General features: G+C 69.6%; 42 protein-coding genes and 2 pseudogenes. 26 read left to right on the top strand and 18 right to left on the bottom strand.

The genetic code is table 11. From position 1 onward, the window contains the following. Positions 1-107 precede the first annotated feature (107 nt). The 4 genes from ACFXG1_RS21165 to ACFXG1_RS21150 all read left to right on the top strand — a co-directional run bounded on the left by ACFXG1_RS21165 (position 108) and on the right by ACFXG1_RS21150 (position 3,440). A complete protein-coding gene (locus tag ACFXG1_RS21165) occupies positions 108-491 on the top strand; it encodes a hypothetical protein (protein ID WP_384744075.1) in 384 nt (127 codons plus the stop codon). 154 nt (positions 492-645) lie between these two features. Further along, a complete protein-coding gene (locus tag ACFXG1_RS21160; protein ID WP_384711332.1) occupies positions 646-1,104 on the top strand; it encodes a hypothetical protein in 459 nt (152 codons plus the stop codon). A gap of 7 nt (positions 1,105-1,111) precedes the next feature. After that, a complete protein-coding gene (locus tag ACFXG1_RS21155; protein ID WP_384711335.1) occupies positions 1,112-2,911 on the top strand; it encodes an alpha/beta hydrolase in 1,800 nt (599 codons plus the stop codon). A gap of 58 nt (positions 2,912-2,969) precedes the next feature. Continuing rightward, on the top strand, positions 2,970-3,440 hold the full coding sequence (locus tag ACFXG1_RS21150) for a hypothetical protein (RefSeq protein ID WP_384711338.1): 471 nt from the start codon (positions 2,970-2,972) through the stop codon (positions 3,438-3,440). 172 nt (positions 3,441-3,612) lie between these two features. Here the strand turns inward: ACFXG1_RS21150 and ACFXG1_RS21145 are convergent, their stop codons facing one another. Next, positions 3,613-5,466 (bottom strand): phosphoenolpyruvate carboxykinase (GTP), encoded by a 1,854-nt coding sequence (locus ACFXG1_RS21145; RefSeq protein WP_384721584.1) that lies wholly within the window; start codon positions 5,464-5,466, stop codon positions 3,613-3,615. 243 nt (positions 5,467-5,709) lie between these two features. Between ACFXG1_RS21145 and ACFXG1_RS21140 the strand changes: the two genes are divergently transcribed. The 3 genes from ACFXG1_RS21140 (at position 5,710) to ACFXG1_RS21130 (ending at position 8,807) form a co-directional block, all read left to right on the top strand. After that, positions 5,710-6,405: a hemolysin III family protein gene (locus ACFXG1_RS21140; protein WP_384721587.1), complete on the top strand. Its 696-nt coding sequence runs from the start codon at positions 5,710-5,712 to the stop codon at positions 6,403-6,405. A gap of 145 nt (positions 6,406-6,550) precedes the next feature. After that, positions 6,551-8,095, top strand: coding sequence for a DHA2 family efflux MFS transporter permease subunit (locus ACFXG1_RS21135; protein WP_384744072.1), 1,545 nt, complete (start codon positions 6,551-6,553; stop codon positions 8,093-8,095). A 4-nt stretch (positions 8,096-8,099) separates the two neighbouring features. Continuing rightward, on the top strand, positions 8,100-8,807 hold the full coding sequence (locus ACFXG1_RS21130; protein ID WP_384719250.1) for a TetR/AcrR family transcriptional regulator: 708 nt from the start codon (positions 8,100-8,102) through the stop codon (positions 8,805-8,807). 12 nt (positions 8,808-8,819) lie between these two features. Here the strand turns inward: ACFXG1_RS21130 and ACFXG1_RS21125 are convergent, their stop codons facing one another. From ACFXG1_RS21125 to ACFXG1_RS21100, 6 genes and pseudogenes are all read right to left on the bottom strand, one after another. Next, the gene (locus ACFXG1_RS21125; RefSeq protein ID WP_384744070.1) at positions 8,820-11,324 is read right to left on the bottom strand and encodes a galactose oxidase-like domain-containing protein; all 2,505 of its coding nucleotides are present in this window, start codon (positions 11,322-11,324) and stop codon (positions 8,820-8,822) included. Between the two features lie 235 nt (positions 11,325-11,559). Then, a complete protein-coding gene (locus tag ACFXG1_RS21120; protein ID WP_384718842.1) occupies positions 11,560-12,702 on the bottom strand; it encodes a glycosyltransferase in 1,143 nt (380 codons plus the stop codon). Positions 12,703-12,788: 86 nt separating this feature from the next. Beyond that, positions 12,789-14,588 carry an ArnT family glycosyltransferase gene (locus ACFXG1_RS21115; protein WP_384718840.1) on the bottom strand — a complete coding sequence of 600 codons (1,800 nt, stop codon included), beginning with the start codon at positions 14,586-14,588 and terminating at the stop codon, positions 12,789-12,791. Continuing rightward, positions 14,585-15,880 carry a glycosyltransferase gene (locus ACFXG1_RS21110; protein ID WP_384718838.1) on the bottom strand — a complete coding sequence of 432 codons (1,296 nt, stop codon included), beginning with the start codon at positions 15,878-15,880 and terminating at the stop codon, positions 14,585-14,587. The genes ACFXG1_RS21115 and ACFXG1_RS21110 overlap by 4 nt, the downstream gene beginning before the upstream one ends. A 484-nt stretch (positions 15,881-16,364) precedes the next feature. After that, positions 16,365-18,414: pseudogene (locus ACFXG1_RS21105) on the bottom strand (thioredoxin domain-containing protein). Positions 18,415-18,772: 358 nt separating this feature from the next. Continuing rightward, entirely contained in the window at positions 18,773-22,720 is a 3,948-nt protein-coding gene (locus ACFXG1_RS21100) for a hypothetical protein (RefSeq protein WP_384717495.1), read from the bottom strand. A gap of 1,183 nt (positions 22,721-23,903) precedes the next feature. Between ACFXG1_RS21100 and ACFXG1_RS21095 the strand changes: the two genes are divergently transcribed. The 6 genes from ACFXG1_RS21095 to ACFXG1_RS21070 all read left to right on the top strand — a co-directional run bounded on the left by ACFXG1_RS21095 (position 23,904) and on the right by ACFXG1_RS21070 (position 31,276). After that, on the top strand, positions 23,904-25,535 hold the full coding sequence (locus ACFXG1_RS21095) for a type I-E CRISPR-associated protein Cse1/CasA (protein ID WP_384710906.1): 1,632 nt from the start codon (positions 23,904-23,906) through the stop codon (positions 25,533-25,535). Continuing rightward, a complete protein-coding gene (gene casB / locus ACFXG1_RS21090; RefSeq protein ID WP_384710903.1) occupies positions 25,528-26,082 on the top strand; it encodes a type I-E CRISPR-associated protein Cse2/CasB in 555 nt (184 codons plus the stop codon). Before ACFXG1_RS21095 ends, casB begins: the two co-directional genes overlap by 8 nt. Positions 26,083-26,137: 55 nt before the next feature. Further along, on the top strand, positions 26,138-27,490 hold the full coding sequence (locus ACFXG1_RS21085) for a type I-E CRISPR-associated protein Cas7/Cse4/CasC (RefSeq protein ID WP_384710900.1): 1,353 nt from the start codon (positions 26,138-26,140) through the stop codon (positions 27,488-27,490). Continuing rightward, entirely contained in the window at positions 27,487-28,386 is a 900-nt protein-coding gene (cas5e, locus tag ACFXG1_RS21080; RefSeq protein WP_384710897.1) for a type I-E CRISPR-associated protein Cas5/CasD, read from the top strand. Before ACFXG1_RS21085 ends, cas5e begins: the two co-directional genes overlap by 4 nt. Next, positions 28,383-29,132, top strand: coding sequence for a type I-E CRISPR-associated protein Cas6/Cse3/CasE (locus ACFXG1_RS21075; RefSeq protein ID WP_384710894.1), 750 nt, complete (start codon positions 28,383-28,385; stop codon positions 29,130-29,132). Before cas5e ends, ACFXG1_RS21075 begins: the two co-directional genes overlap by 4 nt. Before the next feature lie 860 nt (positions 29,133-29,992). Next, entirely contained in the window at positions 29,993-31,276 is a 1,284-nt protein-coding gene (locus ACFXG1_RS21070) for a DNA/RNA helicase domain-containing protein (RefSeq protein WP_384710888.1), read from the top strand. A gap of 110 nt (positions 31,277-31,386) precedes the next feature. On the opposite strand, the pseudogene ACFXG1_RS21065 reads toward ACFXG1_RS21070, so the two are convergent. After that, a pseudogene (locus tag ACFXG1_RS21065) lies at positions 31,387-31,542 on the bottom strand (DUF255 domain-containing protein); the annotation flags it as partial. A 1,634-nt stretch (positions 31,543-33,176) separates the two neighbouring features. Beyond that, positions 33,177-33,362: a type II toxin-antitoxin system RelE/ParE family toxin gene (locus tag ACFXG1_RS21060; RefSeq protein WP_384710885.1), complete on the bottom strand. Its 186-nt coding sequence runs from the start codon at positions 33,360-33,362 to the stop codon at positions 33,177-33,179. 538 nt (positions 33,363-33,900) lie between these two features. Here ACFXG1_RS21060 and ACFXG1_RS21055 point away from each other — a divergent pair. From ACFXG1_RS21055 to ACFXG1_RS21045, 3 genes are all read left to right on the top strand, one after another. Further along, positions 33,901-34,173 carry a hypothetical protein gene (locus ACFXG1_RS21055; protein ID WP_384710882.1) on the top strand — a complete coding sequence of 91 codons (273 nt, stop codon included), beginning with the start codon at positions 33,901-33,903 and terminating at the stop codon, positions 34,171-34,173. Further along, positions 34,170-34,577, top strand: a complete 408-nt coding sequence (locus ACFXG1_RS21050; RefSeq protein ID WP_384710879.1) for a PIN domain-containing protein — start codon at positions 34,170-34,172, stop codon at positions 34,575-34,577. The genes ACFXG1_RS21055 and ACFXG1_RS21050 overlap by 4 nt, the downstream gene beginning before the upstream one ends. Positions 34,578-34,822: 245 nt before the next feature. Then, a complete protein-coding gene (locus ACFXG1_RS21045) occupies positions 34,823-38,080 on the top strand; it encodes a tetratricopeptide repeat protein (RefSeq protein WP_384744064.1) in 3,258 nt (1,085 codons plus the stop codon). Between the two features lie 230 nt (positions 38,081-38,310). Here ACFXG1_RS21045 and ACFXG1_RS21040 read toward each other — a convergent pair whose 3' ends face one another. Then, positions 38,311-38,613, bottom strand: a complete 303-nt coding sequence (locus tag ACFXG1_RS21040) for a hypothetical protein (protein WP_384744062.1) — start codon at positions 38,611-38,613, stop codon at positions 38,311-38,313. A 1-nt stretch (position 38,614) separates the two neighbouring features. After that, complete coding sequence (gene mca / locus ACFXG1_RS21035) at positions 38,615-39,496, bottom strand: mycothiol conjugate amidase Mca (RefSeq protein ID WP_384710221.1); 882 nt, start codon at positions 39,494-39,496, stop codon at positions 38,615-38,617. Between the two features lie 106 nt (positions 39,497-39,602). Here mca and ACFXG1_RS21030 point away from each other — a divergent pair, with 106 nt between their 5' ends. Beyond that, on the top strand, positions 39,603-40,007 hold the full coding sequence (locus tag ACFXG1_RS21030) for a DUF4307 domain-containing protein (RefSeq protein ID WP_384710224.1): 405 nt from the start codon (positions 39,603-39,605) through the stop codon (positions 40,005-40,007). Positions 40,008-40,251: 244 nt separating this feature from the next. Beyond that, positions 40,252-40,749 (top strand): transcription elongation factor GreA, encoded by a 498-nt coding sequence (gene greA, locus ACFXG1_RS21025; protein WP_384710227.1) that lies wholly within the window; start codon positions 40,252-40,254, stop codon positions 40,747-40,749. 83 nt (positions 40,750-40,832) lie between these two features. On the opposite strand, the gene ACFXG1_RS21020 is transcribed toward greA, so the two are convergent. Then, positions 40,833-41,582: a GntR family transcriptional regulator gene (locus ACFXG1_RS21020; RefSeq protein WP_384710230.1), complete on the bottom strand. Its 750-nt coding sequence runs from the start codon at positions 41,580-41,582 to the stop codon at positions 40,833-40,835. A 243-nt stretch (positions 41,583-41,825) separates the two neighbouring features. Here ACFXG1_RS21020 and ACFXG1_RS21015 point away from each other — a divergent pair, with 243 nt between their 5' ends. Then, the gene (locus ACFXG1_RS21015) at positions 41,826-42,281 is read left to right on the top strand and encodes a hypothetical protein (protein ID WP_384744059.1); all 456 of its coding nucleotides are present in this window, start codon (positions 41,826-41,828) and stop codon (positions 42,279-42,281) included. A 101-nt stretch (positions 42,282-42,382) separates the two neighbouring features. On the opposite strand, the gene ACFXG1_RS21010 is transcribed toward ACFXG1_RS21015, so the two are convergent. The 3 genes from ACFXG1_RS21010 to ilvA form a co-directional block, all read right to left on the bottom strand. Continuing rightward, positions 42,383-43,243 carry an ABC transporter permease gene (locus ACFXG1_RS21010; RefSeq protein ID WP_384710236.1) on the bottom strand — a complete coding sequence of 287 codons (861 nt, stop codon included), beginning with the start codon at positions 43,241-43,243 and terminating at the stop codon, positions 42,383-42,385. After that, complete coding sequence (locus ACFXG1_RS21005; RefSeq protein ID WP_384710239.1) at positions 43,240-44,274, bottom strand: ATP-binding cassette domain-containing protein; 1,035 nt, start codon at positions 44,272-44,274, stop codon at positions 43,240-43,242. Before ACFXG1_RS21005 ends, ACFXG1_RS21010 begins: the two co-directional genes overlap by 4 nt. Before the next feature lie 304 nt (positions 44,275-44,578). After that, positions 44,579-45,817, bottom strand: coding sequence for a threonine ammonia-lyase (gene ilvA / locus ACFXG1_RS21000; protein ID WP_384710242.1), 1,239 nt, complete (start codon positions 45,815-45,817; stop codon positions 44,579-44,581). A 202-nt stretch (positions 45,818-46,019) separates the two neighbouring features. Here ilvA and ACFXG1_RS20995 point away from each other — a divergent pair, with 202 nt between their 5' ends. The 3 genes from ACFXG1_RS20995 to ACFXG1_RS20985 all read left to right on the top strand — a co-directional run bounded on the left by ACFXG1_RS20995 (position 46,020) and on the right by ACFXG1_RS20985 (position 50,509). Further along, positions 46,020-46,523: a MarR family transcriptional regulator gene (locus ACFXG1_RS20995; protein ID WP_358827089.1), complete on the top strand. Its 504-nt coding sequence runs from the start codon at positions 46,020-46,022 to the stop codon at positions 46,521-46,523. Positions 46,524-46,873: 350 nt separating this feature from the next. Further along, positions 46,874-47,368, top strand: a complete 495-nt coding sequence (locus tag ACFXG1_RS20990; protein ID WP_384744056.1) for a sigma factor-like helix-turn-helix DNA-binding protein — start codon at positions 46,874-46,876, stop codon at positions 47,366-47,368. 111 nt (positions 47,369-47,479) lie between these two features. Next, positions 47,480-50,509, top strand: coding sequence for a Tn3 family transposase (locus ACFXG1_RS20985; RefSeq protein WP_384710247.1), 3,030 nt, complete (start codon positions 47,480-47,482; stop codon positions 50,507-50,509). A 128-nt stretch (positions 50,510-50,637) separates the two neighbouring features. Here the strand turns inward: ACFXG1_RS20985 and ACFXG1_RS20980 are convergent, their stop codons facing one another. Beyond that, on the bottom strand, positions 50,638-51,759 hold the full coding sequence (locus ACFXG1_RS20980; protein ID WP_384710250.1) for a hypothetical protein: 1,122 nt from the start codon (positions 51,757-51,759) through the stop codon (positions 50,638-50,640). 283 nt (positions 51,760-52,042) lie between these two features. On the opposite strand from ACFXG1_RS20980, the gene ACFXG1_RS20975 reads away from it, so the two are divergent. Then, entirely contained in the window at positions 52,043-53,050 is a 1,008-nt protein-coding gene (locus tag ACFXG1_RS20975; RefSeq protein ID WP_384710253.1) for a recombinase family protein, read from the top strand. Between the two features lie 187 nt (positions 53,051-53,237). Here the strand turns inward: ACFXG1_RS20975 and ACFXG1_RS20970 are convergent, their stop codons facing one another. Next, positions 53,238-53,669: a peptidase inhibitor family I36 protein gene (locus ACFXG1_RS20970; protein ID WP_384710257.1), complete on the bottom strand. Its 432-nt coding sequence runs from the start codon at positions 53,667-53,669 to the stop codon at positions 53,238-53,240. A 703-nt stretch (positions 53,670-54,372) separates the two neighbouring features. On the opposite strand from ACFXG1_RS20970, the gene ACFXG1_RS20965 reads away from it, so the two are divergent. Both ACFXG1_RS20965 and ACFXG1_RS20960 read left to right on the top strand, forming a co-directional pair. Then, positions 54,373-54,624, top strand: coding sequence for a hypothetical protein (locus ACFXG1_RS20965; protein ID WP_384710260.1), 252 nt, complete (start codon positions 54,373-54,375; stop codon positions 54,622-54,624). Positions 54,625-54,751: 127 nt separating this feature from the next. Beyond that, positions 54,752-54,943 carry a DUF1059 domain-containing protein gene (locus ACFXG1_RS20960; RefSeq protein WP_384710263.1) on the top strand — a complete coding sequence of 64 codons (192 nt, stop codon included), beginning with the start codon at positions 54,752-54,754 and terminating at the stop codon, positions 54,941-54,943. Between the two features lie 202 nt (positions 54,944-55,145). On the opposite strand, the gene ACFXG1_RS20955 is transcribed toward ACFXG1_RS20960, so the two are convergent. After that, positions 55,146-56,300: a cystathionine gamma-synthase gene (locus tag ACFXG1_RS20955; RefSeq protein ID WP_384722612.1), complete on the bottom strand. Its 1,155-nt coding sequence runs from the start codon at positions 56,298-56,300 to the stop codon at positions 55,146-55,148. Between the two features lie 141 nt (positions 56,301-56,441). Between ACFXG1_RS20955 and ACFXG1_RS20950 the strand changes: the two genes are divergently transcribed. Then, positions 56,442-57,551: a hypothetical protein gene (locus ACFXG1_RS20950; RefSeq protein WP_384722615.1), complete on the top strand. Its 1,110-nt coding sequence runs from the start codon at positions 56,442-56,444 to the stop codon at positions 57,549-57,551. Positions 57,552-57,671 lie beyond the last annotated feature (120 nt).

Here is a 57,671-nt window from a genome sequence, read left to right as displayed (position 1 = left end):
CGGTGGGGCCGAAGGCCCAGGTCAGCACCGACTTTCCCGACTCGGGCGAACTTTAGACTTAATCCAAGGTAGGATGGTCTCCTGACAGTGAGCAGGAGGCCATCTTCATGTACGAGCCGATCCGCACCAGGTCTGTCCACTCGATGGCCGACACCGCCGAGTATCCCCATCGCTCCCGCGAGGAGGAGCTGGACATCCAGCTCGCCGGCCATCTCTCCGCGCTGCTGGCGGTCACCGACGAGCTGTCGCTGGACGCCGCGGCCGACCGGATCGCGACCGAGGTCGCCCGGTTGCGCGGGGCGCCGCCCGCCCGGCACACCGCCCTGAGCGGCACCGGTCCCGAGGCGCTGCACCGCAGGGCGCACGCCCTGGCCGGGCGCGCCCTGGTCGTCGCCGCCTCCCGGGCGGACACCGCCGTGGCGATCCTGGCCGCCGAGCGGATGGACGCGCACGCCGCGTCGATCGACGCGGCGCGGCTGGCCGTCGCCTGAGGCGTACGGCACGGAACCGTTTTGAGCCCGGACCCCGTCCACTCCGGTGGGCGGGGTCCCGGTGATATCCACAGTCACCGGTACCGCCTCCGTACGGCCGGTAGGGTCGGGGAAATCTGCATGTGTCGGGAAGGCCGCGGCCGGGGGAGCACGCATGGCATGGGACGAGTGGGAGCAGATCAAGGCGGAGGTGGCGGAGCGGAACGCGCCCGGGATGCAGCTGAACGGGCTGCCGCCGGATGACAGCGGCCCCACCTCCAGCATGATCACCGGCGGGCTGAAGTCCAGCCAGCAGGCGTGGCTCGCGGCCGGTGAGGGCGTCGGCTCCTTACGCAAGGGCGTCACGACGGCACTCGGCAAGCTGGAGGACGGGCAGTCGGGACTCGGTGCGACCGAGGGATGTCTCACCGCCGCGGCCCAGAAGGAGATCCACACCTCCTGGAAGAGATACGCCGAAGAGGTGAGCCGGCGCTGTGGAAGCCTCCAGGGGATCCTGGAGAAGGTCGGCAAGGATCTGCTGCTGACCGACGAGGCCGTGAAGTCCGAGGTCGACAAGGTGCGGGCCGAGTTCGCGGACCGCGACGACGTCGCCTGCGTCCCGACGGGCCGGTGACGGCGCCGTGGACCTCAAGACCCTCAAAACGCTGAAGCCCGCCGAGTACGAGAGCGCCGCCGACGGTTACCGCGCCGTCGCGGATATGGCGCAGGCGTCGAAGGACCAGCTCGAGAGCGGTGTCATTGGTGGGATGCGGAAGGCGCGCCTGGAGGGCGAAGCCCTCGACGCGGCGCTCGGCGAGGTGCGGGAGCTGGCCAAGAACTTCCAGTACACCCAGGTCGAATGCGGTGTGATCAGTACGGCGCTCAACGCCTTCGCCTTCGATATGGCCGCCGCCAAGCGGAAGCTGGAGTCGGCCCTCGCGGAGGCGGAGTCCCGGAAGTTCACGGTCAACGACGACGGTACGGTGGCGTATCCGGCGGGCCCGGACAAGGTCGACGGCAAGATCCCCGAGGCTGGCTCAGTCCGGGGGCACGGGGACGACACCCCGCAGGCCAGGGACGTCGGCCGGCAGGCCGCCAATATGCAGCCGAACCCGCACGCGGCCTACGCCTACGACATCGCGGTACGGATCACCAACGCGCTGACCGAGGCCACGGCCGCCGACGAGAAGTGGGCCCCGAAGCTCCGCGCCCTGAAGGCGGACGACGACCTCACGGTCTCCGCCCGGGACTGGACGGACACCAAGGCCGACACCGGCGGGGTACGGGACGCGGCGGGCACGTATCTGGCGACGATCGGGGGCCCGCCCAAGGACGCCTCACCGGCCCGGAACGCCGAGTGGTGGCGGGGGCTCACGGACGAGCAGCAGGATGCCTATATCGCCATGAACCCGGCGAGCGTCGGAGCGCTGGACGGCCTCCCGGCGACCGCCCGCGACGAGGCGAACCGTACGGTCCTCGCCCAGAAGCACGGGGAGTACCAGCTCGCGCTGAACGCGATCCCGCCCGCGCCGGAGAACAAGTACACCTGGATCTACACGCGCGGCGGCGCGGCGAAGGTGATGACGGACGAGTACATGGAGTGGTCCAAGAAGTACGGGGACGATCAGGAGCGGCTGACCAAGGGGCTCAAGGGCATGGAGCGTATCGAGGAGCGCTTCGACGACACGGGCACGGAAGGGCTGCCGGAGGCGTATCTGCTGGGCTTCAGCACGGATGGCGACGGCCGGGCGATCGTCGCCAATGGAAACCCCGATACGGCCGATCACACGGCGGTCTTCGTGCCCGGGACGGGGGCGAGCCTGGAGAAGGTCGGGGGCGATATCAGCCGGATGACCACCATGTGGGAGGCCGCGAACACCGCCGCCAAGGGTGAATCCGTCGCCACGATCACCTGGATCGGCTATGACGCGCCCGACAGCCCCGTGAAGGACGCCCCCTTCAGCCACTACGCCAATGACGCGGCACCGGCCCTCAACCAGTTCCTCGACGGGCTCGACACCTCCAGGACCGCCGAGGGGCCGAGTCACACCACGGTCATCGGCCATTCGTACGGCACGACCGTGATCGGCTCGGCGGCCCGGCAGGGCGATCTCAACGCCGACGACGTGGTCTTCGCCGGCAGCCCCGGGGTACAGGTGGGTTCGGCCGAGGAGCTGGATGTCCCGAAGGGCCGGGTCTGGAATCAAGAGGCGCCCGGGGACTGGGTGCCGGATATCGGCCGCTACGGACACGGCGGCGGTCAGCAGTTCGGCAACCAGATCATTACCGGGATCATCCCCAGCGACTCCTTGTTCGGAGCCAACCAGATGACTACGGACACCAAGGAGCACAGCAACTACTGGCAGGCCGACACACAGACGCTCCGCAACCAGGCCAACGTCGTCGCCGGAAGACACGGGAACGTGAAGCTTGAAGACTAGGAAACCGGCTGCGGCCCTCTCCCTGGGCCTGGCACTCACTCTGATCACGGGATGCGGTATGGGCGACAACGGACAGTCGGACAACCCTGTGCCCTCTGCGGGCGTCAGCGGTCTCGCCGAGGCCAGAGAGCAAACGAAGCGGGCCGCCCAGGAGCTTTTCGACCTGCTCAAAATCAAGGGGGAGGCGTCCAGGGGCGGGGTCAGGATCACCGAATGCGGTGGCGGGAAGGACCCGGAGAAGTACTACCAGACGTTCCACCCGTCGAGCTTCTTCCCCGAATCGCCCGGTGAGCTGGCGGGCGTCATGGAGCGGCTCAGGACCGAGCTGCCCGCCCTGGGCTGGAAGGTCGTGGAGTACGGGCCCGACACCAGCCGGAACAAAAACGTCAATCTGACCGCCGACAACGACGCGCAGAGCTTCAGCGTCAATATCGTCCACCTGGCGAAGGACGACCGCCCGAGCCTCTCCCTGGATGTGGTCTCCGGCTGCTACCAGGTTCCCGACGGCGAGCGGGTCGACGGCTACTGAGCCCCGGGGCAGCGGCCGGAAACACGCCGGCCCCCGGCGCCTGGTCGGTAGGCGCCGGGGGCCGGGGTGCGGCGGACCGGTGAGGACACTCCACAGGTCAGGGCGGTGTGGTCGGCAGGACCGCCGCATCGGGTACGGACGCGTTCGTGCGCGCCCGTCCCCGGTCTTCGGGTCAGCCCAGCCGGGCCACCAGTGCGCGGTACTCGTCCCACAGCTCCTTGGGCGTGTGGTCGCCGAAGGTGTTGAGGTGCTCGGGGACCAGGGCCGCCTCCTCGCGCCAGATCTCCGGGTCCACGGTGAGCAGGAAGTCGAGGTCCTCCGCCGACAGCTCCAGGCCGTCGGTGTCCAGCGCCGCCGCGGTGGGCAGGACGCCGATCGGGGTCTTCACGCCCTCGGCGCGGCCGTCGAGACGCTCGACGATCCACTTCAGGACCCGGCTGTTCTCGCCGAAGCCGGGCCAGACGAACTCGCCCCGGTCGTTCTTGCGGAACCAGTTGACGTAGTAGATCTTCGGCAGCTTCGCCGCGTCGGCGCTCCGGCCGACCTTGATCCAGTGGGCCATGTAGTCGCCCATGTTGTAGCCGCAGAACGGCAGCATGGCGAAGGGGTCGCGGCGCAGCTCGCCGACCTTGCCCTCGGCGGCGGCGGTCTTCTCGGAGGCGACGTTGGCGCCCAGGAAGACACCGTGCTGCCAGCTGAAGGACTCGGTAACCAGCGGGACTGCCGAGGCACGACGGCCGCCGAAGAGGATCGCCGAGATCGGGACGCCCTTCGGGTCCTCCCACTCGGGGGCCACGATCGGGCACTGGGCGGCCGGGACGGTGAACCGGGCGTTGGGGTGCGCGGCCGGAGTGCCGGTCGCGGGCGTCCAGTCGTTGCCCTTCCAGTCGGTGAGATGGGCCGGGGTGTCCTCGGTCATCCCCTCCCACCACACGTCGTTGTCGTCGGTGAGGGCGACATTGGTGAAGACGGCGTTGCCCCAGAGGGTCTTCATGGCGTTGGCGTTGGTGTGCTCGCCGGTGCCGGGGGCGACGCCGAAGAAACCGGCCTCGGGGTTGATCGCGTACAGCTGGCCGTCCTCGCCGAACCGCATCCAGGCGATGTCGTCGCCGATGGTCTCCACGGTCCAGCCGGGGATCGTGGGCTCCAGCATGGCGAGGTTGGTCTTGCCGCACGCGGACGGGAAGGCGGCGGCCACGTACTTCGGCTCTCCCTGCGGCGGGGTGAGCTTGAGGACGAGCATGTGCTCGGCCAGCCAGCCCTCGTCACGGGCCATGACCGAGGCGATCCGCAGGGCGTAGCACTTCTTGCCCAGCAGGGCGTTGCCGCCGTAGCCGGAGCCGTACGACCAGATCTCCCGGGTCTCGGGGAAGTGCGAGATGTACTTGGTGGAGCTGCACGGCCAGGGGACGTCGGCCTCGCCTTCGGCGAGCGGGGCGCCGAGGGTGTGGACGGCCTTGACGAAGAAGCCGTCGGAGCCCAGCTCGTCGAGGACCGGCTGCCCCATCCGGGTCATGGTGCGCATGGAGGCCGCGACATAGGCGGAGTCGGTGATCTCGACGCCGATGGCGGAGAGCGGGGAGCCGAGCGGGCCCATGCAGAACGGGACGACGTACATGGTGCGGCCGCGCATCGAGCCGCGGAAGATGCCGTTCTCGCCGGCGAAGATCTCCTTCATCTCCGCCGGGGCCTTCCAGTGGTTGGTCGGCCCGGCGTCCTCCTCCTTCTCGGAGCAGATGAAGGTACGGTCCTCGACCCGGGCGACATCGGTGGGGTCGGACGCGGCGTAGTACGAGTGGGGGCGCTTGACGGGGTCGAGCTTGGTGAAGGTGCCCTTGGCGACGAGCTCCTCGCACAGGCGCTCGTACTCCGCCTCGGAGCCGTCGCACCAGACGATCCGGTCGGGCCGGGTGATCGACGCGATCTCGTCGACCCAGGCGATGAGCTCCTGGTGGTTGGTGGGGAGGGTGCCGAGGGCCCCGGGGCTGTGGGGGGCATTCCCGGAGAGCACAGCGTCGCGCGCCACGATCGCTCCTTGTCGAGGGATTTTTTGACTGACTGCCCCGTGGGGGCTGCGACCCGGATGCCGTACCGCGCTCATCCGGTGCCGACCGCACTCATCTGATCATCGATGGCGAGTGCCCATCTGTCCAGAGGGGTTCTCACGTGAGCATCGCCACGTGTGACGATGCCCTCGCGGCCCGTCCCTCCGATACCGCCATCCGGGCGGGCGTACCGGACGGACGCGGACGCTGGCTACCATCCTGTTATGACGCCTGCCGCACCCGATGCGATCGATGCGACCCCGGCGACCGCCATGGCGTCGCCGTACCCGGCGAAACCGAAGCTGCGCGGCTGGCTGCACGCGGGGATGTTCCCGGCCGTCCTGGTGGCCGGACTGGTCCTGACGGCCTTCGCGGGCTCCCCGCGCGCCCGGCTCGCGTGCGCCGTCTACACACTGACCGCCTGCCTGCTCTTCGGGGTCAGCGCCCTTTACCACCGGGGCAACTGGTCGGCGCGCGGCGAGGCCGTCCTGCGGCGGCTGGACCACGCCAATATCTTCCTGATCATCGCGGGCACCTATACCCCGCTGACGATGCTCCTGCTCCCCGATTCCACCGCCCGGCCGCTCCTGTGGGCGGTCTGGGCGGCGGCAACGGCGGGGATAGCGTTCCGGGTGTTCTGGGTGGGCGCGCCCCGCTGGCTCTACACGCCCTGCTACATCGCGATGGGCTGGGCGGCGGTCTTCTTCCTGCCGGACTTCCTGCGGACGGGTGGGATCGCGGTCCTGGTCTGCGTGATCGTCGGCGGGCTCCTCTACAGCGTCGGCGGCGTGGTGTACGGGATCAAGCGGCCCAATCCGTCGCCCCGCTGGTTCGGCTTCCACGAGGTCTTCCACTCGCTCACGCTGGCCGCCTTCGTCGTCCACTACGTGGGCATCTCCCTCATCGCCTACCAGGCTTAGCCCCCCGAACCCTTCACCCCTTCGCACTTCCGGACGGCCGTGGCGCACAGCGCGCCACGGCCGTCCCGCGTTCACACCCTTGACCCTTACCTGATTCTGCGAGTTACTGTCATTTGACAGCAACTCTCAGACACTTGCGGAATCAATGGCGGAGGTGATCGCCGTGGACCGGCGATGGTGGGCCCTGGGCGCGCTTGTGACATGCGTGCTGGTCCTCGGATTCGATCTCACGATCCTCAATGTCGCCCTGCCGACGATCGCCGCCGACCTGGGCGCCTCCACCGGCGAGGCCCAGTGGACGGCCGACGCGTACATCGTCTTCTTCGCCGCCCTGATGCTCCCCGCCGGGCTCGCCGGGGACCGCTTCGGCCGCCGCCGCACCCTGCTGGCCGGTCTGGGAATCTTCCTCGCGGGCTCGGTGCTCGGCGCGTTCGCGGACGATGTCACCACCGTCGTCGCCGCCCGGGCCGTGATGGGCGTCGGCGGCGCGTTCGTCATGCCGCTCGCGCTCTCCGTCCTGCCCACGCTCTTCCCCGAACCCGCCGAGCGGACGAAAGCCGTCGGCGTCGTCTCGGCCGCCTCCGCGCTCGGGATGCCGCTCGGACCGATCCTCGGCGGCTGGCTGCTGGACCACTTCCGGTGGGGCGCGATCTTCCTGGTGAACGTGCCGATGGTGGCGATCGGGATCGGGGCTTGTCTGCTGCTGCTCCCGGAATCCCGGGACCCGGCTGCGCCCCGGGTCGACCCGGTGGCGACCGCGGCCACGGTCCTGGGGCTCGGCGCGCTGGTGTTCGGTGTGATCGAGGCGCCGGTACGCGGCTGGGGCGATCCGCTCGTGATCGGCGCGTTCGCCCTGGGGGTCGCGGCCGTCGCCGGGCTCGTCGGCCGCGAACGCCGTTCCGCCCGCCCGATGCTGGATCTCCCCCTCCTCTCCGACCGGCGCTTCCTGCTGCCCGCGCTCACCGCGACCCTGGTCACCCTGATCGCCGCCGGGCTGCTGTTCACCCTGCCGCTGCACCTCCAGGCCGTGCTCGGATACGACGCCCTGGGCACCGGCCTCCGGATGCTGCCGCTGATGCTCGGCCCGCTCGCGGCGGCGAAGGCGGCGGGACCGCTGGCCGCGCGGTTCGGACCGTACGCGGTGATGTCGGGCGGTCTGGCGGTCCTCGCGTTCGCCGCGTTCCTCGGCAGCCGGGGCACCGCCGACGACGGCTACGGCTTTGTCGCGCTCTGGCTCTCGGTGCTCTCCGTCGGGTTCGGCTTCGCGATCGTGCCCGCGATGGACGCGGCCATCGGCTCGCTCTCGGCCGACCGGGCGGGCAGCGGCTCCGGACTGCTGATGACGCTCCGTCAGGCGGGTGCGGCCGTCGGTGTGGCGCTCTTCGGCTCCCTGCTGGCGTCCGTCTTCGCGGCCCGGATCGACACCTCCCGGCTGCCGGACGCGATCGCCGCGCGGGCGGAGGAGTCGGTGGTCGCGGCCCACGGGATCGCCGCGGAGCTGGGCGATCCGGCGCTGGCGGGCGCCGCGGACGCCGCCTTCTCCCGGGGGATGTCACTGACGCTGCTGGTCTGCGGGATCATCGCGCTGGCCGCGGCCCTGGCGGCGCCGGCGCCGCGCCGGGAAGGGGACGCACTGTCCACAGGCGACGGGACCACCGTGGATGCGATGGGGGCAGATGCCCCACAATGACCCCATGGCCGCCACCGTACGCAGATCCGCAGCTCCCCCGCCGCCCCCCACCGGGCGGGGGCGGTCGGCCGGGGACGGCGACGGGGACGGCCGGCCGGTGCCGCCGATGGGGCTGCGTGAGCGGAAGAAGCTGAAGACCCGGATCGCGATCCGGGAGGCGACGTACCGCCTGATCGCCGAGCAGGGGTACGAGGCGACGACGGTCGAGCAGATCGCCCAGGCGGCCGAGGTCTCCCCGTCGACGGTCTTCCGCTACTTCCCCACCAAGGAGGACATCGTCCTCACCGACGAGTTCGACCCGGTCCTCGAGGAGCAGTTGCGGGCCAGGCCCGCCGGTGAGGACCCGCTGGAGTCGCTGCTGACCGTCTTCCGCGCCGGGTTCGCGGCGTCCGTCGCCGCCGGCCGGGAGGACGTCGTCCAGCGCACCCGACTGGTGCTGGAAGTGCCCGCCGTACGGGCCAGGATGACCGAGACCATGGCGGAGACCTCCCAGGTCGTGATCCGCGCGCTCGCCGACCGCGACGGTCTGGACCGCGACGATCTGCGGCTGCGGATCTTCGCCGCCGCGGTGACGGGCGTACTGCGCGAGGTGCTGGTGGTCTGGGCCGAACGGGGCCACCACGACGATCTGATGGCGATGCTGGACGAGGCCCTCGGGCAGCTCCGCGACGGTCTGCGGCTGCGTCCCGAGGGCCCGTCCCCCGCTCGTTAGCGCTCCGGGGCGTCAGTGTCCCCCGTGTCCCGACTCCTGCACCGGCTTCTGGGGTTTCGGTATCGGCGCCGGCCGCAGATCGCCCTTGCCGCAGGCCCGGCCGTCCTTGTTCCGGTCGAGACCCAGCGGATCGGCCCGGCCGTTGAGCCTCAGCTCCCCGAAGTCCCGCCGGGCCAGCCACTCGCAGCGCGCCTCGGGCGTCGCCGCCACGGCCTTCGGGAACGTCACCGGGACACAGACACCAGGAGTGCCGTACGCCGGTTCACAGCCCGCGATCTTCGGGCTGACCGGTGCCGAGTCCCGCTTCTTCAGCGGCGGCTTGGCGGGCTTCTCCAGCGCGTCCGCGAAGTCGTGGACGTTCGGCGACGGCGCGTGGCCGTGGTGTCCGCCCGCCTTCGCCGCCGCGGCGGCACCGCCGAGCTGGACCCATTTGGCCACCGACGGCACACCGTTGGCGTCCACCGCGAAGAGCATGTACCAGCCGGGGGGCGCCAGATTCGGGTTGCTGGTGACGTTGAGGTCGATCTGATTGCCCCCGTGCACGGTCAGCGGCAGATCCACGAACCGCTGGTTCGGGTCGGAGGAGTGGGTGACCGCGGCGGGCCGGATCAGCTCCGCCTTGGCGATCGGCCGGTTCACGGTGATCCGCTGGGTGTCGCCGTAGTTCCAGCGGTCGTCCGGAACGGCGGTGATCTCCGGCCGGGGCCCCTTGAACAGATACGGCGGGCTGTAGACGGACACATTGTGGTTCCAGCTGTTGTTCCCCGGGTTGTCGCCCACCGACATCACCCGCCCGTCGGGCAGCAGGAACGACGACGAGTGGTAGCCGCGCGGGATCGGGTCCCTGGCCATGTTCGCCTGGTACGTATTGGTCACCGGATCGAACATCGACGCCTCGAACACCGGGTCGGCCCGGTCGTGCAGACCACCCCCGGTCTCGAAGACCTTCCCGTCGGGCAGCAGCACGGCGGAGACGTACATCTTGCCCTCGGCGCCCCGCTGCGGACGGCGGCCCTGTCCCTGGTCGACCTCGCCCTGCGGCAGCAGCGGGCCCGGCCGGTAGCGGGGGCTGGGCGCCTTGAGGTCGATGATGTCGGTGAGCCGATTGGCGACCGGGTTCCGCTCGTTGTTGCCGCCACCGATGGTGAGGACCCGCTGGTCCTGCGCGGGCGGCAGCAGCACGCTCGCCGACTGGTCGCGCTCGTCCTTGTTCTGGAGCCCCGGCACATCGGTGATGGTGTTGCGGTCGTAGTCGTAGATCGAGGCGCCGGTGCCCGGGGTGCCGTTGCCGAAGACATGGCTGCCCGAGTAGAAGAGCCGGCCGTCCTGCATCAGGATCATCGACGGGTACAGACCCCAGTACGTCCAGGTCTGGTTGGTCTGCCCGATCGGCAGCCAGCGGTTCTGCGCGGCGGAGAACTTCTCGGCCGTCACATTGCCGGTGGAGTCCTCCTTCAGCCCGCCGAAGGAGATCACGTCCCCGTTGCCGAGGACGGTCGCCGACGGATACCAGTGGCCGTCGTGCATGTCATTGGTCCGGATGTACCGCTCGGTGTCCGGATCGAAGAGGTACGAGTCCTTCAGGCCCTGGTAGCCGAGTCTGCCGTCCGGCGTCGGATAGCCCTTGTTCCCGCTCATGATCAGGACCTTGCCGTCGGCGAGCTGGGCGTGACCGGCGCAGAACAGGTCGGCGGGGGTGGCGATCTGCCGCCAGGAGCCGTTCGCCGGGTCGTACACGGCGGAGGTGAAGGTGCCCGCCGCGAAGGCCAGCGGATCGTTGCCGGAGCCCGCGATCACCAGGACCTTGCCGTTCTTCAGCACCACCGAGTGCATGGAACGGACCGGGTTCTGCGTCGGCAGCACGTTCCAGCGGCCCCGGGCGCACTCCTCGGCCGTACCGGTACAGCCCGGTTCCGGGACCGGGACCGCGACCTCCTCCATCACATAGTCGTCGGTGGTGACGGAGCCCACCCCGTACACGGAAACACCCCAGGCGATCCGGTCGGTCCCCGGCGGGATCGCCGGGGTGCGCACCTCGGCGCGGGCGTACCCGGCCGGACTGACCGGCAGGGACATCAGATCCGTCCAGTACTGCCAGCCGGTGGTGGGGTTGTGCCGGAAGAGCGTGACGGCGGTGTCGGGTGTCGTGCTCTTGTACCAGAGCGACAGATCGTACTGGCGGTCCGGGACGACGGCCGGGGCGCAGAGCGAACTCTCGGTGATCAGCGCCTTGCGGTCGCCGGAGACCCGGCGGGTGAGTGACACCTTCATCGCGGCGGAGCCGGTCCGGGCGTCCGCGACGGTCTCGTACGTGACGTCGTTGTCGCCCCAGCCCGCCCGCTTCCAGCACTCGGGCAGGCCGTCGTTCCCCGGTCCCCCCGGGGTCTCGAAACCGGGATTGCGGATCAGATTGGGCCCGGCGGTCGCGGGCGTGGGCGAGCTGACGAGGAGCGCGGCGCTCATCGCCGCGACGGCCAGCAGCGCAGAGGATCTGCGGCGGCGTATCGCTGATGGCATGCGGTCCTCCTTCCCTGTTGCTGTTCTGTGCTCTCGCACGTCGGCTGCGTCCCAGAAGCGGCTCTTGTGGGACGGGACGGCGGCCGGGGCTCACCGGCCGCCGGGTCTGACGGGTGTCGGGCCCGAAGAGGTGTCGGGTATCGGGTCCGACGGGTATCGGGTCCGACGGGGGGGCGGACCCGGTCGGGTGTCGGACCTGGTCGGGCGCGGGGTCCGAAGGGGTGTCGGGCGCCGCTCAGGCGGTACGGCGGAACGGGCTCCCGGCCCCGGCCTCGCGCGGCAGATAGATCAGCGCCTCGGTGGCGGCGAACCGCAGGACGAAGGTCAGCAGCAGTGCCAGCGCCGTCGCGGGCAGGACGGCCATCCCCGCCCCGGCCACCAGCAGCGCGATCAGCGGGATCCGCAGCAGCAGATCGGCGTTGGCGAGCAGGGCGAACCGGCCGAGCCGGTCCGCCCAGTGCCGGTGGGCGCGGCGGTCGCGGAAGAGGAGCACCTCGATGAGGAGGAAGTTCCACAGCACACCGAACTGATTGGCGATCACCTCGGCGGGCAGATAGTGCATTCCGCCGCGGGTGAGCAGATACAGGACGACCAGGTTGGGGACGAAGCCGGTGAGCCCGATCAGTCCGAAGGCTGCCATCCGGGCCAGGGGTGCCGAGGTCCGCAGTCCGAGCAGATGCCGCAGGAACCGCAGGCCCTCCTTCGGCGTGGACTTGGACTCGCCCGCGTACCGCTCCCCGAAGGCGAACGGCACCTCGGCGACGGCCCGGGGCCGCAGCCGTACCGCCAGCTCCAGCAGGATCTTGTAGCCCAGCGGGCGCAGCACCCCGGCGTCGACGGCCGCCGCGACGGCCGTGCGGCGGATCGCGAAGAAGCCGCTCATCGGGTCGCTGATACCGCGCAGTCCGCGCGGGAAGAGGCCCTTGGTGAGCCAGGTGGCGGCGCGGGAGACCGCGACGCGATAGCCCCCGGCGAGGCCCGCCCGGCTGCCGCCGGGCCGATAGCGGCTGGCGACGACGAGGTCGGCGCCCGTCTCCTCGCCCGTGGCGACCAGGTCCGGGACGAGATCCGGCGGATGCTGGAGATCGGCGTCCATGACGACGATCCACTCGGAGCCCGCGGCCCGCAGGCCCTCGACGACCGCGCCGCCGAGTCCCCCGTCGGGCCGGTCGCGGTGGATCACGGTGACCGGGAAGGGGCAGTCCCGCGCGGCGCTCCGGATCACCTCGGGGGTGTCGTCCGTGGAGTCGTCCACGAAGACGATCTCGCAGGGCAGCCGGGCGGGCACCGAATCGGTCAGCCCGCGGAGCAGTTCGCGGACGTTCCCGGACTCGTTGAAGGTGGGGACGACGACGGTGACGACACCGGGCTCGGCGATCTCCGCCGCCCCGAGTTCGGGCTCGGCGTGCTCGTCGGCGCCGCATTCGGGTTCGGTGTGCTCGTCGGCGCCGGCGCGGGGCGTGTTCACAGGACCCCTCCGGGGGTGCGCGGGACGCCGGTGCCGGCCGTACCCGCCCGGTCGTCGACCCGGCGGATCTCGATCCGGTCGTCCCCGGTGCCGAAGACCTGGACCACGGTGGAGTTCGCCAGGGCGGCGCCGACCGTGGGCAGGGTGGGCGCGTCCCGGCGGACCGTCAGGGACGAGACGACGTAGTCGATGTCGCGCCAGCCGCGCGGCATGGCCTCGATGACCTCGGGGTCGAGGTCGGCCTTGTAGAACCAGACCACCCCGGTGCCCGGCTCGTAGCCGTCGTGGACGAGGTCGAGCCAGAGGGCGTCGTCGACGAGGACCCGGGTGTTCGCCGGATCGTCGACCTGGGTCTCGAACCAGGCGGCGGCGGCGCGGTAGTGGCGGTTGGCGTCCTGGGTGAGGGCGTCCCGGTTGCCGTCCGCCCAGGCGGGCACGGTGATCACGGCGGCCACCAGGGCGAGGGCGGCGACCAGGGCGCGGCGCGGGGTGGGACGGAACCGGTGTACGGGCCCCGCCGCCCCGGGTCCGGTCCCGGCGGCGGGCCCGCCGCGGTGGAGGATCGCGTGGACGGCGCTGGCCGCGGCGCCCGCGAGCACCAGCGCAAGGAAGGGCAGCGCCTGGATGATGTACATGGCGGGCAGATAGCCGTCGGGCCGGAACGCCACCAGGGTCAGGGTCGCCACGGCGAGCGCAGGGCCCGCGACCGCGCGGGCGGTGACCGACCAGTGGAAGGCGGCAAGGAGGACGACGGCGGCGGCGACCCCGGCGAGCGGGAGGATCGGGTCGTAGTAGAGCCAGGACTCGTACGTCTTGTGGGTGCCGGAGCCCTCGTCGAGGATGAAACCGGAGCCCGGACGGCTGAGCTGGTAGTGGATGCCGTCGAAGAGGGAGACCCGGTCGCCCGTCGCGAACAGCTCGTTGTTGAGCAGCGCGTACAGCGGATACGACAAGCCGATCAGCCCGCAGGAGGCGATGGCGCCGGTCACCACGAACTTGCGGGTCTCGCGGTGGCTGTGGGTCCAGAGCGTGATCAGCAGCGCGGGCAGGACGAGCAGCATCGTCTCTTTGGAGAGTACGGAGACGGCGCCCGCGAGTCCGGCGGCGAACTGGTGCCACAGATGTCTGCTCGGGGACGCCGCGAGGCAGAACGCCAGCAGCATCCACATCACGGCGATGTTGTCGAGGAACAGCTCGCGCTGGAAGTAGACCGACAGCGGGGAGAGCCCGAAGGCGGCCATGGCGGCACCGGCCGCCCACCGGGGCAGGAACAGCCGCCGGGCGAGGACATAGACCAGGACGGCGCTGACGGCGCTGACCAGCAGCATCGTGTAGCGCATGGTCGCGACGTTCATCGACTCGGGCGAGAACAGGGCCGGGAGATAGGTGAGTCCGGCGATCTGGAGCCAGCCGAGCGGTGGATGGTCGTACCAGTAGGTGTAGTGGGCGAGGCCCTCGCCCTGCTGGACGGCCCACGCCTGGGAGAGATAGGTGCCCTCGTCGTCGCTGAGGGCGGGGAAGCCGGTGATGTTCCAGCCCTGGACGAGGACGATCACGACCAGCAGGCCGAAGCAGAGGAAGAGGTCGGGGCGGGAGGAACGGAACCGTATGACGGGTCTCGGCTCGGTCCGCTCCCGGGTGCGGGCCGCCGCCGGGGCGGGCGCGGTGGCGACCGGGTTCGGGCGGGTGCGCCGGGCGAGGGCGGTGACCGTGGTGGTCTCGGTGCCGGGTCCCGGACCGGCCGGGGCGGTCTCGTCCGGGGCCGTCTCGTCCGGAGTGGGCAGGGTCGTGGTCACCGGTGGGCGTCCTCTCGGGGCTCGGCGCGGTCGGTGCGGTCGGCGGGGGCGGCGTCGGTCAGATGGGCGCCGATATGACTGGTCAGCTCCCATTCGTTACGGCCGCGCTGCTCCCGCCAGACGGCCCGGAGCGCGGCGCCGGCCAGCAGGATCTGGTAGAACGGCCCGCCGATGACGAGCTTGAGGTAGTGGACGAAGCGGACCCGCAGCCCGTACTGCTTGCCGAAGTCGTGCAGTCCGACGACCTCGAAGATGAAGGTCATCACGGCGGTGATGGCGGGGAGGAAGGTCACCATGGCCGCGCCGACAGGGATGTCGAAGAAGAGCGCGATGCCGACATTGAGCGGGATGATCACCCCGGAGAAGGCCTGGAGGAAGGGCGTCATCAGGGTGTAGCGGGCGAGCATCCGCTGTCCCCGGCCCGGCAGTTGCTTCCAGTCCTTCTTCCGGTAGACCTGGAGGAATCCCTGGTTCCAGCGGGTGCGCTGCTTGAGCATGCTCAGCAGCGTGTCGGGGGTCTCCTCGCGGGTGACCATGTCGCTGTCGTAGGCGACGACGACCTTCTTGCCGACGGAGGAGAGGCGTACCCCCAGGTCGCAGTCCTCGGCCAGGCATTCGGGGTCCCATCCGTCGGCCTCCCGCAGGACGCCGGTCCGGACGAAGACGGTATTGCCGCCGAGCGGGATGAAGCCCTTCTCGGCGTGGAGGTGGAGCCTGCTGCGGAACCAGAAGAAGTACTCCAGGCAGTTGCGCAGGCTGTACCAGCTGGAGTGGAAGTTGATCAGCTGGACGCCGCCCTGGACCACATCGGCGCCGGTGGTGGTGAAGGCGTGGTCGACATGGGTGAGGAGTTCGGGGTGGACCTGGTCCTCCGCGTCGAAGACGCCCACGATGTCGCCGCGGCAGTGCGGGAGCGCGGTGTTGAGCGCCTTCGGTTTGTTCTTCTTCTCATGGGTGTCGGTGATGACCCGGACCCGCAGCGGATCGCGCTCGGCGGCGCGGACGGCGACCGCGGTGGTCTCCGGGTCGTCGTGGCCGACGATCACGATGATCTCGTAGTTGGTGTGGCTGGACTCCAGCAGTCGTTCGATGGTGTGCTGCAGGACCGCCTGTTCATGGCGGGCGGGCAGCAGGAGCGAGAAGGAGAGCCCGACGTCGCCGTCGGGCCGGTCGAAGCGGGTCGCGGCCAGGATCTCCGGCGTACGCCAGGCGTGCATCTGCCACCAGAGCGTGAAGACGGCCATACCGAACAGGGCCAGGGATACGGCCACGACAAACACCGATAACAGCACGAAGTCCCCCCTTGGAACCTCCGCGCGAGCGGCGTCAGGACCCCCCTGCCGGCGAACGCGCCGATGGCGCCGGGAAGTCCGCACACTCCCCTAGGTGCGTTCCCGGCTACTCTTGGTTGTAACTACGTGGACCTTAATAGCGGAATGTGAAAGTCCGGTGCTCATTCCATAAACACTGGCGAATTGCCGACACTTGGCGCATTCCCGACCATGGCATGTCCACTCCCGGTCAAGAGTGGCCGCTGCGTTGACTTACTGTCAGCAGGTACCGAAACTCTGTCTCATTTCCACCATGGACGAGGTGAGAGGGGTGCCTCCGCCGGTCACGCCAGTGCACTTCTGGGGCTGTTGTGACCAACGGGGCCGGATGTCACCCTGTTGTTATCGACGACATGAAGGAATAGAGACAGCGGCAGGCCGAAAAAACACCCCGGAGGCACCCTGGGGGCCTCACGGGGTGTTCACACATCCCCCACAGACGCCGTCATCCGGCGTCCGGCTCCTCCCCCGCGGGAGACGGGCCCACCTCCGCCGCGAGGGCGGCCGGGTCCGTGACGGGGGCGCGACAGCTGAAGTTGCGGCAGACGTACGCCGCGGCCTCGCCGTTCACCAGCGGGCGCTCCCGCAGCAGCGGGAACTCCTCGCCGTCGGGCTCCCCCGCGGCGACCACCGCGCCGGGGGCGGTCGCCAGCAGGGCCGTACGGTGCAGGGCGCGGGCGGCCGGATCGCCGTCGAGGCCCACGACGGCGACCTCGCGGGGCCCGTCGAGCAGCGCCTCGGCGACCGCGAGACCCCAGCCGATGAACCGCGGGGCCCGGGGGCCGAGTGCCTTCACCACGCCCAGCGCCTGCTCGGCGGCGGTGCGATGGGCCTCGGAGCCGGTATGCGCGGCATACGAGAGCAGGGCACCCGCGGCGGCCGTCCAGCCGGACGGGGTGGCGCTGTCGGTGGGGTCCTGGGGCCGGCGGATCAGCCGCTCCGCGTCGTGCGCGGTATCGAACAGGGTGCCGTTCTCCCCGGTGAATCGGACGATGACCAGGTCCAGCAGCACCCCCGCGAAGTCCAGCCAGACGCCCTCGCCGGTGACGCCGGCGAGAGCGACGAAGCCCTCGGCGACATCCGCGTAGTCCTCCAGCACCCCGGCGTTGGCGCTCGCGACCCCGTCCCGGGAGGTACGGGTCAGCCGGGCGCCGTCGTCCAGATGCACCCGTACCAGCAGATCGGCCGCCTCGGTGGCCCGCTCCACCAGATCGGGCCGGTCGAAGAACGCGCCGGTCTCGGCGAGCGCGGCGATCGCGAGCCCGTTCCACGCGGCGACGACCTTGTCGTCCCGCTCGGGCCGGTGCCGCGACTCCCGCGCCGCCAGGAGCCGGGCCCGCAGAACGGGATCGTCGTCACCGGGCAGCCGCAGCACGGAGGCGCCCTCCTCGAAGGTGCCGTCCTCCGTGACCCCGAACAGCTCGGCGGCCCGCCGCCCGTCCTCGTCGCCCAGCGCCTCGGCGAGCTGCCCAGGCGTCCACACGTAGAACGCGCCCTCGGCGTGCTCACCGGCCTGGTCGTGGCTGTCCGCGTCCAGCGCCGACGCGAAGCCGCCCTCCGCGGTCCGCAGCTCCCGGACGAGGAAGTCGGCGGTCTCCAGCGCCACCCGGCGGGCGAGCGGCGACCCGGTGGCCCGCCACAGATGCGCGTACACCCGGCACAGCAGCGCGTTGTCGTACAGCATCTTCTCGAAGTGCGGCACGATCCACTCGCGGTCCACGGAGTACCGGGCGAAGCCGCCGCCGAGCTGGTCGTACAGACCACCCCTGGCCATCGCCTCACAGGTCCCCTCGACCATGTCGAGCGCCCCGCGCGCCCCGGTCCTGGCGTGATGCCGCAGCAGGAACTCCAGCACCATCGACGGCGGGAACTTGGGCGCCCCGCCGAATCCGCCGTACCGCTCGTCGTACTCCCGGGTCAGCCCCAGCAGCGCCCGCGCGACATCGTCCTCCCCGGGCACCCCTTCCCCACCATGCGCCAACGCCCGCCCCGCCAGATCCCGGGTGATCTTCCCCGCGACCTCGGCCACCTCGTCCCGCCGCTCCGCCCAGGCGCTCGTGACGCCCTCCAGCACCTGCCGGAACGACGCCATACCGTGCCGCGGCTCGGGCGGAAAGTACGTACCGAAGTAGAACGGCTCCCCGTCCGCGGTCAGAAACACCGTCATCGGCCACCCACCGTGCCCGGTGGCGGCCTGCACGGCCTCCATATAGACCGCGTCCACATCGGGCCGCTCCTCCCGGTCCACCTTCACCGGCACAAAGTGCTCGTTGAGATAGCCGGCGGTCGCCTCGTCCTCGAACGACTCGTGGGCCATGACATGACACCAGTGATCAGTCGGCTAAGTGGCACGACGAATATCCCACTGAGAGAAGGATGGGTACGTCGCGCCGCTCGGCCTCTTGCATCGCCTCCTCTCCCCATGGCCACCAATCCACCGGATTGGAGGCGTGCTGGAGGAGATAGGGCGACTGGGAGTTTGCCAGTCGGTTCATACCTCCATCGTTGCATGACGAGGATCGTGTACGCGTGATCCCTTGTACACGAAGCACGGCCGCCACGGACCGCCCTGCGGGTGGAATCGGTCGGACCGGAGGGCCCGACGGCCCGTGTTCCGGACCCATGGTCGGCCTGAACCCCGGCCGCGACGACTGGTCATAGCTCTACGGGAGCCATGTGTCGACCTGGTCGTCGGCGTGTTGAAAGCAGAGAAGGCGAGGTCGCACCCACCGGCCATACGCCTGGAGCTCTCACAGCACCCGGTCCGTCCGGGGAAGCCCTCACAAGCTTCGTCGGAGCGGGCACCCCGAGACGACCGGGCCTCAGGGCTCTCCCTCCCCCAAGTCAACGGGCCTACATCAGCGGGTCCTTCTCCAGAATGGTCATGTCCCTCGCCATGGCTCCCAGATTTCCCAGCGCCCCAGAAGCGAGTGAGGGGAGGAGCGGAATCGTGCGAGTCCACGCGTCGGATCGCAAGAGCCCCAGCACAATGTCCCGGGCCGTCTCCTCGGCGGCGTGACTGTCGTGATCGGCCGCCCGAGCAAGTGCCAGGCAGGTCCGGAGCACCCGGTCGTGGGCGCCGCTGTCCGCTGCCAGCGCCACCTGGGCACCCGCCAGGTGCGCGGCGGCGGTACCGAGCGCCGTCGCCCGATCGTCCGGCGTCCGCGCTTGGTCGGCGTACCGCCACACGGCCGCGATGTCGCCGTTCACCGCTGCCAGGAGCGCCAGTTCCGCAGAGGGCTGCAGCCCCGACTGACGGGTGCGCCTCCATCTGTCAACCGAACTTTCGGCGGCGTTCACAGCTTCGTCCGGAAGGCAACGGAACCGTTCCAGCAGGGCGAGGACGGCCATCAACCGTTCCGGCGCCGCCCTGTAGGGGGCGGCCATGCGCAGCACGGCCCGGCCGAGCGTGTCACTCAGCCGGGGGACTGGATTTTGGATGTCAGGGAAGGCAAGAAGCAGTGCCGCCAGTTCAGGGAGAGGCACGCGTGGGCTGCCCGTCTCCATCCGCCGCGCGAGGATCTCCACCAGTGGCTCCGCGACGTATGCCGCCGCCTCCGGGCAGTGTCGTACGAGCCCGGCGGCGATGGCCGTCAGCGCCTGCAGCCGTTGCGCGGCGTCTCCCGTCGCCATCACCGTGGCCGCGGCCTCGTCCCCCGCGTGGGCAAGGGCCTGGGCCACGGCGTTGGCCAGCTCGGGGGCGGCTCCGGCGGGTACCAGCCGGGCCGCCGCTCGGGCGTAGCGGGCGCCCAAGTTGTCGTGTCCGGCGAGGGAAGCTCCGAGGGAAAAGGCCGCCAGGTGCCGCGCCTGGGCATACATGTCGGGCAAGTGCTGCACAAGTGCTTCGGCCTGGTCCGATACGCCTGCCGCGCCCATGGCCTGGCAGAGTTCCACGGTCCAGCCTTCGGGGAGGTGCCGAGTGCTTACGGGCCGCGTTGCAGGGCGGCTCCGCAGTACCGCCTCCAGAAGTTCTCGGCCGCGGAGGAGATCGCCCGTGCTCACCTGGTCGTCCACCTCCAGGAGCCGGGGAAGAAGTGGCTGTTCTGGCCGATCGGAGTGCGGGCCGTCACCCGGTCGCAGCAGGCCGGTCGACCGCCGGTGCGGGTTGGAACGGCGGGACGGCGGGAGGGGGCGTGTGCCTCCGGGTTCTATCGGTGTGGGCTGTGGTGCCTCCGCGACTTGTGCGCTGTGGGACGCCCGCTGCTGTTTCAGTGCCGCCCGCTCGGCTTCAGCTTTCCTGCGCTTTGTCTTGCGCTCCACATCCCGCCTCTCGGCAGCCTCCTGAGCTGCCTCGTCGGCCCGTCGCGCCCTCTCCTTATCCGCTGCATCAAGGATCGCTCGCGCCCGTTCCAGCAGGGGGTCGCCGAGTACCCCGACGCGCTGATCCTCCGGCACGGCCTCCATCTGATGTCTGATGCCGTCGTGGTCGCCCCTCTCCTTCATCGCCACGGTGGCCTCGGCCAGGCGCTGCAGTGTCCCAGCGAGTTCTCGGCGCAGGTGGGCACGATCGGTTTCGGACAAGGCATCGGGGTCCCCCAGCGCCTCGATGGCCTGATGCATCCGGGCTCGGGCCTCCTGCAGCTGTTCGGCGGCTCGGCGGTGTCGCTTGGCGGGCAGAGTGACGAGCATGGACGCCGCAGTGGCCAGGACATCGACCGCCCTCAGCCCTTCGGTATCGCCGAGTTCCTCGCAGAGGGCCTCGATGCGATCACCGGCGTACGAGCCGAGGTAGGGCGCCACCTGCGCCAACGCGCCGTAGAGTTCCACTGCCACGGTCCGGGCGCGCAGGCCGCCCGCGCTGAACGTCTCCGCCCGGTAGTACAGCCTCATGACGGCATCCAGTCTCCCTGCCGCCTCGGTGATCACAGCTGTCCCGGCCGCCGGGTCCTGGAGCACCGCCCGGAACACAGACCTGGCGGCGTCGGGACCGTTCAGACGGGCGAGCACCGCGGCGGCACAGAGGAGTCGCGCGTACAGCTCGGGGGCGCGGAGGGCACCGGGAAAGCCCTGGTGCGCACGATCGCGGGCCAGCCATTCCACTGCCTCCTGCACGACGGCATCGGCATTCAGGGTGGTCCGTTCTACAGAAGGCTGGCCTGTGTAAGCCAGTTCCACTGCCATCTCGACCAGGTGTACGGCCCTGTCGAGAGTCGTGGGCGCAGAGCGGGCCAAGCCGCGTGCGCGCTCCGCGTCCCCGAGCCTGACGTAGAGGGCCACGGCTCCGTCGGGCACCTGCGTGTCGTGTGCCCGGCGCAGCACGGACCGTGCACCGGAAAGGGCGACGAGTGTCGCCATACGGTCTGCACCAGATGTGGCACCCGGCGCCGCACTGATCTCGCGTTCGAAGGCATCCAGCTGGGTGAGCGGAACATCCGGACCGGCCGTGCGGGCGAGCTGGTGCAGTCGGCGCACATCGATGACGTAGGCAGCGCGCTCAGCAGTTCCGGTCAGCAGGCGGAGCTGATGCGTCAAGGGGTACGGAGGAGTGCCGTCCGGCCAGCCGGCCTCACGCCACCTCCGCGACCAGGCCAGCAGCTCCTCGGTGTACCGGAGGACCGCCGCCTGCCCCAAGCCCTCGCGTACCCCGCGTACAAGACGGGAATCCGCCAAGGCGTACGTCCCGAGCACCGGATCCTCGGTGACGAGGGCGCGCCCTGCCGGACCCTGCGCCAAGCGGTCGAGGTGGTCCCCGGAGAGCCCGGTCAGCTCCGCCAGATCCGCGCTCCGCAGACCGCCGTTGGCCACGGCCAGCAGCCCAGCGACCGGTTCGCCCAGCGCAGTGGCGTCGGGTGGCGGTTGTCGGAGCTGCGGCACCCCGGCGATGGGTAGGAGCGTTCGCAGATGACGGATCTGACGCAGTGGATGCCGCTTCTCCGGAACGTCGCTGGGAAGGGAGGCGCAGCGCCGGAGGGACACGATGATCCGCATGTTGGGTGGTGGGAGAGAGGGCAGGAGGGCGGCAATGCTCTCGCGCGCGGATTTCCGCACGACCCGGGACCGGCCCTCGGGTTCTCCCCCGAAGGGGGGCCCACTCGGAGCGCCGTCCTCGCCTCCCCGGTCCGGCCCTGCGATGTCACCTGGCCACGCCACGTCGTCGTCGAGTCCGTCGACCACGAGCAGGAGGCTCCGTCCTTGCCCCGCGCTCTTCGCGGCCACCTCGGCGAACAGCGCGTTCCACGCCCGGGTGCCCTTGGGGACCAGGCTCCCGGACTTGCCGAGAAGGCCGTCGATCTGGCCGACGATCTCGATCTCGAACACGGCTCGGGTGTCCGCACCGTGGGTCGCGGAGACGAAGAAGGTCAGAATGTCGATGCCGATCGGGGGCCTCTGACGGACGTAGCCAGCCAGCAGCGTCGTCTTGCCCACCGGGCCGTCGGCGCACCAGCACAGGTAGGAGGGTGCCTCGAGGCGCGAGTCCCGGACGAACTCGGTCATCACCGTACGTTCGTTCTTCCGTAGTCGGGCCTCAGTCGCGGAAACGTAGGGAGCCGAACCGTGCAGCCCGATGAAGCGGAGGTCGGGGTCCGTCTGGCGCCGGTTCAAGGAGATCTGCCCGTGCTGCGCGCTCCTTGCCTCCTTCTGAGCCGCCCGCAAGGCGGCTTCCCATTCGACGTCCGCGTAGGCCGGAGCGCCGGGGGCACTCTGCAGCCTTGCCACTACGGACCGGAAGGATGGCTCTCGCTCTGGTGTGGGAACCGTCTTCCCCTCGATCCAGTTCTGCACCATCCAGTAGGAGAGGTCCAACTCCTTCGCCAGGCCGCGGTACGTGAGCTTCTCGCAGCCCCACGCTTCCTGGAGCATTCCGTGCAGCTTGTTCCTCGCATGCCTGGATGGCCCGTTCACCGACCCGCCTCCCTTCCGTGTTCGACGGCCGGAAATCTCCGCTGCCGACGTACGGATTCAAGCTTCTGACCTGCGGAAATCGCGATGGAGGACCGGGCGCAACTTCACCGCACAAGACCGCCGCCGCCAGTCTGGAGCCATCACCAAAAGAGCTGCAACCAGCTCCCAACGGAAGGTCGGCCCGTGTCCCAGGCCCCCGAACTCCTGCACTACATGCTGATCTTGAGCGGATCAGCCGGCCTGCTCTATGCGGTCGCCCTGATCACCGTTGCCCTCGTCTCCGTCCTCGCCTCTGCGCCGGATCGCCGCAGGGACGCACGGACGACACTAAGCATCTTGGTGCGCCGACGGCTCCGCTGAGCGCGGCGAACCCTGACCAAGCGGGTCGACCCAACGGGCTTGTGCTGGAAGTCAGGTGCCTACAGAGCTTTGGACTGAGCTGGAAGACCTCACCAACCACCCGCGGATGGCCTGAAGTGCCCCCTCCAGAGCAGACGTTGGTGTAAAAAGATCCCTGTGCTGCCACCTGCTCGCTCCGTGGCGGGGCCTGCTGCTCTGCAACCGCAGCGCAGCAGGCCCCGACGCGGAAGGAGCCGCATGGGAAAGGCCGCACGTGAGTGGCTGGGGCGCCGGAGGGAGGACCTGATCCTCATCCTGGTGGCCGGAGTGGTCAGCGCAGTGGCTGCCAAGGTGGTCGACCACCTCTGGTAGATGGCCGTTCTCGACGCAAGCCACGCGTCGAGAACGGCCACCCCCAGCAGTGGGTGGTTCCCGTTCCGGGCGAACGGGACGGGAACCACCCATACCTCGCCGGTCCCCCCCGTGAGGTACTGCCAGGAGTGCCGAGACATCGGCAATCCCCGAGTTTAGACCCGTGCGTAGAAACCATCCGGTCGAGTGATCGAGTCCTTGGCCCCACAAGGACCATCAGGCCGGATAAAAGCTTCCCGCTCACTGCGGGAATGGCCCCTCGGGAGCCTTCAGAGCCCTGGATGGGCATTTCCCCGCATGAGCGGGGGTTGTCGCACTTCCGGTCCCCGCGGACCGCTCGGCGTGCGGCTCCATGCGGGGACACCGTCCTCGCATGGAGGCACCATCCATTCAATCTTTCGGTCATTGAGCAGAAGGAGGTGGCACGGACTTGCCCGAGGACCGACCGCCGGCTCCCGCCGGGCAGCGCGCCAGCTGGGACCCCCGCTTCCAGCCGTGCATCCCCGCCGTCGACCTCGACGGTGCGGTCGCACACCACTCCCTGAGCGCGCTCTTCGCCCGGGCCGATGAGCTGGCAGCCCTCGACTGCGCCTCGCCCGGCGAGACCGTCGCCGTCATCGAGTACTTGTTGGCCATCTGTTTCGCCTCCGGCGCCTGTCCGTCCTCCGACAAGGACTGGAATGCCTGGATTCTTGGCCAGAGGTCCCTCGCCCAGGCCACCGAGTGGCTGGTGGAGCAACCGGCGAAAGACTGGGACCTGTTCCATCCCACGCAGCCCCTGGCGCAGAACTCCGACCTGGCAGAGGACCTGCGCACGAGCGGCACCGGAACCGCTCAGCTGATCATCGATCACGCCGGGGACTACAACCAGCACTTCGACCACCATCATCTCGCACGCCACAACCCCATCCCGGCAGCAGACGCGTTCCGCGCCACCCTCACCCAGCACGTATACGCCACCTACGGACGGGCCCGCATGTCCGGGGGCAGGCTCGGCGCGAAGGTCACCAATCTCGCGGCGGGCCGTCTGACGGGCCGGATCCGGGTCATCGCGCTGGGGAGCACGTTCGGCGAGACGCTGCGTCTGAACCTCTATCCACCCGACGGGCCGGGACAGCACCTCAACTCTTCCTGGACTACTTCCTTTGTCGAGCAGCGCAGGTTCGAGGAGAAGCGGAAGCCCAGGGCGCCGCGGAGCTCCGCGGACCTGCACAGCGCCCTCGGACGTTCCGTACTGCTGCGCCCGGCACACGGCCCCCACGGGCAGCTCATGGTCGACCAGGTACTGATCGGAGCCGGTGACGTACTGGATCTCGACCCGCCGCGTCACCTTCATGACGCGGTGTACGGCACGACGACGAACGGCGTCTCCAAGCCCCTCTGGCCCTCGCCCAGCCGAGCCCTGTGGCAGCAGGCCCATGCCCTGTACGGCGCCGTCAATGAGGGCCAGGGCGGGATGTACGCGCGACTGCGGTCCCTTCTCCCGTACCGGCGACCCGAGCCGCAGGGGCCGGATCCGGAAACGCAGCACGGTGCCCCTTACCATCTCTGGGCCGTGGGCTTCCTGGCCAACCAGGCGCTCCCCTTCATCTGGACCCAGGGCGCCTACCCCTACGCTCCGGGTATGGCCGCGCACCTCTACCGCGCGTCCCGACGAGGCTCGGACGTTGCCGAATACGTGGCACGGACCCTCAAGAACGCGGCCATCGTGGCGGCAGAAACCGCGTTTCCCGCGATGAGGGCCGCGGACGAGGCCGGCCAAGTGGCACGTCTCGATGCCCGGTACGACTTCTGGCCCGCAGCCGAGGACCCCTTTCACGAACTGCTGGACGAGGTGATCGACGGGGGGCTCGAGGACGACGACCCGGTGTCCGCGCCCTTGGTCGCCTACGCACTGAAGCTGATGATCACGGCACGTACCCGGTTGCTCCAGCTCCTCGACACCCTGCCGCCCGGCGACCGCTACAACCGAGCGCGATCCCGGGCCGAGCGGCTTTTCGAGGAGGCCATGTCCAACGACCGGGCTCCGGCCGAACTCCGAGGGGAGACAGCACTTGACTGAGCAGGATCCGTCGGCCGGCACACAGACGCCCCGCTTACCGCACGACAGCGCGGCACTCACCACCTGGCTCACCGTCCTCGTCCACAACCGCGAGTACAAGACGCTCGCCGAACTCCGCCGGTCCCGGGTCCGGACCAACGCACACATCCGCGCGGGCTGGTACGGAGGGGACGACCACCGTGACCTCTTCGAGCAGGTCGCCTTCCTGTTCGCGATCTACCACCAGGGGTGTTCCACGCCCTCGTACGGCCACGGCAGTCTGGGCGCCGCAGCCCGCAGGATCGGGGACGGGACCGGGCGGGGGCCGGACAATCCCGGCGCTCAGCGGCTTCTGGACCGTGTCGTTGCGAGCCGGCGGATCCCCTGGCGCCACCTCCAGCACGCGATCACTCGGCTTCGGTCCTGTGACCAGCCCCCACCGGCCTGGACCACTCTGACCGAAGACCTCATCCGGTGGAACGACCGCAAGGAGCGCATCGCTTACGAGTGGTCGGTCCACTTCCACGCCCCTGCCAGAACGGTCGGGAAGCATGAAACCAACCCCTGACGCGACCGACTCCCCCACCGACAGTTCCACCGACGAACCGAAGGGACACCACCTCGTGACCGAGTCATCTCGGAGCCAGTTCCTCTCCCTGCACCTCATTGAGACGCTGGCCGCCGTCCTCCCGGTGCGCGACGAGAACGGGCAGCCGAAGTCCCTCGTTTTCGGCGGCGTGGAACGTCATATGATCACAAGTCAGGCTCGTAGGCGCGCCGAGCGGGTCCACGCCCGCAACCGGGCCAACGTCGGCCTGGGGGAGCTCAAGGGCCGCAGCATGGGCGTCCGTACCCGGGAGTGGGCTCTTCTCGCCGGGCGTGCACTCGAGTCCGTCCACGGCTGGGACGGAGACAGAGCTCTGGTCACGGCTCGGGCAGTGCTGGAAGCCAGCGGTCTCAAGTTCGGCGATCCGAAGAAGCAGACCGTGGCCAACCTGACCAAGGTGCTCGTGTTCGCGCCGTCCGACGCCGGAACGAGAATCGCACGCCACATCGCCGACCACGCCACGGAGGTCGAGGGGTGGCTCGACACCTATCTCAGCACTCAGGCTCACACCGAAGCAGCGAAGAAGACACGTCGCGGGGCCAGGAAAAAGGACGTGACAGCACTGGATGCAGAAGAGGCCCCCACGGAAGCGACCACGGCCGTTACCCTGCCTCCGCTGCCCAAGGCCACCCGCGACGCCGTTCTGCTGGCCCTCGCGCCTCGGGACGCCGTGGACATCGCTCTCTACGGTCGGTTCCTCGCTGAGATTCCCGACTCTCCCAACGTCGACGGCGCCGTCCAGACGGGACATGCCTTCACCGTGCACGAAGCAGAGCAGATCGAGGATTTCTACGCGGCCGCCGATGACGCAAAGCTCGACCGCAAACGCAATGCTCTAGATTTCCTCGACGCCGCGGACGACGCAGGTGCGGGGATGACCGGGTACCAGTCCCTGATCTCCGGCACCTTCTACCGACACGCCGTCCTTGATCGCACGCAGCTCCGCGTCAATCTGAGGGTAGCCGGAATGGACCAGAACGAGGCCGAACAGGTTGCGTCCGAGGCTGAGAAGGAGTTCGTGATCTCCTTCGTTGAAGCATTCCCGGAAGCGAAGAAGAACTCCACCGCGTCCACCGGATCGCTGCCAGCGCTCGTCCTTGCCTTCGAAGGAGAACGCCCCTACAACTACGCGTCAGCCTTTCAGAGGCCGGTCGACGAGGGGCCCTTGTCGACCGGTGGGGAAGGACCGGCGGGACCCGCCGCCGTACGCAGACTGCTGCGCCACCACACCTTCGTCAGCCGCCGTCGCAGCGATCTGCGCACCACACGGTTGCTCACATACGACCCCGAGATCGATCTACTCCTGGGAGAGCTGGAACTGCCGGATTCACTGTCCGTCGTGGAGCGGGCCGAGGACCTCACACCGTGAGCGACACGAACGACTCGCACGTCCTGCTGGTCCGGTTGGCCGGCCCCTTGCAGTCCTGGGGCATCGCCGGCAGATTCGCCCGCCGCGACACACACAGCCGCCCAACGAAATCGGGCGTGATCGGTCTGTGCGCCGCAGCTCTAGGGCTGCACCGGGATGAACCCCTCGGGGAAATCGCCGAGGTGCGCTTCGGAGTGCGGGCGGACCGGCCCGGCACGTCGATGCGCGACTACCACACGGTCGGCGGCGGCAAGTATCCGCTGCGTCCACGCGACCTGATCACCGACCACCAGCGAGCTGCCAAAGCGACTACGGATCCATGGCCGGCGCCGCCGACAGGCGACACCCTGGAGCCCGGTCCGTTCGGAAGCGCCGAGCTGCTTGCCTGGTACGGATCACCGAAATACGTCGCCGCCGACCCATGGTCAGGAACACTCGTCTCCAGAGAGGTTCGCCGCCACAGCCTGATCACGGAGCGCTGGTACCTCGCCGACGCCGCCTTCCTCGTCGGTCTGGAACACCGGGACAGGGCCCTCCTGGAACGTGTGGCACACGCCCTGGAATACCCGAAGAGGCTGCTCTGGCTCGGTCGCAAAGCCTGTCCGCCATCGGGGGACCTGGCCGTCGGCATCGATCCGGGCTCGCTCAAGGAAGTCTTCGAGACTCACTCCCTGCTTCCCGATGCCGTCGGCCCCGAAGCCGAGCCGTCGTCCGCCACGCCGCACATACGCCCATGGGCCTGGCTCGAGAGCAGACGGCCACTCCCCGGCGTCGCCCCCCTGTCCGACCAGCCAGTGCAGTTCGGGACGGACGGAGGGACCCACAGCCTCCGCTGGGAGACCCGCCATCGCATCACCATCGCCGCCAACGCCCATGGATGGGACATCATCCTGTGAACACGACCACCACTGCGTCAAATACATCGTCCGGCGCCGGTCGGGCCGCCAGGTTCGTTACCGCACAGAGCCTGCTGGCCCTGGACGCCCGACATCCGTTCGTCCGTAAATCGCTCATCGATGCGCAAGACATGCACCGAACCGTCATGAGCGGCTTCCCAGGCTGGGTGGACGATGGCAGCCCGGACCCTCGTGCCCAAATGGGCATCCTGTCGACTTGGACCGTCGAACTCCGGCAGGCGCGGCTCAACCTGGTGGTCCAGTCGTCACTCCCCGCCGACTGGAGCGGCATTCCCTGTGCAGCTCTGGCCGAGAAGCCGGAGCCTCTCACCGTCGATCGCACCTTCCACTTCGGCGACAGGGTCGCCTTCCGCACGGTGGTCAATCCCGTTCGCAGCATTCCACCGCAACCGGGCTCTCCGCCTAAGACCCGGGGCGCTCGCGTCCCCCACACACGCCCCGAACACGTCAAGGGGTGGTTCACGCGCCGCCTTCAACCGTCCGGCGAAGCCTCGATCGCCCCGGACGGCGTCACCCGTATCGGAGCGGACTCCGATACCGAGCGGATCGCCGTGCGCATGCTCCCGGACATCTCGAGCCCGGCACCGCACAAGGGTCTGCGTATCGCCCGTGCGGAAATCAAGGGCACATTCACGGTCACCGATCCTACGACCTTCGTCGCGGCCCTCACTCAGGGCATCGGCCACGCCCGCGCATACAGCTGCGGGCTGATCCTCGTACGCTGAACCGCCCGGCGGCCTGCCGAAGGCGAACCCTCGCGCGGATCCTGCCGCCAGCCTTCGGCGCCGACGGCAGGGCTCTCCGCAGACAAGGGGCATCGCGCCCCTTGCATCGTGCCTGGCCTGGACACACGGAGTAATTGAAGAAACGATTCTGCTAGGTTCCAGATGAATCAGCTCGGGAGAGCTTCATTTGCTGGGAGGCAGACGGAATGGCGGTCGGAAGCAGCTGGAGGCCGCTGGAGGCGTTCTGGACCGTACAGCGTCTGGTAAGGGACCGCCATGAGTTGGTCCGGAAGATCGGCGAGTGCTACACCGCCGCGCACCCGAAGGGCAAGAAGCCGAGTTCCGCCGAAGTCAGGGCCTGGCGTGAAACGTCTACGAGCTGGCAACCACGCTGGACAACCTCGGGCCCGGCCAGGTTCGGATGTTCATCGAGTACCTTGCCGACGGCCAGATGAACCACATCGACGTGGTCCTCGCCAGCCAGCGCGCATCGGGACGGCTTAGCTACGCGGTCATCGAACTCAAGCAATGGGGCAGTATCGAGCGTCCGACTGTCTCTAAGACGGCCGGGCTCTGCGCCCCCTGCAGGACGGCGGGAATCAGCACGCTCTGCCACGCTGCGCCACGGATCTGGTCTATGCGCCCTTCTCCGAGTACGAGAGGCACGTCAAGCATCCTGCGATTCAGGTCACCAACAACATCGACGACCTGCGCAAGCATCACAGCATGTTCGATGACCGATACGTCAACCTGGTGGGCGCGGCCTACTTGCACAACTGGATGGATCGGGACCACCAGCGGTCAGCCAAGTATCGCCTCGTCCGGGGATCCCCACATTCACTGTGCGTCAGCCATGGGACTTGGAGGAGTTCCTGACCGCGAACTTCAGCCCGGCCTCCGGCGCGGAGGCAGCACAGGAGTTGCTCGGACGTCGACGGTCGAGCAACCTGCTGGCCGACGAGACCGGGGCGATCGTCAGCGGGCACACCTGGTTCAGTCTCATTGAGCACCAGCTGCGGGCGGTCAGGGCCATCTCCGATGCGACGGCAGCCGTTGAGACAGAGGGGGTCAAGAAGGTATTAGTCATCGAAGGGCGTCCGGGCACCGGCAAATCGCTCGTCGCGCTCACCTCGCTGGGAGAAGCGCTGCAAGCCGGACGCTCTGCCGCCTTCGCTTCCGACGGCATCACCTCTCGCGACACCTTCAAGCGATCCGCCAAGGGACACAAGAAGGCCTTCAGACCGCTGGTGCAGATCGCCGACAAGTTCGGGCCCGACGAACTGGACCTGATCGTCTGCGACGAAGCCCACCGGCTCAGCGAACGACCCAAGACCGGCTCCTTCGGCATGCGGTCGACAGGACCGACCTCGGTGGAGGTGGTCGTCACCCGCGCTCGTGTGCCGGTCTTCTTCATCGATGGCGATCAACGCCTCTTCGCAGAGGAGGTCTGGTCTCCGGACCGGCTCAAGAGCGAACTCAGCAGCCTCGGCGTGGAGATCGTGCCGATCACCCTGGACCGGGTACTTCGAACTGTCGGCAGCTCGACCTACGACACCTGGGTCAACTGGCTCACGGCTGGAGAATCCACCGCGTGGCACCCGGACGGCTCCACCGATCCCGAACCTTTCGAGCTCTACTACGCCGACAGTGCCGCCGAAATGGAGTCCTTCCTGCAGAGCAGGGACCCGGCTGGCACGAGCGCCCGGATGAGCGCCGGCATGTGCTGGGGCTGGACCGACGACACCGGCACCTTCCCCGACGTCAGCCCCGATCCCAACTGGGCACGCCCCTGGAACGCCAGCGACAGCCACAGCACCCAAGGAATACCCAGCCGGAGGTTCTGGGCGACCGACCCCGGAGGCTTCGGGCAGATCGGGTGCGTGCACACGGCCCAAGGGCTCGAGTACGAGTGGGGCGGCGTGATCATGGGCCCCGACCTCACGTGGGAGGACGGCGCCTGGGTCGCCCACCGCGAGCACGTGAAGAACAAGGCTTCACGCATCAAGGACGACAACGAACTCACCCAGGCGTTGTGCAGGGCCTACGGCGTGCTCATGACCCGATCCATCCGCAGCCTGGTGCACTACTCGGTCGACCCTGCCGCCAGGAAGCTCTTCGCCGACCTCGGGGTGCAGAAACTCTGATCCCCCGTACCCTGCTTGCCGGGCAGGCGGCTCGCCGTGGGTACTCGGCTCGGGCCGGGTGATGCAGACAATGTCTCACCGGGCCCACTACTAGGTTGACGAGTTCACTGGCACCAGTGGCACGCCAAGTAGCCGACCGATAGCAGTACGGGCACGTCACGCCGTCGCGCTTCCTCGAAAGCCTCCGGCGTCCAGGGCCACCAGTCGACCGGATTGTCAGCGTGCTGAAGCAGATACGGCGAGGTCGCGCCAGCCAACCGGTTCATACGGCCCAGCCTCTCACAGCGCCCCGGCCCGGCCGATGAGGCCCGCGCGGTCCGCCGCGCGCGGCTCTCGCGGACAGAGAGGCGGAAGGCATCTGCACGCTGAGGCCTCATACCGTGCCCGACAGGGACGACGGCCCCGGACAACAACCTGGCAAGGCCTGGCAAGGCCTGGCAAAGGAAGTCGAGCACACAGGACGCCTTCACGATCTCACCCGCCGCCAGCCAGCAGACAACCCAGCTGGCCTTGTGGTGAGCCAGACACTGCTCCCGCAATCGGCCGATCTCACCAAGAAGCCGCCTCAGGACTTTCACCGGTACGCCTCACGTGTAGAGGCTGCACGAGAGCCGATTCCTTCGCTCATGCTCTCGGTGTTGGGATGCCCAGGGCCTGACCTAATGCCGCACTTCAATCGGTCGACATGTGCCACCAGTCGATCAGATCCATTCATTTCAGGCTTAAGATTGACCGCTTTCCGCGGGCTTCGATCACGTGATGTGAGGACGGCGCAACGCGAGCAATGCTGAGCGGCATGGCAATCCCTCATCAGGCCACCCCCCGAGAGCTATCGCTCTCGTCGAACGTCATGAGCGTCTCACCGAGAGTCGCTATCGAGATGCTCACACGCAACCTCGAGAATCGACCCCTCGACAAGGGACGGGTAGCACATCTCCGGGATGCGATCCAGCGTGGAGAGTGGCTCGTAAGCCACCAAGGGATCGCATTCGCAGGTTCCTGGCACGACAGTCGCCTACTAGACGGACAGCATCGCCTCGAAGCTATCCGCCAGTCCGGCCAAACGGTGCCAGTGCTCGTATTCGAAAACGTTCCCATCGAGACATTCTCCGTGATGGATACAGGGCGCTCTCGTACAGCATCGACCATCCTCGCCATGCAGGGTGAGCATGACGCTTCTCTACTGGCTGCCACCATTCGGCACATCCACCTCTTTAAAGCTATGCCTGACGCCGAGTGGAAAGGTCATTCCTCTCGACTCACCAATGCCCAAGTGCTCACCTTCCTGGAAGCAAATCGGGAGGAGGTCACCAGAGCCTGCACGATCGCGCGACTCATGAGCAAGGAACGGCTCATCATTCCCACTGCCGCAGCAGTAGGGTATTACGCAACATGGGAAGCATCGCCCGGAGTGGATCAAGAGTCATGGATCCAAGGCGTGACGACTGGAGCCGATCTCTCTCCGGGAGACCCTCGACTTTCCCTTCGAAACGCCCTTATCTCGCTGGGCACTGGCACCAGTGGACGCCGTCGGAGCGATTCACGTGGACAGGTGGGCCTCTACGTAAAGGCGTGGAACGCCTGGGTCCTTCAGAAGCCTGTCAGGCAGCTTCGCTTCCAGCGCGGAGAAAAGATGGCCAAGCCCGTACACGTGCTCCCCGGAGAGCTCTCAGATTCTCGTACAGAGCGACAGACGGCGTAGTACCGAAGCTAGGCGTCCCGGTTGCCGCGATCACCGTTCCTGCATCACAGGCCACGAAGCCGCTGCCTAGCTCACGACGGGCGCGAGTCCCTGCCGTCAAGATTGACGGCTTGATACAGACGCCCGCCCAGCGCAGTCGCGAACCGGGCGAGCGCATCCTGACCAGAGCATGCCCAAACCCGGGGCACGTTCCTTTACTCACGGCTCGTAGCACTGATCGGCCAGGGGAGTCGTCGCCCGATACCACTCGTTCAACTGACCGGATTTGCCTCCGGCCACCAGGAGGACGCTGGAACGCCGTGGATCGAAGACGAAGAGGGTGCGCACTGCGCCAGGGCGCAACTCCTTCAGGTTCACCATCGACAAACCGTAAATGATGTCCACCAGCGGGCCCTCCCATCCCTGGCCCCCTCCGCCAGCACATCCAGCATCTGCACCACCGGGGTATGCACCTGACCATCGAAGCTGCTGATCCAGTCACGCATCTCGCCGACAAGGAAGGCCTCCCACTCGCGATTCGTACACAAAGTGTGGCGAAACCTAAACTCTGAAGACTGGCGCGCTCGGACCTTCAAGATCCTTGCGGCGTCACCCGACGGCGCAAGCGCTGCCCCGAACCACTGCGCCCAGTCGCCACTGGCGCAGTGGTGACTGGCACACCCCACGCTCAGCAACACGGGCGCATTCAGCGGCCGCGCCTCCTCCAACGCGCCGGCCGATCAGGGCCACCAGCAGACGGGGTCGTCGACGTGCCGGGAGGGGCAGGGGAGGCCTCGTTCGCGAGGCGATTCGGTATGGCCCATCCTCACGCAGGGGGTCGACGAGACGCTCCCGTGGCACGGCCCGACTGTTCCCGGACGGACCGGGGAACGGGCTGACTCCTCCTCCAGCATTGTAATAAATCCTGTCGTACACTGATGCCATGAAGCAGAATCGCGCCGGAGGCACCGAGAACATCTCCGTGTCCATGCCTGCCGACCTCATCACCGAACTCCGTTCACGAGCCGGACGCCGCGGCGTGTCCGGTTACATCACCGAAGCCGTCCGACACCAGCTCGCCATGGACGGCCTCGCCGAGATCGTCGCCTCACACGAGGAGGAATACGGCGCGCTCACCGAACAGGAGATCGAAGCCGCCCGCCGCGAGCTGTTCGGAGAAGGGGACTCTCAGGGCGCCGGGCAGGACGCTGCGTGAAAGAGCAGCCCGCACGATCCCTGGTGCTCGACTCCGAAGCCCTTTCCCTGCTGCTGCGCAACGACCGCAAAATGGCCGCCCGCCTGGAAGTCTCCCGGCAGACCGGAGTCACAGTCCTGGTATCCGTCCTGACTATCGTCGAAGCAGTACAGGGGAAGACCGATCTGGCCCGACTGAAATGGGTCCTCTCCCGGCTACAAGTGGAACCGGTCAGCCACGAGGATTCGATGACCGCTGTGACACTGCTCCGGGACGCCGGCGGTCTACACGGACACAAGTACGCCATCGACGCCGTTGTTGCCGCACTCGCCCTCCGCGCCCCGGCCCCTGTCGTCGTGTTGACTTCCGACCAGGACGACTGGTCCAAGCTCTGCGGCAACCGCGTCATCATCAGGGAGACGTGAAGGCGCGGCCTCACAGCCTCCGCAGCGTCACCGGCACAAGTGGCAGCCGGGATCTCCACGCTCACGGGCCCCGTCGTTAGGCGTGAGCATGACGTCATTGGGTAGGGCGGGTACGAGGTTCGGGCTCCGGGTGTGATCCGGTTCCCTCGCGTGGTGGCAACGGTGCCCGGACGCAGCCGGGGGTGTCCCGGTGCCGGTGGGGCCGGGCTGGGCGGGTGATCGGAACGGGCAACAAGGGGGCCGCTATGCGGGAGAGTCATCGGGCCGAGGCCGAGGGGTTGCTGGCGCGCGCGGTGGAGGAGGAGGCGCGGCGGGCGGACGGGGCGGCGGACGGGCGGGTGCTGCTGGCCCGCGGGCGGGCCGCCCTCGACTCGATGGCCGCCACGGTGGCCGAGGAGTACGCGGCGTACGAGGAGGCCCTGAGCGCGGCGGAGGCGGCCAGGCCGCCGCTGTCGGACCGGCTGTCCTGGCGGAATCTGTCGACTCCTCTGCTGGTGACGGCCGTTGCCGCGGTCTCCGCCGCGGGCGCCGATCTGGCCCTGGACACCTCGACCGGTACGGCGCTGGGCGCCGGGGCCGTCGTCGCGGTGGCCGGTGCCGCGACGACCGTACTGAAGGTGACCGCGTCCCACTGGCCCGCCGCCCATCGCACGGCGGGCGCCCTGGGGCAGCCGGGCGGGTCCGAGCAGTTGCGGCTCCAGTGGCTGACGGCGCTGGAGGTACGGGGCATCCGCCCGTTCCTGGAGCAGCAGCGGATGCTGACGGCGTCGCGTACCAGGTCGTCGACCGCGCCCGCCGCCGTGGAGCGGCTGCGCGGCGGCGACCGGAGCGCCGCCGCGCGCCGCCGGTCCGTCCTGGAGCAGTCGTTCGGCCATCTGCCGGTGCCGCAGGGCCCGTTCGCGGGTCGCCGGGACGCCGTGGAGCGGATCGGGCAGTGGGTGCGTACCGCCAGGGCGGCCACGGAGACCAAGCCGACGATCGTGGTGCTGTACGGGCGCCAGGGCGCCGGCCGGACGACTCTCGCGATCCGGGCCGCGCACCATCTGAAGGACCAGTTCCGGGGCGCGTGCGTGGTCGATCTGCGCGGCAACAGCGGTCGTCCCCTGAGCACCCGGGACGCGCTGCTGCATCTGCTGAACCGGCTGGGGGCGCCCCGGGAGCAACTGCTGTTCCGGGAGCGGTCGTCGGCCGAGCAGCAGGTCCGGCGGCTGGCCGAGCTGTACCACCAGCAGCTGACGGGCCTCGCGGTGGCCGTGGTGCTGGACGACGCCAGCGACCCGGCGCAGGTGCGGACGCTCGTACCGGAGCGTTCGGACAGTCTGGTGCTGGTCACCGCGCGGGAGCGGCTCGATCTGCCGGACGGGCCGGGCGCCGGCGCCTGGGTGCATCAGCTCGCGGTGGACGGTCTGGACGATGCGGGTACCGAGGAGTTGCTGCGGGAGCTGGCGGCCGGGGCATCCGGAGCCGCCGGAAACACTGCGGAGGCGGCGGGGCCGTACGACGCGCAGGGCACCGAGCGGATCCGGGAGCTGTGCGGCGGTCTGCCGCTGGCGCTGCGGGTCGCCGGTTCGTCGCTGGGGACGCGTTCGGCCGGGCGGCTCGCCGAGGATCTCGCGGCGCAGGACCGGGACGATCCGCTGGAGCGGGCCCTGTGGCTGCGCTACTCCGACCAGACCGAGCAGGCCAGGCGGCTGCTGCGGCGGCTCGCGCTCGCGGGCCGGGCGTCCCTGGGGGCCGCCGCGGCGGCGGCGCTGCTGGCGACCGACGACACGGAGGCGCGGACACTGCTGCGGGAGCTGGCGGGCGCCGGGCTGATCGACCGGGTGCGGTCCTCCCGCTACCGGCTGCACGAGTCGGTCAGGACCTTCGCCAGGGAGCGGCTCATCGCCGAGGAGGAGGCGGCCGACCGGACCGCGGCGCAGGAGCGGCTGATCCAGAACTACGCGGATCTGGCCGGGGCCGTGATCCGTATGGTCGACGGCAAGCTCTCCACCCGGGCCGGGAAGTTCGACGCGCACGGCTTCTCGTCGCTGGAGTCGGCGCTGCGCTGGCTGGACGACGAGTCCAGCTTCATCACCTCGGCGCTGCGTTACGCGGAGGGCGTCGACCAGCAGTCCGTACTCAATCTGCTGGGCGCCCTCGCTGACTACTGCCTGCTCCGCGGCGATCTGTACCGGCTCGGGGAGATATCGGAGCTGACGCAGGCCGTCGACGAGGGCCTGCTGGACCGGGCCGTACGGCTGCGGACGGGTATCGCTGCGCGTCAGCTCGGTGAGCTGGACACGGCGCGGACGACGCTCTCGTCGGTGGTCGGGCTCTACCGCGACGCCCGGAACGAGGCGGGGGCGGCGCTGGCGCTCTGCTCCCTCGGGATCACCCTGCACCACCAGGGCAATCTCACCGAGGCGGCGGCGAAGCTGAACGAGGCGATCGCGCTCCAGGGCTCCGCCGAGCAGGCCGAGGACCGGGCCTGGTCGCTGCACGCGCTGGCGGCGGTCCGCCGCGACCAGGCGCATCTGGCGGAGGCGGTGACCCTGCTGGACACGGCCCTGCGGCTGCACCGGGAGGGCGAGTCGCTGCACGGCGAGGCGTGGACCCACTTCCAGCTCGGTCAGGTGTGTCTGCGGATGGGCGACGTACCGCGCGCCGACGAGGAGCTGCGGACGGCGCTGGAGCAGTACGGGCGTACCCGGGACGGGCGCGGCGAGGCGTGGGCGCTGACCCAGCTCGCCCGGGGGCGCCTGGTGGACGGCGACCCGGTGGCCGCGGTCGGCGAGCTGCGGAGCGCGCTGGCCAGGCACCGCGAGAACGAGGACGCCCGCGGCGAGGCGTGGACGCTGTACTACCTGGGGCAGGCGCTGGAGGAGTGCGGCGACCGGGACGACGCGATCCGGGAGCTGGAGCGGGCGCGCACGATGTTCTCCCGGATGCGGGACGTCTACGGTCTCGCGTGCTCGCGGCACCATTCCGGGCGGGTGACCCGGGATATGCGGGCCGCCCGGACCGGCAACCTCCGCAACTCCGGCTTCGCCCGCCAGCTGCTGGTGGACGCGCGGGCCGACTTCCGGCGGATCGGGGTGGCCCACGGGGAGGCGTGGACCTGTCTGGAGCTGGCGCTGATCGACGCGGGCAACAGCCGGGAGACTCAGGCGCTGGTGCTCTGCGACGAGGCGATCGGGCTGTTCGACTCGTATCGCGACGCCCGGGGCGCCGACTGGGCCCGCTTCCTGCGCTGCACCCTGCTGCCGTACGCCTCACCGGGCGGTACGGAGGTCGGCACGGTCGTCGCCCAGGAGGAGCTGGCCCGTATGACGGCCGCCGGGCACCCGGCGCGCGACGGCAAGCTGGAGGACTGCGCGTCGGCGCTGGCGGTGATGCTGGAGCGGGGGGTGCGGCTGGAGGACGGCTGGCAGGCCTGGAACCTGGGCCTGGTCCCGAACCGCCACGCGCGCGAGGTGATGGGCGTCCCGGTCCCGTCGCCGGGGGCGGCGACGGCGGGCTGAGCGGGGGAAGCGAGGGGCGGGCCGGGGGGCCGTGGGGCCGTGGTCGGCGGCCGCGACGGTCCGCGGTCCGGTCCGGTCCCGTCCGGTCGGGGCGTCGGGCACGTCGGGGGAGGGCGGGGACGGTCCCGCGATACGGGGCACGGCGCCTTCGGCCACGTACCGGCGCGGACACCGGCCGTGCCCGCGCCCCTCGGGGTGCGGGCGCGACCGGCTCGCCCCTGGCAGTGGCGCTAAGCCGTCTTCGCCGTCTCGGCCGTCTTCGCCGCCGCGCCACCAGTGCCGGTGCCGGTGCCGGCACCCGACTCGGCGGCCTCCGCGGCCGGACCACCCGCCGCGGCCGCCCTCGGCGTCGGCGTCTCGTCGAAGTTCACCCGGTTCATATGCCGGGTCATCGACTTCATCAGGAACCACACGCCCACGGCCAGTCCCGCGAACACCAGGAAACCGAGGACGCCGGGGGTGACCTTGTTCTTGTCCAGCTCCTTGGCGAGCTCGGCCGCCTGCATCATTGCCAGATTTGCGCTAGGGGTCATATCAGGCATTGTCGCGGATGCCCGCGAAGAGGTCGTCCTCGGGGAGGGAGGTAGGGACGAGCGTCTTCGCCAGCTCGTACTCCTCCGTCGGCCAGACGTCCTTCTGAAGGTCCAGCGGCACGCGGAACCAGCCGCCGTCGGGGTCGATCTGGGTGGCGTGCGCGATCAGCGCCTTGTCCCGGATCTCGAAGAACTCCGCGCACGGAACATGCGTGGTCAGGGTCCGCTCCACGCGCTCGAACTCCTCCCAGCGCTCCAGCCACTCCCCGTACGGCGACTCCAGACCACGGGCGAGCAGCGCCTCGTGCAGGGCGACGGTACGGGGACGGTTGAACCCCTGGTTGTAGTAGAGCTTCAGCGACTGGTAAACGGGGCCGAACTCGTCCTCGGGGAAGCGCTCGGCGTCCGCCGCGCCCTCGAAGGCGATCATCGTGATCGTGTGGGTCATGATGTGGTCGGGGTGGGGATAACCGCCGTTCTCGTCATAGGTGGTGATCACCTGCGGACGGAACGAACGGATGGAGCGCACCAGACGCCCGGCCGCCTCCTCGGGGTCCTCCAGGGCGAAGCAGCCCTCGGGGAGCGGGGGCAGCGGGTCGCCCTCGGGCAGTCCGGAGTCGACGAATCCCAGCCACTCCTGCCGGACGCCGAGGATCTCCCGGGCCTCGTCCATCTCGCGGCGGCGGACCTCGTGGATATTGGCCTCGATATAGGCGTCGCCCTGGAGCTTGGGATTGAGGATGGAGCCGCGCTCGCCGCCCGTGCAGGTCACCACCAGCACGTCCACCCCCTCGGACACATACTTGGCCATCGTCGCCGCGCCCTTGCTCGACTCGTCGTCGGGGTGGGCGTGCACGGCCATCAGTCGCAGCTGTTCAGTCAAGACGGGATCCTCAGTGATTGGTCGGTCGGCACGGCTTCTATAGTGACCGAATCGGGCGGCGGAAAATTCCGCTCCGCCCGATTCGGACAGTGCGGGAGGAATCACTATGAGCGGCGTGCGCGAGCAGCTTCCCGAGGGCCGCTACGGGCACTCGGCGGACCAGCGCTCCGACCGTCGGCTCAAGATCCTCGGCGCCGTGCTGGGCGCGGGTTTCCTCGCCATGGTCGGCTGGTTCGGCTACGACTACATCGCCGGTCAGAAGATCAGCGCCGAGATGATCAAGTTCGATGTGACCTCGGACTCGGAGGTCCAGGTCCATCTGGAGATCCGTAAGGACGCGGACGCCACCGGCACCTGTACGGTGCGCTCCCGCTCCGCGGACGGGGTCGAGGTCGGACGGCTCGACGTCCGGGTCGACGAGCGGGGCGAGAGCCGGATCGACCAGGTGTACAAGATCCGTACGCTGTCCCGGGGGACGACCGCGGAACTGGTCCAGTGCGACGCCTCGTGACGGGCTGACGCCGCCCCGGGCCCGGGAGGGCCCGCCCGGCAGTGGTCCAGTGGCCGACCATCGGAAAAAACCATCGCGCGTTCGATCGCAGATCATTCCCTGACCTGCGTTGATGGGAATCTGATGGCTTTTGTTCTCCCCCTTTCAGCACGAAATTGTTAGGCTCGTGGTTTCGCCCTCCCGTAGAGGCACATGCTTCTGGGTAGGGCGAAGCTTTGTATCCCAGTACCGACGAGGAGCACCTGTGACCCAGACCAGTGAGAACGTCACCTGGCTGACCCAGGAGGCGTACAACCAGCTCAAGGCCGAGCTGGAGTATCTGTCTGGTCCCGCGCGCACCGAGATCGCCAAGAAGATCGAGGCGGCTCGCGAGGAGGGCGACCTGCGGGAGAACGGCGGGTACCACGCGGCCAAGGAGGAGCAGGGCAAGCAGGAGCTCCGCGTCCGACAGCTGACGCAGCTCCTGGAGTCCGCGAAGGTCGGCGAGGCACCGCCGGACGACGGCATCGTCGAGCCCGGCATGGTCGTGACGATCGCCTTCGACGGCGACGAGGACGACACCCTGACCTTCCTGATGGCGTCCCGCGAGTACGCCAGCTCGGGCATCGAGACGTACTCCCCCCAGTCGCCGCTCGGCACCGGCGTCAACGGCAAGAAGGTGGGCGACACGGCGGACTACGAACTTCCCAACGGGAAGACCGCCTCCGTCACGATCCTCGCCGCCAAGCCCTACACCGGCTGACGCCGCTCGCCCGAAACGTACCGATGCCCCCGGGATGATCCCGGGGGCATCGTCGTGCCGGGCGGCCGATGACCCTTATGCCTCTATGCCTCGAAGTCGTACTCAAGGATGTACGCGGCGGCGTCGAGCGTCATCTCGTTGACCTCGACGGCCCGCCCCCGCGCGGTGTAGGCGGTCCGGCACACCAGCACGACGGGCGTCCCGCTCCCGAGCCCCAGCCGCCGCGCCTCCTCCTGCGACGGCATCCGCGACCGCACCTCCTCCCGGAACCGCGCGGGCGCCTGCCCCAGCTCGGCGAGCCGGGCATAGATCCCGCCGGGACCGGGATCGGGCCAGGCGACCGGGCTCCCGGCGACGAGTTCGCCGGGCAGATACGAGGTCGCGAGCATGACGGGTTTCCCATCGAGGACATAGCGCCGAGTCCGTACGCATACGGGGTCACCGACGCCGATCCCGAGCACTCCGGCTATGCGCTCCGGTGCCGGCTCCTCCCGGACGACGATGTCGTCGACGACAAGTTGCCGGTCCTGGGCGTCCCCGCCCCAGATGGAGCGCCCCTCTCCCCATTCCGAACGCGCGACGCGCCCGACACTCCGCCTGCGCACCGGGCGGAAGGCGCGAACGAAGACGCCCGCCCCCTTGCGGGTCTCGGTCAGCCCTTCGGCCTGTAGCACGCCGAGAGCCTGTCGTGCCGTCATACGAGCGACGCCGTGCTCCGCCATCAGATCGTTCTCACCCGGCAACCGATCCCCCGGGCCGTAGACCCCCGCGCGGATCGCCTCCCGCAACACGTCGGCGATGAGCTGGTACTTGGGTCGGCGACCGCTGGCCATATACGCACTCTCCTCCTTGCCCGCCTGGAGATCCTAAGCGGCTTGCGGAACCACGGGCATCCGCACGGATGCCGACCCCTTCAGCCCAACAGGCACTTGACATCTCTAGAGCTAACATCGCTATCTTCTATATCTCTAGAGATATTACGGGAGGAATCCATGCTGCTCGCTGCCCCATCACGTCGACCCGGCCCGGTGGTGCCCTACATCACCGCCTGGAGCTCCGAGCAGGGAGTGCAGCCGTTGGTCGTCACACGCGGTGCCGGAATCGGGTACGCCGACGAGACGCCGTACGACCGGGACGCGGACGGCGTGCTGTGGACCCGCGTACCGTCCAGCCCCGGCCGGGGGCGGCCCGAGTTCGGGCAGGTTCATCTGATGCGACAGCGCCGGGCGATGCGCCGGATGCTGTGCCAGGTGTGCGGAGAGGCCGCCGACCGGGACGAGAACGGGACGCTGTGGCTGCTCGGTTCGGACGAGGACGAGTACCTGACCACCTCGCACCCGCCGGTCTGCGCGCCCTGCGCCGTACTCTCCCTGCGCGTATGTCCCCATCTGCGGCGGCGTCACACCCTGATCCGCGTACGGTCGTGTGTGCCGCTCGGGGTGCACGGGGTACTGCACGCCCCGTCGTGGATACCCACGGGGGACTCGCCTACGGGGATCCCCGCATGCCGTGGCTGCGCGCCGCGCAACTGATCGTACGACTGGAGGGGTGCACGACGGTGGAGTTACCGACGGCACCGCCCACCGCACGGGGTGCGGTGGGCGGCGGATGAGGCGGAGAAGTGTGGACGCGGTCAGACCGTCGCCGAGCGGTACTTGCGGACCGCCAGGGTGCGGAAGACCACGACGATGAGGACCGACCAGAGCACGGACGCCAGGATCGGGTTCTGCATGGGCCAGGCGTCGGAGACCGGATAGCCCGGTGGGAGGTTGCCGAAGAGTTCGCGGCAGGCCTGGACCGTGGCGCTGAAGGGGTTCCAGTCCGCGACGGTCTGGAGGAACGCGGGCATGTTCTCCGTGGGGACGAACGCGTTCGAGATGAACGTCAGGGGGAAGAGCCAGATCAGGCCGCCGGAGGTGGCCGCCTCCGGGGTGCGGACCGAGAGGCCGATCAGGGCGCCGATCCAGGTGAAGGCGTAGCCCAGCAGAAGCAGCAGCCCGAAGGCGGCGATCGCCTTGGGGATGCCCTCGTGGGCGCGCCAGCCGACGAGGAGGGCGACGATCATCAGGACGACGAGGGTGAGCGCCGTCTGGACGAGGTCGGCGAGGGTGCGGCCGGTGAGGACGGCGCCGCGGGCCATCGGGAGGGAGCGGAAGCGGTCGATCAGGCCGCGGTGCATGTCGTCGGCGATGCCCGCGCCCGCGCCGGCCGTGGCGAAGGTGACGGTCTGGGCGAAGATGCCCGCCATCAGAAACTCGCGGTAGCCGGAGGAGCTGAGGCCCGCGCCCGGGATATTGATCGAGCCGCCGAAGATGTAGCTGAACAGGATGACGAACATCACCGGCTGGATCAGGCCGAAGAGGACGATCTCCGGGATCCTGGTCATCCGGATCAGGTTCCGCTGGGCGATGACCAGCGAGTCGGTGACCGACTGGACGATCCCGCCGCGCGGCTGGGGTGCGGTAACGCCGACGATCTTGGGCGCGGTGGTCACTTGGCGGCCTCCTTGCGGCCCTGGCGGGGGTCGGTCCCGGCGGCGGAGTCCGGTGGCGCGTCGCCCGGTTCCGGTTCCGCCTCCGGCTCCGTATCGGCCTTGTGGCCGGTGAGGGAGATGAAGACGTCGTCGAGTGTGGGGCGGCGCAGACCGATGTCGTCGATCTCCACCTGCCGGCCGTCGAGATCGCGGATCACATCGGCGAGCAGTCTGGCGCCGCCCGCCACCGGGACGGTCAGTTTGCGGGTGTGGGTGGCGATGTCGACCTCGCCCTTGCCGAACGTGGCCAGCACCTCCCGGGCGACGTCGATGTCGTCCTTGCGGTGGACGACGACCTCGACGCGTTCGCCGCCCGTACGGGCCTTGAGCTGGTCGGCCGTGCCTCGGGCGATCACCCGGCCGTGGTCGACGACGCAGATCTCGTCGGCGAGGTGGTCGGCCTCCTCCAGATACTGGGTCGTGAGCAGAAGGGTCGTACCGCCCGCGACCAACTCCTCGATGACGGTCCACAACTGCTGGCGGTTGCGGGGGTCGAGCCCGGTCGTGGGCTCGTCCATGAACATCACGGGCGGGGAGACGACGAGCGCCGCCGCGAGGTCGAGCCTGCGCCGCATACCGCCGGAGTAGGTCTTGGCGGGCCGGTCGGCGGCGTCCGCCAGATTGAAGCGGTCCAGCAGTTCCCCCGCGCGGGCCTTCGCGGCGCGGGAGCTCATCTGGTAGAGCCTGCCGACCATCCGGAGGTTCTCCCGGCCGGTCAGATACTCGTCGACCGCGGCGAACTGGCCGGAGAGACCGATCGCGCGGCGGACTTCGTTGGGGTGTTCGAGTACGTCGATTCCGGCGACGACGGCTCGGCCGCGGTCCGGCCGGAGCAGGGTGGTCAGAACGCGCACGGTGGTGGTCTTGCCGGCACCGTTGGGGCCGAGCAGCCCCAGGACCGTGCCTTCGGGGACGTCGAGGTCGACGCCGTCCAGAGCCTTGACCTCACCGAAGGTCTTCACCAGACCTTCGGCGTAGATGGCACCTGGCATATGGGTCTCCCGGAGTGGGCGGACGGGTGGAGCGCGCACTAATGAGATGTTCAGGTTTGCAGCACTTTGCGGCTTTTTCCACCGCGAGCGGCTGAAGAGCGGGGCCCGAAACAGCGCGACAGGGCCACACCATAATGCGATGTATCGCGTTCCTCAAGCTTTAAAACGCGATACATCGCGCCGTGGGAGTGGTGACGGTGGCGGTGGTGGTGGCGGTGGCCGGGACGGCGCGGAGACGGCGAACGCCCCGCGCCACAAGGGGCACGGGGCGTTCGGCACCGTCGCAGGAGAAGCCGGCCGGGCGTCAGCCCATCACCGTCACCACATATCCCTCGTCCCGCAGGACCGCCGCCACCCGCTCGCAGTGCTCGGGCCCCTTGGTCTCCAGCTGGAGCTCCACCTCCACCTCCGACAGACCGAGCCGCGGATCCGTCCGTACGTGGCTCACATCGAGCACATTGGCGTCCAGCACGGACAGCGTCCCGAGCAGCGCGGCCAGCGCCCCCGGCCGGTCGGTCAGGCGCAGCCGCAGCGACAGATAGCGGCCGCCCGCCGCCATGCCGTGCCGCAGGATGCGCTGGAGCAGCAGGGGGTCCACATTGCCGCCCGACAGCACCGCCACCACCGGGCCGGCCGCGAACGCCGCCGGGTCCGCCATCAGCGCCGCCACGGGGCTCGCGCCCGCCGGCTCCACCACCAGCTTGGCCCGCTCCAGGCAGAGCAGCAGCGCCGTGGACAGCTGGTCCTCGGAGACCGTACGGACCTCGTCCACCAGCTCCTCGACGATCGGGAACGTCAGCTCCCCGGGCAGCCCCACCTTGATCCCGTCGGCCATCGTCACCGGGGTCCGCACCGGGACCGGCCGGCCGGCGGCCAGTGACGGCGGATACGCCGCCGCGCCCTCCGCCTGCACCCCGACGATCCGCACATCGGGCCGTACCGCCTTCACCGCGACCGCGATCCCGGCCGCCAGACCGCCGCCGCCGATCCCGACGACGATCGTCCGCACCTCGGGGCACTGTTCGAGGATCTCCAGGCCCACCGTGCCCTGACCCGCGACGACGTCAGGATGGTCGAAAGGGTGGATGAAGACGGCCCCGGTGTCCCGGGCGTACGCCTCCGCCGCCTCCAGCGTCTCCTCGATCACCTGACCGTGGAGCCGTACATCGGCTCCGTAGTCACGCGTGGCGGCGATCTTCGGCAGCGGCGCGCCCTGCGGCATGAAGACCGTCGAGCGGACCCCGAGCAGGGACGAGGCCAGCGCCACCCCCTGGGCGTGGTTCCCGGCCGACGCCGCCACCACGCCCGCCGCGCGCTCCTCGGGGCGCAGTCCGGAGATCCGTACATACGCGCCGCGCAGCTTGAAGGACCCCGTGCGCTGAAGGTTCTCGCATTTGAAGTGGACCGGGGCGCCCACCAGGCGGGTCAGATGGCGGCTGCCCTCCATCGCCGTCATCCGGGCGACCCCGGCCAGCATCTTCCGGGCCCCCCGGACGTCGTCGAGGATGACCGGTTGAAAGGTGTGACGGGGACGGAAGCTCATGACTCCCAGTCTCGCAGCTCACGGGGGCGCGTCCCGCGCGCTCGCGCCCCCGCCGCACCCCTGTCACACCGTCGGCGCGCCCCCGGCGGATATCCGTATACCGCTTCTCCGCCGGTTTTCTCAGGCCCCGTACGGACCGCCCCGGGGCCGCGTACTCTGTCCCCCACCAATCGACCGCTCCCGCACGAGAGAGCCCTTTGCCATGCCCACTTCTCAGGACATGACGACCCGTCTAGATCCCGGTCTCCTCGATGCCCTCCAACACCAAGTCGCCCTCTTCGCACGGCGGGCGGAGCAAACCCGGCTCGCGGGGATGGGGCAGGTCCGCAACTCGATGGACCGTGCCGCGTATCTGCTGCTCAACCGGCTCGACCGGGAAGGTCCGATGGGCGTCAAGGCGCTCGCGGCCGGAATGGGCATCGACTCGTCGACGGTCACCCGCCAGGTGGCCCCCCTCGTGGACACCGGCCTGGTCAAGCGGACCTCGCACCCCGAGGACGGCCGGGCCGTCGTGCTGCAGCTCTCCCCACGCGGGCAGGCCCGCCTGGAGGAGGTCCGCTCATCACGGCGGGCGCTGATGGCCCAGGTGACGGACGGCTGGTCGGACTCCGAGAGGGAGTCCTTCACCTCCTTGCTGACCCGCTTCAACCGGGCGCTCTCGGCCCGGCAGACGGGGACGGAGGTGCCGCCTCCGGCCACCGGCTGAACCCCGTCCCCCGTCGGACGTCCGGCTGTTGACCCGTTCAGCCGTTCGGTCGTTCGCCCCACGTCCGCGACTGCGGTACACCGCGTTCCGGCCGTTCTCACGGGCACCGTCCATCGCACCACTCACACCCTCCGCACCGGCGCGTCCCACGCGTACGGTCCGCGGCAGCCGCGCGGCCGAGCCCGCAGCACCGGCGATTCGACCCTGGTACGCCGACCACCTGGGTCCGCCGGGCATCCGGCCCGGCCGCGCACCCTTTCCCCCACGGCCCTTCCGGCCTCTGGCCTCCCGGCCTCCGGCCTTCCACGGCGCTTCCGGCGCGACGAGGCCCGGGCACTTCCGTCGCGACAATGCCCGCCGATGTCTTGACCCCGGCCGGGGCCCTGCTCCTAGATGAGGACGTGACCGAGCGGCGGCTCTCCGCGCGAGGCCACCGCGCCCGGGAGTTCGAGGCGTTCACCGCGGGCGCGGGGGGCCGGTTGCTGCATGCGGCGACCCTGCTCACCGCCGAGACCCCGGACCGCAATCCGCTGGCCCGGCGGTTGCTGACGGCCGCGCTGGCCAGGACGTACGCGCAGTGGGACCGGGTACGCGACGAGGATCCGTACGACCTGGCCCGGCGGGAACTCGCCGTGCGGTTCGCCCACGGGGCCCGGCGGTTCAACCGGGCCGGGGGCGGAGTGCTGGGGTCGCTCACACCGCGCGAACGGCTGGTGCTGGTGCTGCGGCTGCACGAAGGGGTGCCGGAGGAGCAGACCGCGGCCCTGCTCGGGCTGTCGGCCGAGCGGGTCCGCACGGTCTGTCACGGCCCTGTTCTCCCGAAGCTGTCACGAGGTGACAAGTAGCTCTCTGTAGCGGATCTGGGGTGTGCCTGTCAGGGGTTTGGATCTTCTGGGCTGGTCGGGGGTCGTATTCGGCGAGGTTGGTCCGGTCATGACGACCGGAGGGAGCGCGGGGTGCGGCAGGAGTGGGAGCCGGAGGACCTGATCGAGGTCTGGACGCTGCTGGAGGAGGATCAGGAACGGCTGCGGAACAAGTCGGGGGCGAACCGGTTGGGGTTCGCGCTGTTGCTGAAGTTCTTCGAGGTGGAGGCCCGGTTCCCGGAGAACGCTGGGGAGATTCCGGCGCCGGCGGTGTCGTACGTCGCTCAGCAGGTGAGGGTGGTGGCGGAGGAGTGGGCGGCGTACGACTGGGCGGGGCGGGCGGTCAAGCGGCACCGGACCGAGATCCGGGGTGCGTTCGGCTTCCGGGAGTGCACCAAGGAGGACCAGATCCAGCTCGCCGAGTGGCTGGCGGTCGAGCTGTGCGGGGTGGAGCTGAACCGGGACCGGCTGGCGGAGGCGGTGGTGGCCCGCTGCCGCAAGGACCGGCTGGAGCCGCCGACGCCGGGGCGTGTCGCCCGGCTGGTGGGCTCGGCGGTCAGCACCTTCGAGGAGCGGTTCTGCGCGGCCACGGCGGGGCGGTTATCGGCGGCGACCCGGTCCCGGCTGGACGACCTGGTCGCCGAGGACGGCGCGAGCGAGGACAGCGCGGGCGGCGGGGGGACGTTCTTCACCGAGCTGAAGGCGGACCCCGGGGCGCTGGGGCTGGACAGTCTGCTGGCGGAGGTGAACAAGCTTCAGCGGGTGCGGGCCCTGGAACTGGTGCCGGGGCTGTTCGGGGATGTGTCGGGGAAGCTGGTGGCGGCCTGGCGGGCGCGGGCGGCCAAGGAGTACCCCTCTGACCTGCGGGCGGCGGCGGAGCCGGTGCGGTACACGCTGCTGTCGACGCTGTGCCACGTGCGGGAGACGGAGATTACCGACTCGCTGGTGGAGCTGTTCATCCAGCTCGTCGCGAGGATCAACACGCGGGCGGAGAAGAAGGTCGAGGGCGAGTTCAACAAGGAGATGAAGCGGGTCCGCGGGAAGGAGGGCATCCTGCTGCGGCTGGCGGAGGCGGCGGTCGCGGAGCCGGGCGGCACGGTCCGTAAGGTGATCTATCCGGTGGCCGGGGAGTCCACGCTGAAGGCGCTGGCGGCGGAGGCCGCGGCGAACGAGGCCCGTTACCGGGCCCGGGTGCGCACCGTGCTGCGGTCGTCGTACTCGGGGCACTGGCGGCGGATGCTGTCGCCGCTGCTGAACGCGCTGGAGCTGACGTGCAACAACACCGCCTACCGGCCGGTGATGGACGCCATCGACCTGCTCAAGCGGTACCTGGACCAGCCGATCGCGAAAGAGGGGGCGTTCTTCGACGAGGCGGAGAGGATTCCGCTCGCGGGGGTGGTGCGCGACGAGTGGCGCAAGGCGGTGGTGGACGAGCGCGGCCGGGTCGAGCGGATCCCGTACGAGCTGTGTGTGCTGGTGGCGCTGCGGGACGCGCTGCGGCGCCGGGAGATCTGGGTGCCGGGCGCGAACCGGTGGCAGAACCCGGAGGACGACCTGCCTCCGGACTTCGAGGACAACCGCGATGTCCACTACGACGCGATCCGGCAGCCGCAGGACCCCGGGGCGTTCATCGGTGCCCTCCAGGACCGCCTTCGGGAGGCGCTGACCCGCTTCGACACCGCGCTGGAGCTGGGCACCACCGGCGGGGTGGACATCGTCCGCCGGCATGGTGAGCCGTGGATCAAGGTCTCGCCGCTGGGTAAGCAGGAGGAGCCGGAGAACCTGGTCGCCCTGAAGACGGAGATCGAGCGCCGCTGGGGCACCATCGACCTGATCGACATCCTCAAGGAGGCCGAGTTCGCCACCGGCTTCACCGGGGAGTTCACCTCGGTCGCCTCCCGGGAGGCGGTTCCGAAGGCGGTGCTGCGGCGCCGGCTGCTGTTGGTGCTGTTCGCGCTGGGCACGAACATGGGCATCAAGCGGGTCGCGGTCACCGGCAGGCACGGCGAGTCCGAGGCCGTCCTGCGCCGGGTGCGGCACCTGTTCGTCAACCGGACCAACCTGCGCGCGGCGCTGGTGCGGCTGGTCAACGCCACCTTCGCCGCCCGTGACGCGGCGTGGTGGGGCGAGGGTACCGCCTGCGCGAGCGACTCCAGGAAGTTCGGCTCCTGGTCCTCGAATTTCATGACCGAGTGGCACCAGCGCTACCGCGGGCCCGGGGTGCTGATCTACTGGCACGTGGAGAAGAAGTCGCTGTGCGTCTACTCCCAGCTCAAGTCCTGCTCGGCCTCCGAGGTCGCCGCGATGATCGAGGGCGTGCTGCGGCACTGCACGGACGTGGAGATCGACCGCCAGTACACCGACACGCACGGCGCGTCGATCGTTGGGTTCGCCTTTGCCCACATGCTCGGCTTCAATCTGCTGCCCCGGTTGAAGAACGTCGGCTCGGCCAGGTTTTACCGGCCGGCGGCCGGGGAGGACGAGAAGTGGCCGCACCTGGCGCCGGTGCTGTCGACCAAGACGATCGACTGGGACCTGATCCGCCAGCAGTACGACCAGATCGTGAAGTACACCACCGCCCTGCGCCTGGGCACCGCCGAGGCCGAGCAGGTCCTGCGGCGGTTCACCCGCGGCGGGCCAAAGCACCCGACGTACCGGGCGATCGAGGAACTCGGGCGGGCGGTGCGTACGGCGTTCATCTGCGACTACCTCGCCGACGCCGCCCTGCGGCGTGAGATCAACGACGGGCTCCAGGTCGTGGAGAACTGGAACTCCGCCAACCACGACCTGTTCTACGGCAAAGACGGCGACCTGACCGGCTCCGACAAGGAGTCCCAGGAGGTTTCGATGCTGGCGCTGCACCTGCTCCAGTCCGCGCTGGTGCACGTCAACACCCTGCTCCTCCAGGACGTCCTAGCCGAGGAGAAGTGGCAGAAGCGGCTCACCGATGCTGACCGGCGGGCCCTGTCCCCGCTGTTCTGGACCCACGTGAACCCCTACGGCCGGTTCGAACTGGACATGACGAACCGGCTGGGCCTCACGGTGCCCGGCCTGCGGGCCTCAGCACGGACTACCGCATCGCCAGAGCCGGGGGCGGAAACGGTGGTCAGGGGCGTGCTGTGACCCGTTCGGGCAGCACCTCGCAGGGTGCTGCCCGAACGGCACGCGGGCTGTCCGCGGCCGACGGGCGGCAGACGCATTCCCGTCCCGCCCGGGCGGTTCGGCGGCGGCCCCGCCCGAGCGTGACGGAACTACCGCGGCCGGTTGGGGGCGTAGGAGCGTTCGACGGTGTCGTTCTGGAGGGTCGTCTCCCATTCCAAGACGGTGGAGGCCGCGCTGAAGCTGCCCGTGGCCTCCAGGCGCTTGAGGACGTAACGGTCGGTGCGGTACCAGATTGCGATGGCGCTGCGGTAGCCCTGTTCGAAGGTGCGCTGGACGGTGAGTGTCTTCTCGCTGGACTGCGTGGTCGAGGTGGAGGTCAGGACCCGGAGCTGCTGACTGTAGGTGGTGCTGACGGAGGCGGAGAGGCCCTTGAACGCGAAGCCAGCCTCGGAGGTGACGGAAATGCCGGTGGTCCGCTCGATCTCCTGCGCGTTGGTGCTGGTCAGGCCGACCTTCACCTCCTGGGTCTCGGTCCTGGAGCTGGCGCCGCTGCTGTCGTAGTAGTAGCCGACCTTGTAGAGCCCGTAGCGGAGGAGGGCGTACAGCGGTACCCGAGATGACTGCCCGGCATGTCCCGGGTACCGGGGGTCGTCGACCAGAGGGAAGGGCAGGGTGGTCAGGCCGAGGAGGACCTCGGGCGTCCTGTCGGGGTTCGGCCGGGCGTAGTCGTACATCTCCGGCGGCTGGTTGACAGCAGTGGTGATGGGCAGGAGCTGGGCGTCGGAGAGCGAGGAATACTTCCCGACGGCCTCCAGACTCCACTGCGAGCAGCCGTTGGCCACGGCCGGGGAGTTGGGCGGCACCATGCGGACGAGGGCCCCGTCCACGGGGGCGAGCACCACCCGGCCGTCCGCGCTGGCTATGGTGTAGAAGCCGGAGCCCGAGGACCGGACGAGGAAGATCTGCCGCCTGGCGGCCGTCAGGTCGGATCCCTGGTACGGGTCGGCCAGCGTGAGGCCCCTCCAGCCGGCGTTGTACTCCCCGACGGGGACGTCCCCCCGGTCGTCCCGGACCGTCAGAAGCGCACCCCCGGGACCCATGATGAAGTACTGGTCATTGTCGAGGCCCAGCAGAATCCACCTCTGCGATGGGTTGTTGAACGGCTTCTGCGGCTGCCACTTGGCCCCGAGGGGGGTCCACTCCAGGCATTGCCCGGTGGTGACCTTGTTCTTGAACTGGACCCAGGCACCCGTCTCCGCTGTGGACGGCATGAAGAACCCCTCGTCATGGGTGGAATTTGACCGACTCCGGCATCCTGAACCTCCCGACACGAGTCAGCACAGAACTCCGCAAGCCATCTGAACCACCCGGTGACCGGCGGAACCGTCTTGACAGATCACCCCCTCCTCTTTCACAAACGGTCCTTTGCGCGAGAGAGGCCGACAGTGGGCCGCCGGACCACCGCCGGACCCGGATTCGCTCTCAGAACCCGTTCTCACTCAAAAGCGGGACGGACCCCCTTCTGAGACTTGCCTTGTGCGAAAATCCGGGCCCATGACGGACCCTCAACAGCACCCTCCGGCCGACCGGCCGGACGCCGACGACGTCGAACAGCACGCCTGTCCGAAGTGCGACGTCCAGCCCGGCTCGCCGTGCCGCTCGCGCGGCGGCGCGGTCGCCTCCGCCTACCACACCCGCCGCTTCACCCTCGTGCCCCGGCTGAAGAAGACCCTGCGCGTCCCCACCCCCGCCGACCGCGGACCGGGACGGCCCTGGCGGCCGGGCACCCCACCGCCGGCGCCCCTCGACCCGGACCTCCCCAGCGCGGACATCCGCATCGGCTACGCCCGCTGCTCGACCCTCGGCCAGGAACTCGACTCCCAGCTCGACGCCCTCGCCGGACACGGCATCCCCCGCGACAAGATTTTCAGCGAGAAGATCAGCACCCGCGTCCGCGTCCGCCCCCGGTTCGAGGAGGCCCTGCGCACGGCCCGGGAGGTCAAGGCGCATGCCCCGCACTGCCGGGTCATCCTGACCGTGTACGAGATGAAACGGCTCGGCCGCGACGCCGCTGAACTCACCGCGCTCGCCGACCACCTCACCGCCCACGGCCTCATCCTGGAGATGCTCGCCGGGCCCCTGCCCGGCATCTACGACCCGACCGGCCCGGGGAAGCTGCTGTTCGCGTTCTTCGCCGCCATGGCGGAGACCGAGCGGGAGAACATCCGCGAGTCCACCCTCGAAGGACTCGACACCGCCGCACGCAAGGGCAAGCACGGCGGACGCCCACCCGTCGTCACCGACGACATGCTCCACACCGTGCTCCGGCGCCGCGCGAACGGCGAGTCCGTCGAGAAGATCCAGCCCCATCTCCGGATCGCCACCGGCAAACGCGCCGGGAAGAACCCCTCCGTCGCCAGCATCTACCGGGCACTCGCCGAACACGCCAAACGGGAGGCGTACCCCGAAGCCGTCGACGCCGCGCACACCGACTTCGCCAAACTCCACACCGGCGAAGTCCCCGGCCCCCGCTCCGCCAGCCCTGACCGGGCACCACGCTGACATCCGCCCGAAAGCAGAAGGCCCCGGTGCCGTCCGACACCGGGGCCCTGGTACGCGGGTCAGTTGCAGTGATCGCAGCCCGGACGGCGGGCCGCGCGCGTCCACCATGGAGCCGGCGGCGGACGGCGCGAGCGTGACGGTGGGGTCCAGCACCCTCTTGCCCTGCCGTGCCTCGCAGCCTTTGCGGTCAGGGCGTCAGGTACAGCTTGACCGATGAGATCGAGTCATTGAAGTTGTACGTCTCAGTCCCCTGGGCCGCGTACTTGAGGTTCCACCGCGCGAAGGTCCGGCCGCCGGGCAGGCGGTAGCGATCACCTTCGTGCTTGACGTCACGGTAGAGATACGCGCGGTCCCCGACGCTCGCATTCAGGTAGGCGGAGCTGGCTTCGTCGCTGCCGCCGGGGATGCGTTCGGTGCTGCCGGTGATGACCCAGATCTTGGCGTTTTCGTCGCCGTTGAAGTTGCTGTGCTCGTAGAGACACAGCGATGCCTCGGGGCAGGCTTCAAAGCCGTGCCCGCTGATCTCCTCGACGGGATACTCGGCGGCGGACGCGGTGGCCGTCGGCATGAACGCGACGGCGAGAGACATGGCCAGAGCGAACGTGAGTCGTTTGATCATGCCGCTCTCATACCTATGCGAGCTGGTCCCCATGCGGACGCACTGATCGGCTCACCCCATCGGGTGGCGATGTTCCAGAGCATTTCGCCAGCGCATCGTCCGACGCCGGGACAGGCTCCGTCGGACCCCCGAACACAATGAGCAGCACCCAAGGGCCATTCGTCACTTCGGGGCAGCTTCGGGAGAACTGGGCTCAACCGGGAGGCTTACCCCGAAGCCGCCACTGCGGCACACACCGACTACACCGCACTCCAAGCAGCCGGGGGCCTTCAGGGACAGGAATGCGAAGGAGTCGGTCAGCCTCTCCGCGCCAGCCCGGAGACCATGATCCATCTCAGCGCCAACCACGGTTCGATTGATCCCTGGGGCCGGCAACCTTGCCCTGGCGCACCAGCACCTCGGTGGCCGCCTGAGCGTCGGCCAGGGCCTCCTCGTCCGGAGGTCTGAACGGCAGCTCACAGCCATGATCGTTCTCACCGATACTGGCTGTACCGCTGGTCCCCGACGCCGCTGACCGAGCGTCACTCTGATCACAGAGCGCTACTTGTCACTTCGCCGTAGCTTCGGGAGAACAGGGCCGTCACCGCGCGGTCGCGTCCGTACACCGTCCGGGAGCGGCGGGCGCGGCGGAAGTGGCGGGAGCGGCGGGAGCGGCAGGCGCGGGATCGGGGACGGACGACGGAGGCCCGAGGACGGAGGCCGGATGAGCGGACAGACCCGTAAACAGGAGGACGTCCGGCGGATGCTGAGCGGCGTCCCGTCATCGCTCCCGCCCGGACTGACCGGCCGCGCCGTCGAGCTGGGCGAGCGGATCGCCCGGCGACGGCGCGCGGTGCGCTTCGCGGGCTGGATGGTGCTGTTCGCCCTGACCGCCGCGTTCACCGTATGGGCGGCGACGGCCGAGCCGTGGACCGCGCCGCCCGAGGAGCCGGTCATCCTGATCGAGGGCTACTGACCGCCCGGCGGAACCGACACGAAGTGTTCATCATCCGCCGGGGGATTTGAACAGAAAATTCCCTTTGGCCCGATCTGGAGTGCCTATCCTGGAACGAGCGGTACCCGGACGTCCCGAGGAGGTCGTCATGGCAAGGAAAGTCGCCGATTGCCGCAAGTACCCCAGCGAGTCGGGCTGCACGCTGACCATCGCCGGCGAGGAGGACGAAGTCGTCCGGGCGGCGACGGAACACGCGGTGTCCGTCCACGGTCACGACGACTCCCCCGAACTGCGGAACGAGATCCGCGGCATGCTGGCGGACGAGAAGGTCCCGGCTTAGGCCGCCGCCCCCGAAGGAGCACCCGTCCGGAACCCCCGAGGGCTCCCGGCCCGGGGTGGCTCGTCCCATGGGACGAGCCGACGCCCGGGGCGAGCCCCCGTCGGCGCCGGCTTCCGGCCCGTCCACCGCCTGCGGGCTCCGGCTCCTGCACCGCCCGCGCCCGGCCGGGCGCGGGCGTTTTCCGTGCCCGTGGGGGACGCCGTCAGCCCAGCGCCTGCTGGAGATCGGCGAGCAGGTCGTCCACGGCCTCGATCCCGACGGAGAGCCGGACCAGGTCCGCCGGGACCTCCAGCGCCGACCCGGCCACCGAGGCATGGGTCATCCGGCCGGGGTGCTCGATCAGCGACTCGACGCCGCCGAGGGACTCACCGAGGGTGAACAGCCGGGCCCGGTCGCAGACCTCGACCGCGGCCGTCTCGCCGCCGTCGACGCGGAACGAGACCATCCCGCCGAACGCCTTCATCTGCTTGGCGGCGGTCTCGTGCCCCGGGTGGTCCGGCAGCCCCGGATACATCACCGCGGTCACCCGGGGGTGGCGGAGCAGCATCTCGGCGATCCGGCCCGCGTTCTCGCTGTGGCGGTCCATGCGGACGGGCAGCGTCTTGATGCCGCGCAGCACCAGCCAGGAGTCGAACGGGCCGGCGACGGCGCCCATCGCGTTCTGGTGGTAGGCCAGCTCCTCGCCGACGGACTCCTCGGCGGCGATCAGGGCACCGCCGACCACGTCCGAGTGACCGCCCATGTACTTCGTGAGGGAGTGGACGACGACATCGGCGCCGAGCGCGATGGGCTGCTGGAGATAGGGGCTGGCGAAGGTGTTGTCCACGACGAGGCGGGCGCCCGCGGCGTGCGCGATCCCGGCGACCGCCGCGATGTCGGTGATGCCGAGCAGCGGGTTGGACGGTGTCTCCACCCAGACGAGCTTGGTCTTCGGGGTGATCGCGGCCCGCACGGCCGCCGGGTCGGAGGTGTCGGCGACGGACCATTCCACGCCCCAGCGGGCGACGACCTTGGCGAAGAGGCGGAACGTGCCCCCGTACGCGTCATTGGGGATCACCACGTGGTCGCCGGGGGCGAGCAGGGCGCGCAGCAGGCAGTCCTCGGCGGCGAGCCCGGAGGCGAAGGCCAGACCGCGACGACCGCCCTCCAGCGCGGCGAGATTCTCCTCCAGGGCCGTACGCGTGGGGTTGGCACTGCGGCTGTACTCGTAACCGCCGCGGAGTCCGCCGACGCCGTCCTGCTTGTACGTCGACACCTGGTAGATCGGCGGGACGACCGCGCCGGTCAGCGGGTCGGCCGTGTTCCCCGCGTGGATGGCGAGGGTTTCGAGGTGGTGGTAGCTGTGCTGGTCGCTCATGAGGCCCGAGAGTAGCCCCGCCCGGGCCCGGCGGCGTTCGCCTGTGGACAGCCCCCGCGATGTGGACAACTCCGTCCCACGATGCGGCGAACCCGGTGGTGGGCCGGATTCGCTTCGCGCGGCGTCCGGGACAATGGGGGCATGGAGATTCTGTGGTTCCTGCTCGCGATCGGCCTGCTGGTCGCCGTGGTCGCGCCGTTCGTGCGCCGGCGGCGCGGTGGCGCGGGCCTTCAGCTCGTCGATCCCCGGTCCCCGGACGCGGCCAATCCGGAGGATTACGGCTTTCTGCGCCAGGAGGAGCTGGACATCCGGCTGCCGGGCCCGGACCAGGACCTCCTCGATGTGCTCGACGTGGTGCAGCAGACGCAGAGCTGGAAGGCCGCGGCCCAGCTCCTCGCGGACACCCCGGCGGCGGGCGAGGTCCGCTGGCAGCGGGTGCAGGCCTTCGCGGGCGCGGCGGCGCTGGAGCTCCGGCAGAAGCCCGGCGTCGGCGGCTCCTGGCTGCGCGCCTGGCGCTCGGAGGCCCCGGAGGACGTGGGCGCCGCGCAGGTGCACGCGGAGTTCCTGGTCCAGCAGGCATGGCGGTCGTCGGCGGTCGGCGAGGACGACTTCCGGATCATCCTGGAGGAGGCCCGTACGGTCTGCGAGGAGGCCGCGCGACTGGCGCCGGACGACCCCGTCCCGTACATCACCGAGCTGGCGGTCGCCCGGGGCCTGGGCTACGGCCACGAGCAGTTCGACCAGGTGTGGGCGAAGGTCATCGACCGTGCGCCGAACCACATGGGCGCGCATCTGGCGGCCCTGCACTACCTGTGCGAGAAGTGGCACGGCTCCCGGGTGGAGGCCGACCACTTCGCCACCACCGCGGCGGCCCGCGCCCCGCAGGGGTCCCTGCTGGCGGCGCTGCCCCTGTTCGCGGTGTACGAGCACATCCCCGACCTGGTGATCATGCAGAATTTCCACCGGAGCGCGGTGGTGTCCAAGGCCGTCGACGGCGCGCTGTACGCGGTCCACTCGGCCCGCCCCGGCGATCCGATGCTGGCGCACGTCCGCCATCTGCTGGTGCTCTTCCTGATCCGCTCCGAACGCTGGGCCGAGGCCATGGCGCAGCTGGTCCGTGTCGACGGTCACGTCGGCGCCCTGCCGTGGACGCTGAGCGACGACCCCGCCGAGGAGTACACGCTCTACCGCAATCTCGCCGTGGCGGGCTTCGAGGCGAACGGCGGCACCCCGGCGATGCTGAGCGGCTGAGCGCCCGCCGGCTCGCGGGCCCGCCCGGCCGCGCCGCCCGCCGCCCCGGGGGTGGGGGGCGCCGCGCGTCCACGGGGTGCAGAACCTCGGTGACGGCCAGGCCCTCCTCGACACCCTGCG

Source organism: Streptomyces sp. NPDC059248, assembly GCF_042753905.1.
GTDB lineage: Bacteria > Actinomycetota > Actinomycetes > Streptomycetales > Streptomycetaceae > Streptomyces.
This window is presented reverse-complemented; position numbering and strand designations above follow the sequence as displayed.

What these genes read in the sequence shown, in the direction of transcription:
- ACFXG1_RS21165 (WP_384744075.1), top strand. Translation starts at nt 108, where the DNA reads ATGTACGAGCCGATCCGCACCAGGTCTGTCCACTCGATGGCCGACACC.
- ACFXG1_RS21160 (WP_384711332.1), top strand. Translation starts at nt 646, where the DNA reads ATGGCATGGGACGAGTGGGAGCAGATCAAGGCGGAGGTGGCGGAGCGG.
- ACFXG1_RS21150 (WP_384711338.1), top strand. Translation starts at nt 2,970, where the DNA reads ATGGGCGACAACGGACAGTCGGACAACCCTGTGCCCTCTGCGGGCGTC.
- ACFXG1_RS21140 (WP_384721587.1), top strand. Translation starts at nt 5,710, where the DNA reads ATGACGCCTGCCGCACCCGATGCGATCGATGCGACCCCGGCGACCGCC.
- ACFXG1_RS21135 (WP_384744072.1), top strand. Translation starts at nt 6,551, where the DNA reads ATGGCGGAGGTGATCGCCGTGGACCGGCGATGGTGGGCCCTGGGCGCG.
- ACFXG1_RS21130 (WP_384719250.1), top strand. Translation starts at nt 8,100, where the DNA reads ATGGCCGCCACCGTACGCAGATCCGCAGCTCCCCCGCCGCCCCCCACC.
- ACFXG1_RS21125 (WP_384744070.1), bottom strand. Translation starts at nt 11,324, where the DNA reads ATGCCATCAGCGATACGCCGCCGCAGATCCTCTGCGCTGCTGGCCGTC.
- ACFXG1_RS21100 (WP_384717495.1), bottom strand. Translation starts at nt 22,720, where the DNA reads ATGCTCCAGGAAGCGTGGGGCTGCGAGAAGCTCACGTACCGCGGCCTG.
- ACFXG1_RS21055 (WP_384710882.1), top strand. Translation starts at nt 33,901, where the DNA reads ATGAAGCAGAATCGCGCCGGAGGCACCGAGAACATCTCCGTGTCCATG.
- ACFXG1_RS21045 (WP_384744064.1), top strand. Translation starts at nt 34,823, where the DNA reads ATGCGGGAGAGTCATCGGGCCGAGGCCGAGGGGTTGCTGGCGCGCGCG.
- ACFXG1_RS21040 (WP_384744062.1), bottom strand. Translation starts at nt 38,613, where the DNA reads ATGACCCCTAGCGCAAATCTGGCAATGATGCAGGCGGCCGAGCTCGCC.
- ACFXG1_RS21030 (WP_384710224.1), top strand. Translation starts at nt 39,603, where the DNA reads ATGAGCGGCGTGCGCGAGCAGCTTCCCGAGGGCCGCTACGGGCACTCG.
- ACFXG1_RS21020 (WP_384710230.1), bottom strand. Translation starts at nt 41,582, where the DNA reads ATGGCCAGCGGTCGCCGACCCAAGTACCAGCTCATCGCCGACGTGTTG.
- ACFXG1_RS21005 (WP_384710239.1), bottom strand. Translation starts at nt 44,274, where the DNA reads ATGCCAGGTGCCATCTACGCCGAAGGTCTGGTGAAGACCTTCGGTGAG.
- ilvA (WP_384710242.1), bottom strand. Translation starts at nt 45,817, where the DNA reads ATGAGCTTCCGTCCCCGTCACACCTTTCAACCGGTCATCCTCGACGAC.
- ACFXG1_RS20995 (WP_358827089.1), top strand. Translation starts at nt 46,020, where the DNA reads ATGCCCACTTCTCAGGACATGACGACCCGTCTAGATCCCGGTCTCCTC.
- ACFXG1_RS20990 (WP_384744056.1), top strand. Translation starts at nt 46,874, where the DNA reads ATGCCCGCCGATGTCTTGACCCCGGCCGGGGCCCTGCTCCTAGATGAG.
- ACFXG1_RS20980 (WP_384710250.1), bottom strand. Translation starts at nt 51,759, where the DNA reads ATGCCGTCCACAGCGGAGACGGGTGCCTGGGTCCAGTTCAAGAACAAG.
- ACFXG1_RS20975 (WP_384710253.1), top strand. Translation starts at nt 52,043, where the DNA reads ATGACGGACCCTCAACAGCACCCTCCGGCCGACCGGCCGGACGCCGAC.
- ACFXG1_RS20970 (WP_384710257.1), bottom strand. Translation starts at nt 53,669, where the DNA reads ATGATCAAACGACTCACGTTCGCTCTGGCCATGTCTCTCGCCGTCGCG.
- ACFXG1_RS20965 (WP_384710260.1), top strand. Translation starts at nt 54,373, where the DNA reads ATGAGCGGACAGACCCGTAAACAGGAGGACGTCCGGCGGATGCTGAGC.
- ACFXG1_RS20960 (WP_384710263.1), top strand. Translation starts at nt 54,752, where the DNA reads ATGGCAAGGAAAGTCGCCGATTGCCGCAAGTACCCCAGCGAGTCGGGC.
- ACFXG1_RS20955 (WP_384722612.1), bottom strand. Translation starts at nt 56,300, where the DNA reads ATGAGCGACCAGCACAGCTACCACCACCTCGAAACCCTCGCCATCCAC.
- ACFXG1_RS20950 (WP_384722615.1), top strand. Translation starts at nt 56,442, where the DNA reads ATGGAGATTCTGTGGTTCCTGCTCGCGATCGGCCTGCTGGTCGCCGTG.